52 protein-coding genes, 2 tRNA genes and 1 pseudogene (2 of these 55 cut by a window edge) are annotated in these 57671 nt (G+C 53.7%); 29 read left to right on the plus strand and 26 right to left on the minus strand.

Translation table 11 applies throughout. The features are described from left to right. Together pmrA and dacB are read right to left on the minus strand one after the other, a co-directional pair. Nucleotides 1–86 carry the 5' end (the start) of a two-component system response regulator PmrA gene (gene pmrA / locus ACPUC7_RS10840; RefSeq protein ID WP_494922929.1) on the minus strand. It extends 577 nt beyond the left edge of the window, so the window shows 86 of its 663 coding nt (coding positions 1–86); the start codon lies at nt 84–86; its stop codon lies off the left edge, out of view. Beyond that, a complete protein-coding gene (gene dacB, locus ACPUC7_RS10845; protein ID WP_494922930.1) occupies nt 86–1519 on the minus strand; it encodes a serine-type D-Ala-D-Ala carboxypeptidase in 1434 nt (477 codons plus the stop codon). The genes pmrA and dacB overlap by 1 nt, the downstream gene beginning before the upstream one ends. A gap of 247 nt (nt 1520–1766) precedes the next feature. Here dacB and greA point away from each other — a divergent pair, with 247 nt between their 5' ends. Then, a complete protein-coding gene (gene greA / locus ACPUC7_RS10850) occupies nt 1767–2243 on the plus strand; it encodes a transcription elongation factor GreA (protein ID WP_343554163.1) in 477 nt (158 codons plus the stop codon). Nucleotides 2244–2369: 126 nt separating this feature from the next. On the opposite strand, the gene yhbY is transcribed toward greA, so the two are convergent. Next, complete coding sequence (yhbY, locus tag ACPUC7_RS10855) at nt 2370–2663, minus strand: ribosome assembly RNA-binding protein YhbY (protein ID WP_494922931.1); 294 nt, start codon at nt 2661–2663, stop codon at nt 2370–2372. A gap of 125 nt (nt 2664–2788) precedes the next feature. Here yhbY and rlmE point away from each other — a divergent pair, with 125 nt between their 5' ends. From rlmE to ACPUC7_RS10940, 17 genes are all read left to right on the plus strand, one after another. After that, entirely contained in the window at nt 2789–3418 is a 630-nt protein-coding gene (gene rlmE / locus ACPUC7_RS10860) for a 23S rRNA (uridine(2552)-2'-O)-methyltransferase RlmE (protein ID WP_007886684.1), read from the plus strand. 174 nt (nt 3419–3592) lie between these two features. Then, entirely contained in the window at nt 3593–5500 is a 1908-nt protein-coding gene (gene ftsH, locus ACPUC7_RS10865) for an ATP-dependent zinc metalloprotease FtsH (protein WP_343554161.1), read from the plus strand. 128 nt (nt 5501–5628) lie between these two features. Beyond that, nucleotides 5629–6462: a dihydropteroate synthase gene (gene folP / locus ACPUC7_RS10870; protein WP_494922932.1), complete on the plus strand. Its 834-nt coding sequence runs from the start codon at nt 5629–5631 to the stop codon at nt 6460–6462. A 4-nt stretch (nt 6463–6466) separates the two neighbouring features. Next, nucleotides 6467–7801 carry a phosphoglucosamine mutase gene (gene glmM / locus ACPUC7_RS10875; RefSeq protein WP_494922933.1) on the plus strand — a complete coding sequence of 445 codons (1335 nt, stop codon included), beginning with the start codon at nt 6467–6469 and terminating at the stop codon, nt 7799–7801. 217 nt (nt 7802–8018) lie between these two features. Further along, on the plus strand, nt 8019–8354 hold the full coding sequence (gene secG, locus ACPUC7_RS10880) for a preprotein translocase subunit SecG (protein WP_007886689.1): 336 nt from the start codon (nt 8019–8021) through the stop codon (nt 8352–8354). A gap of 49 nt (nt 8355–8403) precedes the next feature. Then, a tRNA-Leu gene (locus ACPUC7_RS10885) sits at nt 8404–8490 on the plus strand. Nucleotides 8491–8549: 59 nt separating this feature from the next. Then, a tRNA-Met gene (locus ACPUC7_RS10890) sits at nt 8550–8626 on the plus strand. Nucleotides 8627–8839: 213 nt separating this feature from the next. Then, nucleotides 8840–9292 (plus strand): ribosome maturation factor RimP, encoded by a 453-nt coding sequence (rimP, locus tag ACPUC7_RS10895; protein ID WP_137386838.1) that lies wholly within the window; start codon nt 8840–8842, stop codon nt 9290–9292. A gap of 24 nt (nt 9293–9316) precedes the next feature. Next, the gene (gene nusA / locus ACPUC7_RS10900; RefSeq protein ID WP_494922934.1) at nt 9317–10804 is read left to right on the plus strand and encodes a transcription termination factor NusA; all 1488 of its coding nucleotides are present in this window, start codon (nt 9317–9319) and stop codon (nt 10802–10804) included. A gap of 17 nt (nt 10805–10821) precedes the next feature. Beyond that, the gene (gene infB, locus ACPUC7_RS10905) at nt 10822–13512 is read left to right on the plus strand and encodes a translation initiation factor IF-2 (protein ID WP_494922935.1); all 2691 of its coding nucleotides are present in this window, start codon (nt 10822–10824) and stop codon (nt 13510–13512) included. 65 nt (nt 13513–13577) lie between these two features. Further along, nucleotides 13578–13985, plus strand: a complete 408-nt coding sequence (rbfA, locus tag ACPUC7_RS10910) for a 30S ribosome-binding factor RbfA (protein ID WP_007886693.1) — start codon at nt 13578–13580, stop codon at nt 13983–13985. Further along, nucleotides 13985–14929, plus strand: a complete 945-nt coding sequence (gene truB / locus ACPUC7_RS10915; protein WP_494922936.1) for a tRNA pseudouridine(55) synthase TruB — start codon at nt 13985–13987, stop codon at nt 14927–14929. Before rbfA ends, truB begins: the two co-directional genes overlap by 1 nt. A 133-nt stretch (nt 14930–15062) precedes the next feature. Then, nucleotides 15063–15332, plus strand: a complete 270-nt coding sequence (gene rpsO, locus ACPUC7_RS10920; RefSeq protein WP_036620269.1) for a 30S ribosomal protein S15 — start codon at nt 15063–15065, stop codon at nt 15330–15332. A gap of 309 nt (nt 15333–15641) precedes the next feature. Beyond that, nucleotides 15642–17780 (plus strand): polyribonucleotide nucleotidyltransferase, encoded by a 2139-nt coding sequence (pnp, locus tag ACPUC7_RS10925; RefSeq protein WP_494922937.1) that lies wholly within the window; start codon nt 15642–15644, stop codon nt 17778–17780. 129 nt (nt 17781–17909) lie between these two features. Continuing rightward, nucleotides 17910–18794, plus strand: a complete 885-nt coding sequence (gene nlpI, locus ACPUC7_RS10930; RefSeq protein ID WP_008104288.1) for a lipoprotein NlpI — start codon at nt 17910–17912, stop codon at nt 18792–18794. 104 nt (nt 18795–18898) lie between these two features. Further along, entirely contained in the window at nt 18899–18955 is a 57-nt protein-coding gene (gene yrbN / locus ACPUC7_RS10935; protein WP_100229640.1) for a protein YrbN, read from the plus strand. A gap of 16 nt (nt 18956–18971) precedes the next feature. Further along, on the plus strand, nt 18972–20867 hold the full coding sequence (locus ACPUC7_RS10940) for a DEAD/DEAH family ATP-dependent RNA helicase (RefSeq protein ID WP_343552879.1): 1896 nt from the start codon (nt 18972–18974) through the stop codon (nt 20865–20867). 71 nt (nt 20868–20938) lie between these two features. Here ACPUC7_RS10940 and ACPUC7_RS10945 read toward each other — a convergent pair whose 3' ends face one another. Continuing rightward, nucleotides 20939–21685, minus strand: coding sequence for an SDR family NAD(P)-dependent oxidoreductase (locus tag ACPUC7_RS10945; RefSeq protein WP_494922994.1), 747 nt, complete (start codon nt 21683–21685; stop codon nt 20939–20941). A gap of 183 nt (nt 21686–21868) precedes the next feature. Here ACPUC7_RS10945 and ACPUC7_RS10950 point away from each other — a divergent pair, with 183 nt between their 5' ends. Further along, nucleotides 21869–22768, plus strand: a complete 900-nt coding sequence (locus tag ACPUC7_RS10950) for an AraC family transcriptional regulator (protein ID WP_343552880.1) — start codon at nt 21869–21871, stop codon at nt 22766–22768. Between the two features lie 16 nt (nt 22769–22784). On the opposite strand, the gene ACPUC7_RS10955 is transcribed toward ACPUC7_RS10950, so the two are convergent. The 3 genes from ACPUC7_RS10955 to ubiU all read right to left on the minus strand — a co-directional run bounded on the left by ACPUC7_RS10955 (nt 22785) and on the right by ubiU (nt 25802). Next, nucleotides 22785–23795, minus strand: a complete 1011-nt coding sequence (locus ACPUC7_RS10955; protein ID WP_343552881.1) for a luciferase-like monooxygenase — start codon at nt 23793–23795, stop codon at nt 22785–22787. A 117-nt stretch (nt 23796–23912) separates the two neighbouring features. Further along, nucleotides 23913–24797, minus strand: a complete 885-nt coding sequence (locus ACPUC7_RS10960; RefSeq protein ID WP_494922938.1) for a U32 family peptidase — start codon at nt 24795–24797, stop codon at nt 23913–23915. 9 nt (nt 24798–24806) lie between these two features. Next, nucleotides 24807–25802 carry a ubiquinone anaerobic biosynthesis protein UbiU gene (gene ubiU / locus ACPUC7_RS10965; RefSeq protein WP_494922939.1) on the minus strand — a complete coding sequence of 332 codons (996 nt, stop codon included), beginning with the start codon at nt 25800–25802 and terminating at the stop codon, nt 24807–24809. A 202-nt stretch (nt 25803–26004) separates the two neighbouring features. Here ubiU and ubiT point away from each other — a divergent pair, with 202 nt between their 5' ends. Both ubiT and ACPUC7_RS10975 read left to right on the plus strand, forming a co-directional pair. Beyond that, nucleotides 26005–26529 carry a ubiquinone anaerobic biosynthesis accessory factor UbiT gene (gene ubiT, locus ACPUC7_RS10970; RefSeq protein WP_494922995.1) on the plus strand — a complete coding sequence of 175 codons (525 nt, stop codon included), beginning with the start codon at nt 26005–26007 and terminating at the stop codon, nt 26527–26529. Further along, nucleotides 26523–27029, plus strand: coding sequence for a GNAT family N-acetyltransferase (locus ACPUC7_RS10975; protein WP_494922940.1), 507 nt, complete (start codon nt 26523–26525; stop codon nt 27027–27029). Before ubiT ends, ACPUC7_RS10975 begins: the two co-directional genes overlap by 7 nt. Here ACPUC7_RS10975 and ACPUC7_RS10980 read toward each other — a convergent pair. Beyond that, nucleotides 27013–27300 (minus strand): GIY-YIG nuclease family protein, encoded by a 288-nt coding sequence (locus tag ACPUC7_RS10980; protein ID WP_494922941.1) that lies wholly within the window; start codon nt 27298–27300, stop codon nt 27013–27015. The two genes, ACPUC7_RS10975 and ACPUC7_RS10980, sit on opposite strands and share 17 nt — an antisense overlap. 80 nt (nt 27301–27380) lie before the next feature. Here ACPUC7_RS10980 and ACPUC7_RS10985 point away from each other — a divergent pair, with 80 nt between their 5' ends. Next, nucleotides 27381–27809 carry a YhbP family protein gene (locus ACPUC7_RS10985; protein WP_494922942.1) on the plus strand — a complete coding sequence of 143 codons (429 nt, stop codon included), beginning with the start codon at nt 27381–27383 and terminating at the stop codon, nt 27807–27809. Between the two features lie 176 nt (nt 27810–27985). After that, nucleotides 27986–29023: a permease gene (locus ACPUC7_RS10990; protein ID WP_494922943.1), complete on the plus strand. Its 1038-nt coding sequence runs from the start codon at nt 27986–27988 to the stop codon at nt 29021–29023. On the opposite strand, the pseudogene nrdG reads toward ACPUC7_RS10990, so the two are convergent. After that, a pseudogene (gene nrdG, locus ACPUC7_RS10995) lies at nt 29018–29479 on the minus strand (anaerobic ribonucleoside-triphosphate reductase-activating protein); the annotation flags it as partial. The gene ACPUC7_RS10990 and the pseudogene nrdG sit on opposite strands and share 6 nt — an antisense overlap. Continuing rightward, nucleotides 29479–31617 (minus strand): anaerobic ribonucleoside-triphosphate reductase, encoded by a 2139-nt coding sequence (gene nrdD, locus ACPUC7_RS11000; protein WP_494922944.1) that lies wholly within the window; start codon nt 31615–31617, stop codon nt 29479–29481. The gene nrdD and the pseudogene nrdG, both read right to left, overlap by 1 nt. Nucleotides 31618–31886: 269 nt before the next feature. Between nrdD and ACPUC7_RS11005 the strand changes: the two genes are divergently transcribed. Further along, nucleotides 31887–34271 carry a beta-N-acetylhexosaminidase gene (locus tag ACPUC7_RS11005; RefSeq protein WP_494922945.1) on the plus strand — a complete coding sequence of 795 codons (2385 nt, stop codon included), beginning with the start codon at nt 31887–31889 and terminating at the stop codon, nt 34269–34271. A gap of 90 nt (nt 34272–34361) precedes the next feature. On the opposite strand, the gene ridA is transcribed toward ACPUC7_RS11005, so the two are convergent. The 4 genes from ridA to argF all read right to left on the minus strand — a co-directional run bounded on the left by ridA (nt 34362) and on the right by argF (nt 37489). Then, nucleotides 34362–34748: a 2-iminobutanoate/2-iminopropanoate deaminase gene (gene ridA / locus ACPUC7_RS11010; RefSeq protein WP_061718232.1), complete on the minus strand. Its 387-nt coding sequence runs from the start codon at nt 34746–34748 to the stop codon at nt 34362–34364. Between the two features lie 78 nt (nt 34749–34826). Then, nucleotides 34827–35291, minus strand: a complete 465-nt coding sequence (gene pyrI / locus ACPUC7_RS11015) for an aspartate carbamoyltransferase regulatory subunit (RefSeq protein ID WP_343552889.1) — start codon at nt 35289–35291, stop codon at nt 34827–34829. A gap of 11 nt (nt 35292–35302) precedes the next feature. Then, entirely contained in the window at nt 35303–36238 is a 936-nt protein-coding gene (gene pyrB, locus ACPUC7_RS11020; RefSeq protein WP_494922946.1) for an aspartate carbamoyltransferase, read from the minus strand. Nucleotides 36239–36478: 240 nt separating this feature from the next. Beyond that, on the minus strand, nt 36479–37489 hold the full coding sequence (gene argF, locus ACPUC7_RS11025) for an ornithine carbamoyltransferase (RefSeq protein WP_494922947.1): 1011 nt from the start codon (nt 37487–37489) through the stop codon (nt 36479–36481). Nucleotides 37490–37651: 162 nt separating this feature from the next. Here argF and rraB point away from each other — a divergent pair, with 162 nt between their 5' ends. Further along, nucleotides 37652–38074, plus strand: coding sequence for a ribonuclease E inhibitor RraB (rraB, locus tag ACPUC7_RS11030; RefSeq protein WP_034826466.1), 423 nt, complete (start codon nt 37652–37654; stop codon nt 38072–38074). 60 nt (nt 38075–38134) lie between these two features. Then, entirely contained in the window at nt 38135–38896 is a 762-nt protein-coding gene (gene miaE, locus ACPUC7_RS11035) for a tRNA isopentenyl-2-thiomethyl-A-37 hydroxylase MiaE (RefSeq protein WP_494922948.1), read from the plus strand. Nucleotides 38897–38985: 89 nt separating this feature from the next. On the opposite strand, the gene ACPUC7_RS11040 is transcribed toward miaE, so the two are convergent. From ACPUC7_RS11040 to pepA, 4 genes are all read right to left on the minus strand, one after another. After that, nucleotides 38986–39489, minus strand: coding sequence for a GNAT family N-acetyltransferase (locus ACPUC7_RS11040; protein ID WP_494922996.1), 504 nt, complete (start codon nt 39487–39489; stop codon nt 38986–38988). A 66-nt stretch (nt 39490–39555) separates the two neighbouring features. Next, nucleotides 39556–42411: a valine--tRNA ligase gene (locus tag ACPUC7_RS11045; RefSeq protein WP_494922949.1), complete on the minus strand. Its 2856-nt coding sequence runs from the start codon at nt 42409–42411 to the stop codon at nt 39556–39558. Between the two features lie 2 nt (nt 42412–42413). After that, complete coding sequence (locus ACPUC7_RS11050) at nt 42414–42875, minus strand: DNA polymerase III subunit chi (protein ID WP_343552894.1); 462 nt, start codon at nt 42873–42875, stop codon at nt 42414–42416. A gap of 114 nt (nt 42876–42989) precedes the next feature. Next, nucleotides 42990–44501 carry a leucyl aminopeptidase gene (gene pepA, locus ACPUC7_RS11055; protein ID WP_494922950.1) on the minus strand — a complete coding sequence of 504 codons (1512 nt, stop codon included), beginning with the start codon at nt 44499–44501 and terminating at the stop codon, nt 42990–42992. A 268-nt stretch (nt 44502–44769) separates the two neighbouring features. Here pepA and lptF point away from each other — a divergent pair, with 268 nt between their 5' ends. Both lptF and lptG read left to right on the plus strand, forming a co-directional pair. Next, nucleotides 44770–45870, plus strand: coding sequence for an LPS export ABC transporter permease LptF (gene lptF, locus ACPUC7_RS11060; RefSeq protein ID WP_494922951.1), 1101 nt, complete (start codon nt 44770–44772; stop codon nt 45868–45870). Further along, on the plus strand, nt 45870–46946 hold the full coding sequence (lptG, locus tag ACPUC7_RS11065; protein WP_494922952.1) for an LPS export ABC transporter permease LptG: 1077 nt from the start codon (nt 45870–45872) through the stop codon (nt 46944–46946). The genes lptF and lptG overlap by 1 nt, the downstream gene beginning before the upstream one ends. A gap of 99 nt (nt 46947–47045) precedes the next feature. On the opposite strand, the gene ACPUC7_RS11070 is transcribed toward lptG, so the two are convergent. From ACPUC7_RS11070 to ACPUC7_RS11105, 8 genes are all read right to left on the minus strand, one after another. Next, nucleotides 47046–47807, minus strand: a complete 762-nt coding sequence (locus ACPUC7_RS11070; protein ID WP_494922953.1) for a DeoR/GlpR family DNA-binding transcription regulator — start codon at nt 47805–47807, stop codon at nt 47046–47048. A gap of 77 nt (nt 47808–47884) precedes the next feature. Then, entirely contained in the window at nt 47885–48277 is a 393-nt protein-coding gene (locus tag ACPUC7_RS11075) for a VOC family protein (protein WP_494922954.1), read from the minus strand. Beyond that, a complete protein-coding gene (gene fucP, locus ACPUC7_RS11080; RefSeq protein ID WP_343552900.1) occupies nt 48277–49608 on the minus strand; it encodes an L-fucose:H+ symporter permease in 1332 nt (443 codons plus the stop codon). Before fucP ends, ACPUC7_RS11075 begins: the two co-directional genes overlap by 1 nt. Then, on the minus strand, nt 49605–51122 hold the full coding sequence (locus ACPUC7_RS11085; RefSeq protein WP_494922955.1) for a xylulokinase: 1518 nt from the start codon (nt 51120–51122) through the stop codon (nt 49605–49607). Before ACPUC7_RS11085 ends, fucP begins: the two co-directional genes overlap by 4 nt. A gap of 42 nt (nt 51123–51164) precedes the next feature. Next, nucleotides 51165–51878: a deoxyribose-phosphate aldolase gene (deoC, locus tag ACPUC7_RS11090; protein WP_494922956.1), complete on the minus strand. Its 714-nt coding sequence runs from the start codon at nt 51876–51878 to the stop codon at nt 51165–51167. 200 nt (nt 51879–52078) lie between these two features. After that, entirely contained in the window at nt 52079–53356 is a 1278-nt protein-coding gene (locus tag ACPUC7_RS11095; RefSeq protein ID WP_494922957.1) for a DUF445 domain-containing protein, read from the minus strand. 23 nt (nt 53357–53379) lie between these two features. Next, nucleotides 53380–54882: a helicase HerA-like C-terminal domain-containing protein gene (locus tag ACPUC7_RS11100; RefSeq protein ID WP_494922958.1), complete on the minus strand. Its 1503-nt coding sequence runs from the start codon at nt 54880–54882 to the stop codon at nt 53380–53382. Nucleotides 54883–55076: 194 nt separating this feature from the next. After that, a complete protein-coding gene (locus ACPUC7_RS11105; protein ID WP_494922959.1) occupies nt 55077–56645 on the minus strand; it encodes an ABC transporter substrate-binding protein in 1569 nt (522 codons plus the stop codon). 532 nt (nt 56646–57177) lie between these two features. Between ACPUC7_RS11105 and ACPUC7_RS11110 the strand changes: the two genes are divergently transcribed. Beyond that, a protein-coding gene (locus ACPUC7_RS11110) for a gluconate 2-dehydrogenase subunit 3 family protein (RefSeq protein WP_494922960.1) crosses the window boundary here: on the plus strand, nt 57178–57671 show its 5' portion. It continues 238 nt past the right edge of the window; 494 of the gene's 732 nt are visible here — the first part of the coding sequence; it begins with the start codon at nt 57178–57180; the stop codon falls past the right edge of the window.

The raw sequence follows: 57671 nt of genomic DNA on the forward strand, positions 1-57671 counted from the left end.
CAGTCAATGGCGTAACCTTGCGCAGTTAACGCTTGCGCAAGGCCCGATTGCAACAGTGCATCATCTTCAACTATCAGCAGTTTCATTAGTTGTTCTTGTTGATATCCGTATAGAGGCGGCTTTCAAAACGTACCAGCGGAATGCGGCGCGTTTTCTGATCTTCCGGTGGCACAGCGTAACCGGACAGGAACTGCACGAAAGCCACGCGCGCGCCGCTCGAAGTAGTGATGAATCCAGCCAGATTATAGACGCCTTGCAGTGAACCGGTTTTCGCCGACACTTTACCATCCAATCCGGCTTCGTGCAGACCGCCGCGATATTGCAGCGTGCCGTTGTAACCGGCCAGCGGCAGCATCGAGATGTAGTCGAGCGTTGCATCGTTTTTGGCGATGTATTGCAGCACTTGCATCATGGTGTCCGGCGCGATCAAATCGTGACGCGACAAACCAGAACCATCAACCTGAATGCTGTTGCCGAGATCAACGCCGGCTTTTTCACGCAGGATACGTCGCACCGCATCAGAACCAGCACGGAAGGTGCCCGGTACGTTGAAATAGTGGTGGCCAATGGTGCGGAACACGGTATCGGCGATCATGTTGTCCGATTTTTTCAACATGGTGTGCAGCAAATTATGCAATGGCTGCGATTGCGTTGAAGCAAGCACCGTGCCCGGCGAGGTCACTTGCGACTGACGCACTAAATGCCCGCTGTAATCGATATCGGCGGCACGCAGCTCGGCTTTGAGAATCTCACCGGCCCACGCCGCACCATCTTGTACCGCAAACGCCAGCGGCAACGGCTCTGAACGTTGACGCATACAGCCGGTTAAGGTGTAGCGATTGAGTTCACCAGGCACGACATCCAGCTCGCAATATTGTCCATCGCCGCTGTTACGTCCAATGGTGCGCACCTGACTGAACATATGCGCCGGATAATAGGACGCGATGCGCACAAAGGCGTTTTCGCCCGGCGTATTGGCGCTGTACAGCGAAACTGAGAAGCAGTTTTTATCAACGATAGCCGCGCCCGGCGGTGCACTGAAGCATTGCGTTAAGTCATTCCACGGCCAACCCGGCGCCATGTCGTGGCTGGCAAATACGGAGGTGTCGACCACCAAATTGCCTTTGATATGGTTGATACCTTGCTTTTTCAGCGCGGCGACCATATTGCGTAGATCCTGGCGGCTTAAGGTTGGATCGCCGCCAAAGCGCGCCACCAAATCGCCATTCAGCGTGCCATCACTGATCGCGCCTTTGGTTTCCATGGTGGTCTGAAAACGGAAGTCAGGGCCGAGTTCCAGTAATGCTGCCAATGCCGTGACCACTTTCATGGTACTGGCCGGTAGCGCCATTTGTTTGCCGTGGTAATCGATGATCGGAGTGGATGCGCCGACTTTTTGTACCATCAGCGCCAGGTTTGCGCCGTCGGGCAAATACTGCATGTATTCTTCAACGGGAGCTGCTTGTGCCTGCAGCATAAACGCACAGGTTAGTCCGGTAACAAGTCGTGAAAATCGCATAATCTCGCGGTAACTAGCGGGTGAAGGCGTCAATACTACGTCCCCGGACGGTGCAAAGTAAACGATGACCCACAGGGAACTCTGGGGTAAAATACGTATCAAAATGCAAAACCGAACCTGACCCGGAAAGCTTTCCGGGTCAGGCTTCTTTTGCTTGTGAAAAGAGGTAACGCGCCGCAGAAGCTGTTTTCTGCTGTCACCGGTCAGGATGACGCCGTTAACCAGGATAGATGACGAGGAGCCAAAAATGAATCAGATTCCGATGACGTTGAAAGGCGCTGAGAAGCTGCGCGAAGAGCTGAACGAACTGAAATCCGTGAAGCGTCCGCGCATTATCGCCTCCATCGCCACAGCCCGTGAGCACGGCGATTTGAAAGAGAATGCCGAATATCATGCGGCTCGCGAGGAACAAGGTTTTTGCGAGGGTCGTATTCAGGAGATCGAAGCTAAGCTCTCTAATGCGCAAGTGATTGATGTTACTGCAATGCCGAAAACCGGCCGCGTGATTTTTGGCGCAACGGTGAGCGTGCTCAATCTGGATACGGATGAAGAGTTCACCTACCGCATCGTGGGTGACGATGAAGCTGACTTCAAGCAGAACCTGATTTCAGTGAATTCGCCGATGGCGCGTGGTTTGATCGGTAAAGAAGCCGATGATATTGCTATCGTGAATACGCCTGGCGGGAAAGTGGAATATGAAGTCCTGAAGGTGGAATACCTTTAAGATATTGCTACGCTTTGAAATATGTCGCTGCATATTGTAAAGAAAGGAAAAAGGCCGCATTGCGGCCTTTTATCCCATGCAGGAGCGTGGCACTTTCTTTGCCCGTCGCCGCCTTTAAAGGCATGATTAACGCGGAAGAGTGATTTTGCGCTCTTTAGCAGGGCGATACAGCACCAGCGTGTTGCCGATGACCTGTACGTTGCTTGCTTTGGTTTCACGTACGATTGCGTCAACGATCAGCTGCTTGGTTTCACGATCTTCCGAGGCAATTTTTACCTTGATCAATTCGTGATGCTCGAGCGCCAGTTCGATTTCGGCGAGCACGCCTTCGGTCAAGCCATTACCGCCCAGCATGACAACCGGCTTAAGCGGATGGGCAAGGCCTTTCAGGTGCTGTTTTTGTTTGGTACTCAGATTCATCGTATTTTTTGCTTACTCAGGGATTGAAAACGGTTCATTCTACCGCCATCTCGGGTATATCGCCAAATCAACGCGACCATTGCGTGCTGATTTATCGCTACGATGACGATTTAATTGGAAAAATTATGACGGGTAAAAAGCGTTCGGCCAGTTCCAGTCGCTGGCTTCAGGAACACTTTAGCGATAAATATGTGCTGCAAGCACAGAAAAAAGGGTTACGTTCGCGTGCCTGGTTTAAACTTGAAGAAATTCAGCAGGGTGACAAGATTTTCAAACCCGGTATGACGGTTGTCGACTTGGGTGCTGCACCCGGCGGTTGGTCGCAATATGTGGTACAGCTTATTGGATCAAGTGGTCGTATCATTGCCTGCGATCTGTTACCAATGGACCCGATTGTTGGCGTTGATTTTTTGCAGGGCGATTTTCGTGACGAAGCAGTGCTCAATGCCTTGCTGGAGCGCGTAGGCGACCAAAAGGTGCAGGTGGTCATGTCTGACATGGCGCCGAACATGAGCGGTACACCGGCGGTTGATATTCCACGTTCGATGTATTTGGTAGAATTGGCGCTGGAAATGTGCCGGGATATCCTGGCACCAGGCGGCAGTTTTGTAGTGAAAGTGTTTCAGGGAGATGGCTTCGATGAATACCTGCGGGAAATTCGCTCCCTGTTTACGAAAGTGAAAATTCGTAAGCCGGACGCTTCGCGATTACGTTCGCGCGAAGTGTACATTGTGGCGACGGGGCGCAAACTGTAGCCCGAATGACTGGAATCAAAGCAAGACGACCAATGCGTTTACTCTGATGTCTAATTCTGAATTAAGAGTAAACAAGCAAAATCATCCGCACTGCGATTCCAGGTATGAAGGATCTATAGTACCCTACGCTGTCTGTTAACATCGTTGTAATATGAGGTTAATCCCTTGAGTGACATGGCGAAAAACCTGATTCTCTGGTTAGTCATCGCGGTCGTGCTGATGTCTGTATTCCAGAGCTTTGGGCCCAGCGAGTCGAATGGCCGTAGGGTTGATTATTCAACTTTCCTATCGGAAGTGAACCAAGATCAGGTCCGCGAGGCACGAATTAACGGGCGTGAGATTAACGTTGTCAAAAAAGACAGCAATAAATACACCACCTATATCCCCGTCAACGATCCTAAGTTACTCGATAACCTGTTGACTAAAAACGTCAAAGTAGTGGGCGAACCGCCGGAAGAACCAAGCCTGTTGGCTTCAATCTTCATCTCCTGGTTCCCAATGCTGCTGCTGATTGGCGTGTGGATCTTCTTTATGCGGCAGATGCAGGGCGGCGGCGGCAAGGGCGCGATGTCCTTCGGCAAGAGCAAAGCCCGCATGTTGACCGAAGATCAGATCAAAACCACGTTCGCTGATGTGGCCGGTTGTGATGAGGCCAAAGAAGAAGTCGGTGAGCTGGTTGAGTACTTACGTGAGCCGAGCCGTTTCCAGAAACTGGGCGGCAAAATCCCGAAAGGCGTCCTGATGGTCGGCCCTCCGGGTACCGGTAAAACCTTGCTGGCGAAAGCGATAGCTGGCGAAGCGAAAGTACCGTTCTTCACCATCTCAGGTTCTGACTTCGTAGAAATGTTCGTCGGTGTCGGTGCGTCTCGTGTGCGCGACATGTTCGAACAAGCGAAGAAAGCGGCACCGTGCATCATCTTTATCGATGAAATCGATGCGGTTGGTCGTCAACGTGGTGCCGGTTTAGGCGGTGGTCACGATGAGCGTGAACAAACGCTGAACCAGATGCTGGTTGAGATGGATGGTTTTGAAGGTAATGAAGGCATCATCGTTATCGCCGCAACTAACCGTCCAGACGTACTTGACCCAGCGCTGCTGCGTCCAGGCCGTTTTGACCGTCAGGTTGTGGTTGGCTTGCCAGATGTGCGTGGTCGTGAGCAGATCCTGAAAGTGCATATGCGTCGTGTGCCATTGGCAACGGATATGGATCCTTCTGTTATCGCACGTGGTACGCCGGGCTTCTCTGGTGCGGATCTGGCGAACTTAGTCAACGAAGCTGCCTTGTTTGCTGCTCGCGGCAATAAGCGCGTGGTTTCGATGGTTGAGTTTGAAAAAGCCAAAGACAAAATCATGATGGGTGCGGAACGTCGCTCCATGGTGATGACCGAAGAGCAGAAAGAATCTACGGCGTATCATGAAGCCGGTCACGCTATCGTCGGTACTTTGGTGCCAGGTTACGATCCGGTGCACAAAGTGACGATTATCCCACGCGGTCGCGCGTTGGGTGTGGCGTTCTTCTTGCCGGTTGGTGATGAGATCAGCGCTAATCGTCAGAAACTGGAAAGCCGTATTTCGGTGGCTTACGGTGGACGTCTGGCTGAAGAGATCATTTACGGTCCGGATTATGTTTCAACCGGTGCTTCTTCTGACATCAAAATGGCAACCAGCGTAGCACGCAACATGGTTACGCAGTGGGGCTTCTCTGAGAAGCTGGGTCCATTGCTTTATGCTGAAGAAGAGGGCGAAGTGTTCCTCGGCCGTTCAGTGGCTAAAGCGAAACACATGTCTGATGAAACGGCGCGTATTATCGACCAGGAAGTTAAACACCTTATCGATACGAACTACCAACGTGCTCGCCGTATTCTGAATGAAAACATGGACATCCTTCACGCGATGAAAGATGCGCTGATGAAGTATGAAACCATTGATGCGCCGCAAATCAGCGATCTGATGGCACGCCGTGAAGTGCGTCCGCCAGCAGGTTGGGAAGAAGCGAAAGTTGCTGTGGGTAACGGTGACTCTACGCAGGCCCCACGTCCTGTTGATGACCCGAAAACACCGGGTTCTGACAAGGTTATGTGATGGCAAGCTAGCGTGATGTGCATGCATCCGCTAGCGTTACAGCTCGCACTGATGGTTATAATGCAAACCCCGGCAAGTCCGGGGTTTTTCATTTTTAGATTTAGCGATCCCTGCAGGAGATTTTCACCATGAAGTTGTTTGCCCGTGATTCCCATCTCGATCTCTCTTTTCCCCATGTGATGGGCATTTTAAATGTCACGCCAGACTCCTTTTCTGATGGTGGAATCCACAACACACTGGTTGATGCGCTGACACATACCAACGAGATGGTAAATGCAGGTGCCACTATCATTGATGTTGGTGGTGAATCAACTCGTCCGGGCGCGGATGAAGTCAGCGTAGAAAAGGAGCTGGAGCGCGTAATTCCAGTGGTGGAAGCCATAGCGCAGCGATTTGAAGTATGGATTTCCGTCGATACGTCGAAAGCTGAAGTGATTAAGGAAGCGGCGCGAGTGGGCGCTCACATCATTAATGATATTCGCTCTTTGTCCGAGCCAGGCGCGCTGGTTGCAGCCGCAGAAACCGGCTTGCCCGTATGTTTGATGCATATGCAAGGTGAACCGCGCACCATGCAGCAAGCGCCGGAATATCAGAACATTGTTAGCGAAGTGGACGCTTACTTCGCTGCACAGATCGCCCGTTGCGAAGCCGCCGGGATAAAAAAAGATAATCTGCTGCTCGATCCTGGCTTTGGTTTCGGTAAGAATCTCAGCCACAACTATGAACTGTTGGCACATCTGAGTCACTTCCATCATTACGGTTTGCCGTTGCTGGTGGGGATGTCACGTAAGTCGATGATTGGCCAACTGTTAAATGTCGGTCCAGGGCAACGCCTGACCGGAAGCCTGAGCTGTGCGGTGATTGCTGCTATGCAAGGGGCACAAATTATTCGCGTGCATGATGTGAAAGAGACTGTCGAAGCGATGCGCGTTGTCGAAGCGACACGGAGAGCAAAAGGATAAAGGCATGAGTAATCGTAAATATTTCGGTACAGATGGTATTCGCGGCAAAGTCGGTGAAGCACCGATTACCCCTGATTTTGTTCTCAAACTGGGTTTCGCCGCCGGTAAAGTGCTGGCGCGTTCTGGCTCCAGGAAAGTGTTGATTGGCAAAGATACGCGTATTTCTGGCTACATGCTGGAATCGGCATTGGAAGCGGGTTTAGCGGCCGCGGGGTTATCTGCGGCGTTTACCGGACCGATGCCAACTCCAGCGATTGCTTATTTGACGCGTACTTTCCGCGCCGAAGCCGGCATTGTGATTTCGGCTTCGCATAATCCGTTTGATGATAATGGCATTAAATTCTTCTCTGCCGAAGGCACGAAATTACCTGACGAAGTGGAAGAAGCAATCGAACTCGAGTTGGAAAAGCCAATTACCTGCGTGGAATCCGCCGAACTGGGCCGTGCCAGCCGTATTGTCGATGCGGCGGGACGTTACATCGAGTTTTGCAAAGGCACATTCCCCAGCGAACTGAGCCTCAACGGCTTAAAAATTGTAGTGGATTGCGCGAACGGCGCGACCTATCACATTGCGCCAAATGTGCTGCGCGAGCTGGGTGCGAAAGTGATCGCGATTGGCGTTCAACCAGATGGCATGAACATCAATAAAGAGTGCGGTGCGACTGACTTGCGCATGCTGCAGGCGCGCGTGCTGGAAGAGAAAGCCGATTTGGGTTTGGCTTACGATGGTGATGGCGACCGCATCATGATGGTTGATCACCTGGGCCAGAAGGTTGATGGCGACCAGATTCTCTACATCATCGCGCGTGAAGCATTGCGCCAGGGCCAGCTGCGCGGCGGCGTGGTTGGCACCTTGATGAGCAACATGGGACTTGAGCTGGCGTTGAAGCAGTTGGGAATTCCCTTTACGCGCGCGAAAGTGGGCGATCGTTATGTGCTGGAAAAAATGCAGGAGAAGGGTTGGCGTATGGGCGCGGAGAATTCCGGGCACGTCATCCTGCTAGACAAAATCAGCACCGGCGATGGTATTGTAGCAAGTTTGCAAGTACTTACTGCAATTGTACGCAACCACATGACACTGCATGATTTGTGTAGCGGTATGAAAATGCTGCCGCAAATTTTGGTCAACGTGCGTTTTGCGGGTGAGCATGATCCGCTGGAAAGCGACAGCGTGAAAGCGGTGACTGCCGAAGCGGAAAAAGCTCTGGCGGGCCGTGGCCGTGTGTTGCTGCGCAAATCGGGCACTGAACCGCTGATTCGTGTGATGGTGGAAGGTGAAGATGAGGCTCAGGTCACCGAATTGGCCCATAAAATTGCCGATGCGGTAAAAGCGGTTTAAGGCATAAAAGGCGGAGGGGTTTTCACCTTTCCGCCTGCAAAATCACCGTGATGGTGCTTTTTTCCGCAATCGAAAGCGTTGGTGAAAATTGCACTTGCAGAGGTATGTGCCATTGGTTAGTATTCACACCCGCTTCTGATGGGTGATGACGAAACTCCCCATCGATATTGGTTGAAGCTTTAACTGTGCAGATAACGCGCAAGGAAACAGGTTGATTATGTACGAAGCTCTGTTAGTTGTTTTCCTTATTGTAGCGATTGGCCTCGTGGGTTTGATCATGCTGCAACAAGGCAAAGGCGCTGATATGGGAGCCTCATTCGGTGCGGGCGCTTCTGGTACGCTGTTCGGTTCAAATGGGTCTGGCAACTTTATGACTCGCATGACCGCAGTACTGGCTACGCTGTTCTTCATCATCAGCTTGGTTCTGGGTAACCTGAACAGTAATAAAACAGCCAAAGGTAGTGAGTGGGATAACCTCACTGCGCCGGCGCAGTCTGAACAGCAGACTCAGCCAGCTAAACCGGCAACCCCGGGCAACGATATCCCGCAGTAAGATCGTCAACGCTGTAGTGCGACAACACAACGTCGCAGTCTAGTGCAGTACCGAGGTGGTGAAATTGGTAGACACGCTACCTTGAGGTGGTAGTGCTCGAAAGGGCTTACGGGTTCAAGTCCCGTCCTCGGTACCAAATCTCAGTTTAACTTGCATTTTTTGCAAGGTCGGCGTATTATTCGCCACGTTTTCGGACGCGGGGTGGAGCAGCCTGGTAGCTCGTCGGGCTCATAACCCGAAGGTCGTCGGTTCAAATCCGGCCCCCGCAACCACTTTCCCTTAGAGTTCTTTTTCAAATATACTGTATGCATCGACGGACGCACTCTCAGTGAGTTTTGAAAAAAATTCTTTTGGATTTGTGCTCCGAAGCCGCTATGCGGCGTACAGGGTCCAGTCACAAAAAGCCCCGAATATTCGGGGTTTTTTGTTATCAGGAAATCGAAACACTGGGCTATAGGCCCTTTTTTTATGTCTTGGGGGTGGGCTTGTCCACATTAGAGCAAAAATTGACAGAGTTGATCTCTGCTCCAGTAGAAGCGCTTGGCTACGAATTAGTCGGTATCGAGTTTATTCGTGGTCGCACATCAACCTTGCGCATCTATATTGATAGTGAAGAGGGTATCAATGTTGATGATTGCGCCGATGTTAGCCACCAGGTCAGCGCAGTAATGGATGTGGAAGATCCTATTACCGTGGCTTACAACCTTGAAGTTTCCTCGCCGGGTCTCGAACGTCCTCTTTTCACTGCTGAACACTATGCACGTTTTGTCGGTGACGAGGTGAGCCTGGTACTACGCATGGCCGTACAAAACCGCCGTAAATGGCAGGGCATTATCAAGTCTGTTGAGGGCGAGATGATTACGGTGACCGTTGAGGGTAACGATGAAGTGTTCGCGCTGAGCAACATTCAGAAAGCGAACCTGGTCCCCCACTTTTAAAAGTCCGGATTGAGGCTAACCAGGATGAACAAAGAGATCTTAGCTGTAGTAGAAGCCGTTTCTAACGAAAAAGCCCTGCCGCGTGAGAAAATCTTCGAAGCGCTGGAAAGCGCTTTGGCCACTGCGACCAAAAAGAAGTATGAGCAAGAGATCGAAGTGCGTGTCAGCATTGACCGTCGCAGCGGCGATTTCGACACCTTCCGTCGCTGGCAGATTGTGGAAGAAGTCACGCAGCCGACTCGCGAGATCACGCTGGATGCAGCCCGTTACGAAGACGAAGCGTTCAATCTGGGCGAATATGTCGAAGATCAGATTGAATCTGTCACCTTTGACCGTATCACCACCCAAACTGCTAAGCAGGTTATCGTGCAGAAAGTGCGCGAAGCTGAGCGCGCAATGGTGGTTGATCAGTTCCGTCAGCACGAAGGCGAAATCATCACCGGCGTGGTGAAGAAAGTAAACCGCGACAACATTTCACTCGACCTCGGCAGCAATGCTGAAGCCGTGATCATGCGCGAAGACATGCTGCCGCGTGAAAACTTCCGTCCAGGCGACCGCATCCGCGGCGTGCTGTACGCCGTCCGCCCTGAAGCGCGTGGCGCGCAGCTGTTCGTCACCCGTTCTAAGCCGGAAATGCTGATTGAGTTGTTCCGCATTGAGGTACCAGAAATTGGCGAAGAAGTTCTCGAGATCAAAGCGGCAGCACGCGATCCGGGTTCACGCGCCAAAATCGCGGTGAAAACCAACGATAAACGTATTGATCCAGTAGGCGCTTGCGTCGGTATGCGCGGTGCGCGTGTACAGGCGGTTTCGAGCGAGCTGGGTGGCGAGCGTATCGACATTGTGTTGTGGGACGACAACCCAGCGCAGTTCGTGATCAACGCCATGGCGCCAGCTGATGTGGCGTCAATTGTGGTGGATGAAGACAATCACACCATGGATATCGCTGTTGAAGCCGGCAATCTGGCTCAGGCGATCGGCCGTAACGGCCAAAACGTGCGTCTGGCTTCCCAACTGAGCGGTTGGGAACTGAACGTGATGACCGTCGATGATCTGCAAGCTAAGCATCAAGCTGAAGCCCACGCAGCGATCGATATGTTCACCAAACATCTCGACATCGACGAAGAGTTCGCCACCATTCTGGTGGAAGAGGGCTTCTCTTCGCTGGAAGAATTGGCTTATGTGCCAATCAACGAGCTGCTGGAAATCGACGGCCTCGATGAAGAGACCATTGAAGCCCTGCGTGAACGAGCAAAAAATGCGTTAACCACCCTGGCATTAGCGAAAGAAGAGAGCCTTGGTAATCAGGAGCCCGCTGAGGATCTTCTGAATCTTGAGGGCTTGGATCGTGCGCTGGCGTATCGCCTGGCGTCGAAAGGCGTTTGCACGCTGGAAGATCTCGCTGAGCAAGGTGTTGACGATCTGACGGATATTGAAGGGCTGGATGACGAGAAAGCCGGTGCGCTGATTATGGCTGCACGTAATATCTGCTGGTTCGGCGATGACGCGTAATAACAGGAAGGAACAGCATGACAGATGTAACCGTAAAATCGCTGGCCGCCGAAATTCAGACCCCGGTCGATCGCCTGGTACAGCAATTTGCTGATGCAGGGATCCGCAAGTCTGAGAACGATGCGGTGTCCCAGCAAGAGAAAGAAACCTTACTGTCTCACCTGAATCGTGAGCACGGTCAGACCGGTTCAAGCAAGCTGACTTTGCAGCGCAAGACGCGCAGCACCTTGAATATTCCCGTCACCGGGGGTAAAAGTAAGTCGGTACAAATCGAAGTCCGCAAAAAACGCACATACGTGAAAGGTGATGCAGAGTCTGAGCAAGCTCAGGCGGAAGCAGAAGCCGAGGCGCAGCGTGAAGCGGAAGAGCAGGCGCGTCGCGAGGCGGAAGAACAAGCCCGTCGCGAAGCTGAACAGAAAGCGCAACGTGAAGCCGAAGACAAAGCCAAGCGCGAAGCCGCTGACAAGGCTAAACGTGAAGCAGCGGAAAAAGAGAAAGTGACTAATCAACCTACCGACACAGTAGCCAAGGCTGCGCAGTCTGATAAAGCCCGTCGTGAAGCCGAAGCTGCTGAACTGAAACGTAAAGCAGAAGAAGAAGCACGCCGTAAGCTGGAAGAAGACGCTCGCCGTGTGGCAGAAGAAGCGCGCCGCCTGGCTGAAGAAAAAGCCGCTGAATGGGAAAAACCGGAAGAAGAGGATAAAGGCGACTATCACGTCACCACCTCGACTCACGCCCGTCAGGCTGAAGACGAAAACGATCGTCAAGTTGAAGCTGGCCGTGCACGTGCACGCACCACTAAAGCTGCTCGCCCGGTGAAGAAAGGCAACAAGCATTCTGAAGCCAAAACTGACCGTGAAGAAGCGCGTGCGCAGGTTCGTGGTGGTAAAGGCGGTAAGCATCGCAAACCAAGCACCTTGCAGCAGGGCTTCAACAAGCCAGCACAAGCGGTGAACCGCGATGTTGTCATCGGTGAAACCATTACCGTGGCTGAACTGGCCAACAAAATGGCGATTAAAGGTTCTCTGGTTGTTAAAGCCATGATGAAAATGGGCGCGATGGCGACCATTAACCAGGTCATCGACCAGGAAACCGCTCAGATGGTCGCGGAAGAAATGGGTCACAAAGTGATCCTGCGTCGCGAGAATGAGCTGGAAGAAGCGGTAATGGACGATCGTGATACTGATGCAGCGCAGGAGTCACGTGCTCCAGTCGTTACCATCATGGGTCACGTTGACCACGGTAAAACCTCACTGCTTGACTACATTCGTTCAACGAAAGTGGCATCTGGTGAAGCCGGCGGTATTACCCAGCACATCGGTGCTTATCACGTTGAAACTGAAAACGGGATGATCACCTTCCTGGATACCCCGGGCCACGCCGCGTTTACCGCAATGCGTGCTCGTGGTGCGCAAGCAACGGATATCGTTATCCTCGTTGTTGCTGCTGATGACGGCGTGATGCCGCAGACCATCGAAGCGATCCAGCATGCGAAAGCTGCGGGCGTGCCAGTGGTCGTTGCAGTGAACAAATGTGATAAGCCAGACGCTGATCCAGATCGCGTTAAGAACGAACTGACCCAATACGGAATTCTTCCGGAAGAGTGGGGCGGTGAGAACATGTTCGTTAACGTCTCTGCGAAAGCCGGTACTGGTATCGACGACCTGCTGAATGCGATTCTGCTGCAAGCAGAAGTTCTGGAACTCTCCGCTATCCGTGAAGGTATGGCGAGCGGCGTGGTCATCGAATCGTTCCTCGACAAAGGTCGTGGTCCGGTTGCAACCGTGCTGGTGCGTGAAGGTACGCTGAACAAAGGCGACATCGTGCTGTGCGGCTTCGAATATGGCCGTGTTCGTGCGATGCGTGACGAAATGGGTCGTGAAGTACTGGAAGCGGGTCCATCGATTCCAGTGGAAATCCTCGGTCTGTCTGGTGTGCCAGCAGCGGGTGATGAAGCGACCGTAGTTCGTGATGAGAAGAAAGCGCGTGAAGTTGCACTGTATCGTCAGGGCAAATTCCGTGAAGTTAAGCTGGCGCGTCAGCAGAAGTCTAAGTTGGAGAACATGTTCGCCAACATGACTGAAGGCGAAGTGTCTGAGCTGAACATCGTATTGAAATCTGACGTACAGGGTTCTGTGGAAGCGATCTCCGATTCCTTGCTGAAACTCTCTACCGACGAAGTGAAAGTACGCATCATCGGTTCTGGTGTAGGTGGTATCACCGAAACCGACGCCACGCTGGCAGCCGCTTCAAACGCAATCATCCTTGGCTTCAACGTGCGTGCTGATGCATCTGCTCGTCGCGTGATTGACGCTGAAAACGTTGACCTGCGTTACTACTCCGTCATCTATAATCTGATCGACGAAGTGAAAGCGGCAATGAGCGGCATGTTGGCACCGGAGTTCAAACAGCAGATTATCGGTCTGGCTGCGGTACGTGACGTGTTTAAATCACCGAAGTTTGGCGCTATCGCGGGCTGTATGGTCACCGAAGGTAACATCAAACGTCACAACCCAATCCGCGTACTGCGTGACAACGTGGTTATCTATGAAGGCGAGCTGGAATCTCTGCGTCGCTTCAAAGATGACGTCAACGAAGTTCGTAACGGCATGGAATGTGGTATCGGCGTGAAGAACTACAACGACGTTCGCGTTGGCGATATGATTGAAGTCTTCGAAGTGATTGAAATTAAACGCACCATCGATTGATTATCATTTGATGTGTTGCAATTTGGGAGGCCACTGGCCTCCCGAATTATTTGGGAGAAAGAATAATGGCAAAAGAATTTGGCCGCCCACAGCGCGTTTCTCAGGAGTTGCAGAAAGAGATCGCAATTATCCTGCAGCGTGAAATTAAAGATCCACGTCTCGGCATGATGGTGACGGTTTCGGGCGTTGAAGTGTCCCGTGATCTGGCCTATGCCAAAGTGTTCGTGACCTTTTTGAATGATAAAGACGAAGAAGCGGTGCAAAACGGTCTGAAGGCGTTGAAAGAAGCTTCTGGCTATATTCGTACGCTGGTTGGAAAAGCGATGCGTCTGCGTATCGTGCCGGAACTGACCTTCTTCTACGACAATTCGTTGATCGAAGGCATGCGCATGTCGAACCTCGTCAGCAACGTCATCAAGAGCGATGTTGAGCGTCGTGGCGATAGCCCGGCGGAAGATGACAAGGAGGACTAATGAGTCGTCCTCGTCGTCGCGGTCGCGACGTCCACGGTGTGTTTCTGCTCGATAAGCATCAAGGTGCATCCTCCAACGATGTGCTGCAGAAAGTAAAACGTCTGTTCAATGCCAACAAAGCGGGCCACACCGGCGCACTCGATCCGCTGGCGACCGGCATGCTGCCGGTTTGCCTCGGTGAAGCCACCAAATTTTCACAATATTTGCTCGATTCTGACAAACGTTATCGCGTGATTGCCCGCCTCGGCGAGCGAACCGATACGTCAGATGCCGATGGCAATATCGTTGAAACCCGCGCGATTACTTTTGATCAAGCTGCACTGGATGCGGCGCTGGAGTACTTCCGTGGCGACACCATGCAGGTGCCGACCATGTTCTCTGCGCTGAAGTATCAAGGACGTAAGCTGTACGAATACGCACGCGAAGGCATTACCGTGCCGCGTGAAGCGCGTCCGATTAAGGTGTTTGAGCTGCAATTTATTCGCTGGGAAGGCGATGAATTAGAATTGGAAATTCATGTTTCCAAAGGTACTTATATCCGCACCATCATTGACGATCTCGGTGAGCGACTTGGCTGCGGGGCACATGTGATCATGCTGCGTCGTTTGCAAGTAGCGCGGTATCCGATTGAACGCATGGTGACGTTGGAGCAGTTGCAAGAAATCGCAGCCACGGTGAATGCAGCGGAAACGTCGGATTACAGCGCGCTTGATGCGTTGTTGTTGCCGATGGATAGCCCAGCGGAAGAGTTCCCGGTTGTGAATTTATTGCCTGCAGTGGCGGTGTATTTCAAACAAGGTATGCCGGTTCAGGTAGCAGATGCGCCTGAACAAGGATTGGTGCGCGTGACCGAAGGTGACGAGCGCAAATTTATCGGTATGGCCGAAATCGCGGACGATGGGCGCGTGGCGCCGCGTCGTCTGGTGGTAGAATTTCCCGCGTAATCAAAGGACTCAAATCTGACGTAACGGCGCATTTGCGTTGCTATCGGGCGAAGAGTAGAATGGCGCGGCTTTAAAAGCGGGCTGCTGAATTAGAGATCGGCACCCATACATTCATTTTTTACTGGAGTTTATTATGTCTCTAAGCGTAGAAGCTAAAGCAGAGATCGTTGCTAAATACGGTCGTGGTACCAATGACAGCGGTTCAACTGAAGTTCAGGTTGCTCTGCTGACTGCTCAGATCAATCACCTGCAGGGTCACTTCTCTGAGCATAAAAAAGATCACCACAGCCGTCGCGGTCTGCTGCGCATGGTATCTCAGCGTCGTAAGCTGCTGGACTACCTGAAGCGTAAAGATGTTGCACGTTACACCGGTCTGATCGAAAGCCTGGGTCTGCGTCGCTAAGTCTGAAGAATCTGATCAAGGATGTAGCGCATGCAGTATGCAAAAAAACGCATCTGACGATCAGATTTGTGCGAGTTTCGCGAAAAGGGGGCCTTTATGGCCCCTTTTTTCGAGCAATCCGCAGCAATCCGGACCAAACTCATGTATTGTTGCAGAGAGTGATCTTTGCTTGCAGAGGTTCGCGCGGCTAATGAGAGGCTTTACCGCATGGGCGGTTAAGGTTGTCATTAGTCGCGAGGATGCAACTGAAGATCGGTAATCCCCGGCGCGCCAGAATGGGCAGCGCCCCTGAATTTAAGGACTCAAATTTTGCTGAACCCGATCGTACGCAAATTCCAATATGGTCAGCATACCGTCACGCTGGAAACCGGCATGATGGCGCGCCAGGCCACCGCTGCAGTTATGGCGAGCATGGATGACACTGCTGTATTCGTTACCGTTGTTGGTCAGAAAAAAACTAAACCAGGTCAGGATTTCTTCCCGCTGACGGTTAACTATCAGGAGCGTACTTACGCTGCTGGTCGTATCCCGGGTAGCTTCTTCCGTCGTGAAGGCCGTCCAAGCGAAGGTGAAACGCTGATTTCACGTCTGATTGACCGTCCAGTGCGTCCGCTGTTCCCAGAAGGCTTCATTAACGAAGTTCAGGTTATCGCGACCGTTGTCTCTGTTAACCCACAAGTTAACCCAGATATCGTGGCAATGATTGGTGCTTCTGCTGCACTGGCGCTGTCTGGTCTGCCATTCAACGGCCCAATCGGCGCAGCTCGTGTGGGTTACATCAACGATCAGTACGTGCTGAACCCAACCGCAGACGAAATCAAAACTTCTCGTCTGGATCTGGTGGTTGCAGGTACACAGAACGCCGTACTGATGGTGGAATCTGAAGCCGAAATTCTGACCGAAGAGCAGATGCTGGGTGCGGTGGTATTTGGTCACGATCAGCAGCAAGTGGTTATCGAAAACATCAATGCGCTGGTTGCTGAAGCAGGCAAACCACGTTGGGATTGGCAGCCACTGCCAACTAACGATGCATTGATTTCGCGTGTTACTGCATTGGCAGAAGCGGGCATCAGCGATGCGTATCGCATCACTGATAAGCAAGAGCGTTACACGCAGGTTGGCGCAGTAAAAGATGCGACCATTGCCGCGCTGCAAGCTGAAGACGAAACGCTGGACGCAGGCGAAATCGCTGACATCGTTCACGATCTCGAGAAGAGTGTTGTTCGTAGCCGCATTATCCGTGGCGAGCCGCGTATCGATGGCCGTGAAAAAGATATGATCCGTGGTCTGGATGTGCGCACTGGCGTACTGCCACGTACCCACGGTTCTTCACTGTTTACCCGTGGTGAAACGCAGGCGCTGGTTACCGCAACCTTGGGTACTGCACGTGATGCGCAGAACCTGGATGAGTTGATGGGCGAGCGTACTGACAGCTTCCTGTTCCACTACAACTTCCCTCCGTACTGCGTGGGCGAAACCGGTATGGTTGGCTCACCGAAGCGTCGCGAAATTGGTCATGGTCGCCTGGCGAAGCGTGGCGTGTTGGCAGTAATGCCTAAGCCAGCTGATTTCCCATACACCGTGCGTGTGGTATCCGAAATCACCGAATCAAACGGCTCTTCGTCAATGGCTTCCGTGTGCGGTGCTTCACTGGCACTGATGGACGCTGGCGTACCAATCAAAGCGGCCGTAGCCGGCATCGCGATGGGCTTGGTTAAAGAAGCCGATAACTTCGTGGTTCTGTCTGACATCCTTGGCGACGAAGATCACCTTGGTGATATGGACTTCAAAGTTGCGGGTAGCCGCGACGGTATCACTGCATTGCAGATGGATATCAAAATTGAAGGCATCACCCGCGAAATTATGCAAGTTGCACTGAACCAGGCTAAAGGTGCGCGTCTGCACATCCTTGGCGTGATGGAGCAGGCAATCAGCACACCGCGTCAGGAAATCTCTGAGTTCGCACCGCGCATTTACACCATCAAGATCAATTCAGACAAGATCAAAGATGTTATCGGTAAAGGCGGTTCAGTGATCCGTGCGCTGACTGAAGAAACCGGCACCACCATCGAAATCGAAGATGATGGCACCGTGAAGATCGCTGCAACGGATGGCCTGAAAGCCAAAGAAGCGATTCGTCGCATCGAAGAGATCACAGCTGAGATCGAAGTTGGCCGTATCTACTCTGGTAAAGTAACGCGTATCGTTGATTTCGGTGCCTTCGTGGCAATCGGCGGCGGTAAAGAAGGTTTGGTACATATTTCTCAGATCGCAGACAAGCGTGTTGAGAAAGTGACTGATTACCTGCAGATGGGTCAGGAAGTTCCAGTTAAAGTGATGGAAGTGGACCGTCAAGGCCGCGTACGCCTGAGCATCAAAGAAGCGACAGAGCAGAAACCAGCGGAAGAAGTTGCTACCGCTGCGACGAATGCACCTGACGCCGAGTAAGCGTTTACCGATTGGCCTCTCTCTGCTTTGCGGGGAGAGGTGTTTAGATCATCGCGAGGGCGGGAATCCTTGTGCACAGCAGGAGGATGACAGGATGGTTGTCCCAATGTTTGTATTCGGGAGTGGGAAATGAAGCCTTTTTTGCGCTGGTGTTTTGTTGCGACAGCTATCACGCTGGCAGGATGCAGCAACTCCAATTGGCGTAAGAACGAAGTTCTGGCAGTACCTTTGCAGCCCACACTGCAGCAAGAGGTGATCCTGGCGCGCATGGAACAAATTCTTGCCAGTCGTGCCCTTACCGATGATGAACGCGCACAGCTATTATATGAGCGCGGAGTGTTGTATGATAGTTTGGGTCTGAGGGCACTAGCGCGGAACGATTTTTCGCAAGCGCTGTCTATAAGACCAGATATGCCTGAAGTATTTAATTACCTCGGCATATATTTAACGCAGGCAGGCAATTTTGATGCTGCCTATGAAGCGTTTGATTCTGTACTTGAGCTTGATCCAACTTACAACTATGCGCATTTAAACCGTGGTATCGCCCTCTATTACGGCGGTCGATACAAGTTAGCGCAAGATGATCTGCTGGCGTTTTATCAAGACGATCCTAACGATCCATTCCGCAGCCTTTGGCTCTATCTCGTTGAAAGCGATATGGATGCCGACAAGGCAAAAGTTACGCTGAGACAGCGTCATGACAAAGCGGTTCGCGATCAATGGGGATGGAATATTGTCGAGTTCTACCTTGGCGACATCAGTGAAAAAACGCTGATGGAACGTCTCAAGGCGGACGCAACGGATAACACCTCGCTCGCTGAACATCTCAGTGAAACCAACTTCTATTTAGGTAAGTACTACCTAAGTCTGGGGGAGAAGGACGACGCGAAAGCGTTGTTCAAACTGGCGGTGGCCAACAACGTAAACAACTTTGTTGAACACCGATACGCATTGTTGGAACTGGCGCAACTCGGCCAGACACAAGACGATTTATCAGAATCTGACCAGCAATAGCTGACGAACTTTTATTGCCTGAATACCTGTAAAGTCATCATCTTCAGAGATGAGGGCTTTTCTGTTCGTCAAAACTTCTAATTTGAGCCGGTTCACACTTTTTGATGAAAATGACTGAAAATTTTCACGACGAGTTATGTAGACTGGCCGCCGCAATCTAAGAGGCACGTGTACTACATGACTGATATTCAAACCACTTTTGCTGACCTTGGCCTGAACGCCGACATCCTCGAATCACTGAACGGTATGGGCTACGTTAAGCCTTCTCCAATCCAGGCTGAGTGTATTCCTCACCTGCTGGCTGGCCGTGATGTGTTGGGTATGGCGCAGACCGGTAGTGGTAAAACCGCGGCATTCTCCTTGCCGCTGCTGAACAACATTGATCCTACTGTTAAAGCACCGCAAATTTTGGTGCTGGCACCGACCCGCGAATTGGCGGTACAGGTTGCTGAAGCCGTCACTGAATTCTCTAAACACATGCGTGGCATTAACGTTGTAGCCCTGTACGGTGGCCAACGTTATGACGTACAGCTGCGCGCATTGCGTCAGGGACCACAAGTTGTTGTGGGTACGCCTGGTCGTCTGCTGGATCACCTGAAACGTGGCACGTTAGATCTGTCTAACCTGCGCGGTCTGGTGCTGGACGAAGCTGATGAAATGCTGCGTATGGGCTTCATCGAAGACGTTGAAACCATCATGGCGCAGATTCCAGACGGTCATCAGACCGCGCTGTTCTCAGCAACCATGCCAGAAGCGATTCGTCGTATTACCAAGCGTTTCATGAAAGATCCGCAGGAAGTGCGCATCCAGTCAAGCCTGACTACGCGCCCAGACATTTCTCAGTCTTACTGGACCGCTTACGGCCGTAAAACTGACGCGCTGGTTCGCTTCCTGGAAGCGGAAGATTTCGATGCAGCCATCATCTTCGTGCGCACCAAAAATGCCACGCTGGAAGTGGCCGAAGCGCTGGAGCGCAGCGGTTATAACAGCGCTGCACTGAACGGTGACATGAACCAGGCTCTGCGTGAGCAGACGCTGGAGCGTTTGAAAGATGGTCGTCTCGACATCCTGATCGCCACCGACGTTGCTGCACGTGGTCTGGACGTTGAGCGTATCAGCCTGGTAGTGAACTTCGACATCCCAATGGATGCTGAATCTTACGTTCACCGTATCGGCCGTACCGGTCGTGCAGGCCGTGCAGGTCGCGCATTGCTGTTCGTTGAGAACCGCGAGCGTCGTCTGCTGCGTAACATCGAACGCACCATGAAGCTGACTATTCCAGAAGTTGAGCTGCCAAACGCAGAACTGCTGGGTGAGCGTCGTCTGGCTAAGTTCGCTGCTAAAGTACAGCAGCAGCTGGAAAGCAGCGATCTGGATCAATATCGCGCGCTGCTGAGCAAAATGCAGCCGGGTGAAGATCTGGACATCGAAACCTTGGCCGCAGCATTGCTGAAAATGGCTCAGGGCGAACGTCCACTGATTCTGCCACCAGAAGCTCCGCGTCCAGCGCGTCGTGAGTTCAGCGATCGTCCAGACCGTGGTGATCGTCGTGATTCACGCGATTCTCGTGGTCCACGCGAAAGCCGTGACAGCCGCGATGGCGATCGTCCACGTCGTGAACGTCGTGACGTTGGCGAAATGCAGCTGTATCGCATTGAAGTGGGCCGTGATGATGGTGTTGAAGTTCGTCATATCGTTGGCGCGATCGCTAACGAAGGCGACATCAGCAGCCGTTACATCGGCAACATCAAGCTGTTTGGTACTCACTCAACTATCGAGCTGCCGAAAGGCATGCCGGGCGAAGTGCTGCAGCACTTCACTCGTACCCGTATTCTGAACAAGCCGATGAATATGCAGTTGATGGGTGATGCACCGGTGCACGAGCGTAGCGAACGTCGTCCATCTGCTGGCGGCGAACGTCGTGGCAATGGCGCACCGCGTGGTGGCGAAGGCGCTCCACGTCGTTTCTCTGAGCGTCGTGAAGGTGGCCGTGAAGGCGGACGCTTCAGCCGTGAAGGCGGTCGTGGTCCACGCCCGGAAGGCGCAGCTGCACCACGTCGTCGTGATGCATAAGCGATAAACGCTTAAAAAAATAAAAAGGGACGCTGATGCGTCCCTTTTTTTATGCCTGTGGAAATTAAACTTTACACTCCGCCGGCAATCAGCACTCTTTCGCCACTGACATAAGCGGCTTCTTCCGACGCCAAAAACAGCGCAACCTGCGCAACATCTTCCGGCAAGCCAAAGCGTCCAAGCGGCGTTGCGGCAATAAGCTGCGCTTTCAACTCGGGGTGCATCTTCTTCGCCGCCAGCAAACCTTCGGTCAAAATGATGCCAGGCGCTAGCGCATTCACGCGAATGTTGCGTGGGCCCAATTCGCGCGCAAGCCCTTGCGTCAACGTATCAATCGCGCCTTTGGTCGCTGCCCAAAGCACCGATCCCGGCGTGCTGCGTTGGCTATTCAGTGCACTCAGGTTAATGATTGAGCCGCCGCGTGAGGGGAAGTGTTTTGCTGCCTGCTGACACACCAATAAAGTGCCAAGTAAGTTAACGCTAAGTTGTCGCTGCATCTCGTTCACGCTGAGATCGGCAAACTCACCGTGGTGAAAAATGCCGGCGTTATTGACCACAATATCGGGGGCGCCAAACTGCTCAATGCTGCTAGCGAACAAGCGCAGCACATCGGCTTCGCGTGATATATCGGCTTGTACGGCGATGGCATCGCTTCCTAACGCACGGATGTCGGTGACCACATCTGCCGCGCCAACTTCATCCTGTAAATAATTCACCACCACCCGAGCACCGGCCGCCGCGAAAGTCATGGCGATAGCTGCACCAATGCCTTTCGAAGCGCCCGTCACCAGCGCAATTTTGCCTTCAAGTGTTTTCATCATGTCTCTCCACCTGAGATTTCGGGGAAGATAAAGCATGCGCTGTCGATAGATTTTGGTGGTAGCGCAATCCTGCAAGCTTTTTGCACAATCCTGCAAATCTGCTGTGCAAGGACTAGCCGCCATTCCGGTGGCAAGCGAGAATAACTACTTAGTCATTTCTCATCGTGGAGCGCGCATTGCATGATTCATCAAGAACAATGGCAGCAATTAGTGGCGATCATTGCCCGTCATGCGCCGGTTGATGGCCGCCACTACAGTCCGATTGATTTTCTCTCTTTTGGCCGCAGTTCACGACCAACCAGCTTGTCGCACGTCGCCACATGGGCCAGTTTTGCCTTAGTGGCGCAAGGTCAGAAAGCGTTGCGCATTGGCGATGATGTGATGCATTACGGTCCAGGCGATCTACTTCTGGTGACGCTCGATATGCCGGTGCAATCCTGCGTGGTATCGGCAACGCCCGATAAGCCCAATCTGGGGGTTGGCATCACCATCAACGAAACTCGTTTGATGCGTTATCTGGAGCATTTCCCGCAGCATCAACTCGCTAATAATGCGAGCAGCGAACGTGGCATCGCGGTACACAAAGTCGCGCCACCGCTGGTTGATGCGGTGATGCGTTTGGTGGAATTGCTGGATCACCCGCAGGATATTGCCGCCTTAGCACCGTTAATCGAGCAGGAAATTTTTTATCGTTTGCTGACTGGGCCAGAAGGACCGCGCATTCTCAACATGGCGTTGGCAGAAAGACCGGGAAACAAAGTGGCGCGCGCCGCACGTTGGCTGCGGGAAAACTTTCACCAGCCGTTAAAGATGGATCAATTGGCAAGCAGCGTGGGCATGAGCATCTCGTCGTTGCATCATCACTTTAAAGCGGTGACGGCAATGACGCCGATGCAATATCAAAAGAAGCTACGACTTAATGAAGCGCGGCGATTGATGATCATCGAGAAGTTGGATGCGGGGACCGCGGGTTATCGTGTGGGATACCAAAGTGCGTCGCAGTTCAGTCGCGAATACAGCCGCTTTCACGGCCAATCACCGGCGCGCGATGTCAGGATGATCGCGGTGGGGCCAGAATAGCGCCACCGCGATGATGTTACAGCGAACGTGCCGCTTCCATCGCCAGCGCGAATGAACGCAGACGCGCCTGTGAATCATAAATCTGGCCGTTAACCATGATCTCATCGGCCTGAGTTTCACGCATCAACGCGGCAAGGCCGTTACGCACTTTATCGCTGTCGCCGACAATCGACATGCTCAATGCCTGCTGCACGCCATATTGTTCAGATGGCGACCACAGATTATCCATGTTCTCGACCGGTGCCGGCAGTGGACCCGGTTTGCCACGACGCAGGTTGATGAATTGCTGCTGCATCGAGGTAAACAGGAAGCGCGCATCACGCTCGCTGTCCGCCGCCACCACATTGACGCACACCATCGCATACGGCTTCGCCAGGCGCGCAGAAGGTTTGAATTTCTCGCGATACAGATGCAGTGCCTGGAACAGCAGATCCGGCGCAAAGTGCGAGGCGAAGGCAAATGGCAGACCGAGCTGTGCGGCCAATTGTGCGCTGTACAAGCTGGAACCCAGCAGCCAAACCGGAATTTTCAATCCCAAGCCAGGCACCGGTTGCACCGGCGGATGCTCGCCTTCTTCGGCGTCGAACCAACGGATCAGTTCAGAGACATCTTCCGGGAAGCTATCGGCTTGCGCGCTGGAGAGATGACGACGCAGTGCCAACATGGTGCGTTGGTCTGAACCCGGTGCGCGGCCCAATCCCAAATCGATACGGCCAGGATACAGTGATTCGAGCGTACCAAACTGTTCGGCAATCACCAATGGCGCGTGGTTTGGCAACATGATGCCGCCGGAGCCCAAACGCAGCGTTTCCGTATTGGCCGCTAAATAGCCAATCAGCACCGAAGTGGCGGCGCTGGCGATGCCGGTCATGTTGTGATGTTCAGCCAGCCAATAACGGTGAAAGCCGAGTGCTTCAGACTGACGAGCCAGCGCGAGCGAATTATGGAACGCATCGCGTGCAGCGGAACCTTGCGGAATAGGAGCCAAATCCAATACGGATAGGCGAACAGTTTTTTTCTCAGACATGGGCACTCCAAATAAGGATGGCGCAGGTGTTTAATCAGACCTGCGCCTGAGAGTATTACTCATCGTTACCCATATTAAAACTGCTAATAAGCACACGAATATAGCCGGAATGTGCCTTTAGCGTTCGCCTTGCAGCGCCATGCCAGCCAGCCGACGCCAATAACCGTTACAGTCACTGCCGCGCGCCATCATTAATGGCGCCTGGCCGGCTTCGTTGGCACGAAAACGTTCGATCTCGCTCAGCGTGCTTTCGCCTTGTGGCGACAGGCGAACGATATCGACCCAGTTATGCATACCGGCTAAATCATTACCGAGGTTGTAGCAATAACCGCTCATGGTTTGGATGCCATTCAGCACAAACACTTGCTGGCCTTCTTGTGACAAAACACGGCGGCCGTTGGGATAGTTGATACAGCAGGTTTGGCAATCATCTTTGCCACGATTTTCGGCGCGTGCGGTAAAGCAGCGAGCCGACAGCGCCAACGGCAGATGCCCATAACCGAGCACTTCCACTTCAAATTGGTCGCGAATACCTGCTGAATCGCATTGTTGTAGCAACTGAATCAGCCAATCGCGCGACATCTCAACCGGAATGCACCAGCGCTTCATGCCGTCTTTCAGCAACAGCTGCAAAGTTTGCGCGTTATACACATTGAGGGTAGGACCGGCGACAAACGGCAATCGGCGTTCTGCTGCCATGTTCACCGTCCCCATATCGTTGGCTTCCAGCAGAAACTCGCCGTTTTCCACATAGCGGCTGAGTTCCTTCACTTCCGATGGCGATTGCAGCAGCGCTAGCGTGCTCAACACCACTTGCTTGCCGTTGTTAGCCAGCATGCGCGCCATCTCCATCCATTGATTGAAGGAAGTGGCGCGACGTTTGCTGCATACCGCTTCGCCGAGATAGACGATCTCCGCGCTGCTAGTCGCCGCCTGCTGATAAAAGGTTTCCAGAGTGTCGGTTGGCCAGTACCACAGCACCGGCCCGATAGCGTATTTCATGCGATCTCCTTATTGCCAGTCGCGGTGATAAGCACCCAGGGTGGTTTGGCTGCCTTCAGAAAGTTCGCCCAACGCCTGCATCCACGGCTCTTGCACCGCAAATTGCTCAGGTGCGGCCATGCAACGATCAATCGCCTGGCGCCACACTTTAGCCACTTGCGCCACGTAAGCCGGACTGCGTTGGCGTCCTTCAATTTTCACCGAGGCGATGTTAGCGCGCAGCAAATCCGGTAGCAGCGACAGCGTGTTCAAACTGGTGGGTTCTTCCAGCACGTGATACAGCTGGTTATCCACTTCATAGCGACCTTTGCACAGGGTTGGATAACCGGCGCTTTCATTCGGCGCATAGCGATCAATCAGCACTTCATTGAGGCGAGATTCCATGCCTTGCGGCGTTTGCTGCCAGCGCACAAATTTCGCCGGTGAACAGGCACCTGCACTGTTAGGTGATTCGCCGGTCAGCCAGGAAGAGAGATAGCAGCGACCTTCAGCCATAATGCACAAACTGCCGAACGCGAAGACTTCAAGCGGCACCGGCGTTTCGCGCGCCAGTTGCTTAACCTGATGCATTGAGAGCACGCGCGGCAGCACCACGCGGCTGAGCTGAAAGTGGCGATGGTAGAAATGAATGGCTTGCAGATTGGTCGCTGAGGCTTGAACTGAGAGATGGCGTTCCACCTGCGGATAGCGTTTCGCTGCGTATTCCAGTGTGGCGATATCGGCCAAAATCAGCGCATCGGCGCCGTTTTGCGCGGCGACGTCTATGGCGGATTGCCAACGATTAATGCCATCAGGATGCGCAAAGGTGTTGATGGCGACGTGCAATTTACGCCGATGCTGGTGTAGATAGCGCGCCGCTTCGGCCAGTTTCTTATCGGTAAAGTTGAGGCCAGCAAAGTGGCGGGCATTGGTATCATCTTTTAAGCCGACATAAACCGCATCAGCACCATGCTCCACCGCCGATTTCAGCGCAGGCAAATTCCCCGCCGGACACAGCAGTTCCATACATTTCCTCCCCGGATTCTGAAGGCGAAGAGTGTAAATAACTGGCCCTGCAGCAATGTTGATTTAAGGCAGTGAAAGCGCCATTGATGATGAGAAGTGCAGAATTTTCGACCAGCCGGGCAGTTATTTCCTTGATCTCAGTGGAGGCGAAGCCTGGCGAATGTGGCAGAATAGATGAAATTTTCTGAAGGGAATGTCGATGATGTTTGCGCGCTTACGTGGCCTGATGGTTGAAAAAGGCCCAGAATTCCTAGCCTTACCGGTTTCTATCACACCGTTCCCGCTGAAAAAAGCGCTTCTGCAACAACTCCTAAACTGGCAATTTCGCCATGCTTTGTCGGAAGGTGAGTTAGACTTTCTGGAAGGGCGCTTTCTCGGCATCGAGATTGCCGATGTCAATCTGCGTTGGATTACTACCCTGCAAGCAGGGCGCCTGACCGTTTCGCGCGACACCGAGGCTGATGTCTGGTTTCGTGGTGAAGCCAACGATCTGTTGCTGGTGGCAGCACGCAAAGCGGATCCCGATATGTTGTTCTTTCAACGCCGATTGGTGATTGAAGGTGACACGGAGCTGGGACTTGAGGTGAAAAACCTAATGGATGCCATTGAACTGGATGCCATGCCCACGCCATTACGCACGGGGTTGCAGCAGCTGGCTGCTTTTGTTGAGGCAGGAATGAAACAGGACGCGAAGGCCGCTGAGGCGCGCGCGGGGATCTCATGTTGATTCGTACTGAAATTGGCGTTGATGCAGCCGGCATCGATAGCCTGTTAAAGCGCAGTTTTGCTAGTGCCGCAGAAGCGGAATTAGTCCAGCAACTGCGTGAAGATGGCTTGCTGACTCTCGGTGTGGTTGCCACGGATGATGAAGGTCAAGTGTTGGGATATGCCGCATTTAGCCCGGTAACGCTGCAAGGTGAAGATCGCAATTGGGTCGCGCTTGCACCGCTCGCCGTGGATGAATCGGTGCGCAAACAAGGCATTGCGAAGAAGTTGGTGTATGAAGGATTAGATTCCCTCAATGAGTTCAGCTACAGCGCCGTGGTGGTGCTGGGCGATCCTGAATTCTATAATCCACTTGGTTTCGAACCGGCGGCGCGCCATGGTCTGCACTGCCGTTGGTTAGGCAGCGAAGCGGCTTTTCAGGTCTACAAATTGGCAGATGATGCCTTTGTCGGCGCGGAAGGACTGATTGAATTCGCCGAGCCGTTTAATCGTTTCGACTAAACCAGGCCAGCAAACAGGGCGGCTGCTGTGCAACCAGCAGCAGCTTTTTCGTGCGGCTGAGTTGCTTCACCTGATACTCAAGGCGCGAAGCCGCCGCGCGATCACCCGCCTCGCAGTGAAACACCAGCGTCAGTGGACCTTTGCCACGCAATGAGCGCGCGCCGCGTCCTTGCTGATGCTGCTGCAAACGGCGGTTAACATCGGTTGTGATGCCGGTGTACAGCATGCCGGCGGCGGTTTGTAGCAAGTAAAGTTGCCAGCGCTGTTCCATAATACTCATCCCGAAAAATTGCTGGCAGCAAGTGTAGCGTGCTTCATGCCGCATCGCTATGCGCCAAACGGAGCCGCATTTTGTCCGACCATTCTCATCTGATTCGTTACCTGAAAAAGCAGCATGTGCTGTCGCTGTGCGCCACTGACGGCAAAGATATGTGGAGTGCCAACTGCTTTTATATCTTTGACGCCGAAAACATGGCGTTCTGGTTGATGACCGAGCCGGACACGCGGCATGGGCAATTGATGCTGGTGAATCCTCGCGTTGCCGGAACGGTGAATGGACAGCCAAAAACCGTGCTGCTGATCAAAGGCGTGCAGTACGCTGGCCGCATCCAGTTACTTAGCGGTGAGCGGGAAACATTGGCGCGCTTTGCCTATCAAAAACGTTTTCCGGTGGCGAAGAAAGTCAGCGCGCCGTTGTGGGAAATCCAGCTCGACGAAGTGAAGATGACCGACAACGCGCTGGGTTTTGGCAAAAAAATCGTCTGGACAAAATCCCTGTAGGGTCGCCATTCAGGGTGACCTAAAGCCAGACGAGCCGGCAAAGGCAATAAATTTTGGCGGCGGATCAAGTTTAAGCGAATTCAACATAGCACTTTGTAATGCCCTGAATAACACTATGGTTTATCCGTCGCAAATCCCCTTGCGGCATCGTTATTCAGTTGAATACGGAATTCGTCATGACCCAACTTGCTTCTCATGCCCCAGCGACGCGCTTCGCCTGGTGGAAACCGCTGTTGTTCCTCGCGGTGGTACTCATCGGTTTGTGGTACGTCAAATGGCAGCCTTACTACGGCAAAGCCTTCACCGCGGCTGAAACCCATTCCATTGGCAAATCGATTCTGGCAAATGCGGCAGATTCGCCGTGGCGCGCGGCGCTGGATTACGCCATGGTTTACTTCCTTGCGGTGTGGAAAGCGGCGGTGCTCGGCGTGATTCTGGGATCGCTGGTGCAAGTCCTGATCCCACGTAACTGGCTGTTACGTTTGATGGGCAGCACGCGCTTTGGCTCGACCTTAATCGGCACCGGCCTGGGTTTGCCGGGCATGATGTGCAGCTGTTGCGCCGCACCAGTAACCGCCGGATTGCGCCAGTCGCAAGTTTCCAGCGGCGCGGCGATGGCGTTCTGGCTGGCAAATCCGCTGCTCAATCCGGCCACGTTAATTTTCATGGGCTTTGTGTTGGGCTGGAATTTTGCCGCGATTCGCTTGCTGGCGGGTTTAATCATGGTTTTGGGCATCGCGTGGCTGGTGCAACGCAGCGTGCCTGAACCCGCGGTTAACGCGCCAACGCTGACAGCAAGCACCGATCAACAACCGTTTTTAACCCGCTGGTTGCGCGTGATGTGGCGATTGTTCTGCAACACCATTCCACTGTACATCGTGGCGGTATTACTGCTGGGAGCTGCGCGCGTTTGGCTGTTCCCGCATGCGGATGGCGTAGTCGGTAATACGCTGTTTTGGGTGATATTAATGGCGATTGCCGGCTGCCTGTTTGTGATCCCGACCGCAGCAGAAATCCCGATTGTGCAAACCATGATGTTAGCGGGCATGGGCGTTGCGCCTGCGCTGGCGCTGTTGGTAACGCTGCCCGCTGTCAGTGTGCCGTCGTTATTGATGCTGCATCGCGCCTTTCCCGCGCGGGCATTGTGGATCGCGCTGTTCGGCGTAGCGTTCTGTGGCATGTTGCTCGGCGCTATCGCCCTGTGGTTCACGTAAGCGCCAAATTTTCTGATTGCGGCTGCCGCGCCACAGCAGCCGCGCATCTTTCTCCGCTTCGATAAAACGTCCGTCAATCAGCACATCAATTTCATCCACCACCTCGCGCTGCGCTGCGCTCAGTTCCGCCATTTCATAGCCGGTCCACAGCCAGATGTCCTTATCGGGACATTCACGCCGCACGCGTTTCACCAAGCGACGTATGTGCGGCACGTTGTGCGGATGCAGCGGATCGCCGCCGCTCAGCGATAGTCCCTGGCGTGGAATACGACGATCCTTGAGATCGGCAATCAGCTGTTCTTCCATCTCCAACGTAAACGGCACGCCGGAATCCAGCCGCCATGTACTCTGGTTATAGCAGCCACGGCATTGGTGTTCGCAACCCGCGACAAACAGCGTACAGCGCGTGCCGGGGCCATTAACGATATCGACGGAATAATATTGGTGGATGTGCATCATCCCAATTGTCCTGTCTCCAGATGTTTCACCCGACGCTGCACTTCTTCTTGCTTACCGGCGTTGAACGGGCGCGCATCCGGGCTGCCGAGATAACCGCACACGCGGCGCGTTACTGAAACGCGAGCCGGATCGTGATTGCCGCAGCTTGGGCAGGTAAAGCCTTTGCTGGTACAGCTAAATTCGCCGCTAAAACCGCATTCATAGCATTCATCAATCGGCGTGTTGGTGCCGTAATACGGCACGCGGTGATAGCTGTAATCCCAGACATCTTCCAGTGCTTTCAGGTTGTGCTGGATGTTGGGGTATTCGCCGTAGCAGATGAACCCGCCGTTAGCGATGGCCGGATAGGGCGCTTCGAAGTCGATCTTGTCGTACGGATTGACCTTTTTCTCCACGTCGAGATGGAAGCTGTTGGTGTAATAGCCTTTGTCGGTGACGCCTGCAACCACGCCAAATTCGGCGGCATCGAGGCGACAGAAGCGATCGCACAAATTCTCGCTCGGCGTGCTGTACAAGCTAAAGCCGTAGCCGGTTTCGGCTTTCCATGCGTCCACCGCCTGACGCAGATGGTGAACAATCGCCACGCCTTTTTCGCGCAAATGCGCGGCATCATAAGGATGAACTTCATTGCCGCTCAGCGCATTTAGCGTTTCATGCAGACCGATATAGCCAAGGGAAATTGAGGCGCGCCCATTACGGAAAATCGCGCCGACTTCATCATCGGCTTTCAGCCGCACGCCGCAGGCCCCTTCCATATACAAAATCGGCGCCACGCGCGCTTTGGTTTTTTCCAGCCGCGCGATACGCGTCATCAATGCGCGTTTCGACAAATCCAAACGCTGATCCAGCAATTGCCAGAACAACGCTTCATCGCCTTTGGCTTCCAGCGCGATGCGCGGCAAATTCAGGCTGATCACGCCAATATTGTTGCGCCCTTCGTGAATCTGCTCGCCGTTCTCTTCATACACGCCGAGGAAGCTGCGGCAACCCATTGGCGTTTTAAACGAGCCGGTGATTTCCACCACTTTTTCGTAGTTAAGGATATCGGGATACATGCGTTTGCTGGCGCACTCCAGCGCCAGCTGTTTGATATCGTAATTAAAATCATCGGGTCGACGATTCACGCCTTCACGGATGGCAAATACCAGTTTCGGGAACACCGCGGTTTTATGATTTTTGCCCAAGCCGGCAATACGATTGCGCAGGATTGATTGCTGAATCAGCCGCGCCGCCCAATCGGTGCCGAGGCCAAAACCAAAGGTCACAAACGGTGTTTGGCCGTTGGCGGTATGCAGCGTGTTGACTTCATATTCCAGCGACTGGAACGCGTCATAGCACTCTTTCTCGGTGCGCACGCGGGCATAGGCTTCGGCATCGGCAATCTGCCATTCATTTGCCACTGCACGATGTTTTTCCAGACTGAGATTCACGAAGGGAGCCAGCACTTCATCAATACGATTGATGGTGGTGCCGCCATAAATGTGGCTGGCGACCTGGGCAATGATCTGCGCCGTGACGGCGGTCGCGGTGGCGATCGATTTCGGCGGTTCGATCTCGGCGTTACCCATTTTGAAACCGTTGTTGAGCATGCCTTGCAGATCGATCAACATGCAGTTAAACATTGGGAAAAACGGTGAATAATCAAGATCGTGATAGTGGATCTCGCCACGTTCGTGCGCCAGCACCACGTCGCGCGGCAGCAGTTGTTGCTGTGCATAATGCTTAGCGACAATGCCCGCCAGTAAATCGCGCTGAGTGGGGATCACCTTGCTGTCTTTATTGGCGTTTTCGTTGAGCAGCGCAGCATTGGTTTGCTCCACCAAACCACGAATGGCGTGATGCAATTTGCCGCGTTGTTCACGTGCCAGATCGCGATCGTGGCGATATTCGATGTAGGCGCGCGCCAGTTGCGGCCAGCGCCCGCTCATCAACGTCTCTTCCACCGCGCACTGAATATCGCGGATATCCACTTCACTGCGTTCGGCCAGTTGCTGGCTAACCTGCGCCGCCACCTGTTGGCACCAAAGTGCATCGTCAATCTGCGCGGCACGCGCCGCCGCCAATACTGCAACTTCAATTCGTTGCGCATCAAACGGCACTCTGCAACCGTCACGCTTAATCACCACCGTCGCCATTTCCCCTCCATGAAACTACATGTAGATATTTTTAAGGAGTGTAATCGCTATATGTGGTGCTTAGCTGAGAATTAATCGCGTTGGAATTGACCTACAGCAAAGAAGCCACAAGCAAGATTACAAGCCGCGCAATGGTTAACTTGGCTAGAATGTAAAAGTTTTAACCCGCCTTGATTTCAGCCCCTCGCTACTTGCTTTGCAAAGCGAAACAGGTTTAATGAGCCTTTTGCCCATTTTGGTCCGTCATTTTTGTCGAAAAGGATGCTCACATGTCGTTGCAAAGAACGTTGCTTGCCTGTTGTTTATCCGTCACTTTTTCTTCGTTTGCCGCACCTGCCGGTGATCTCCCTCTCATGCCCTGGCCACAAAAAGTGGAACAGCCCAGCGCTGGCGGTTCTTACGCACTGAATCCGCAATTCACCCTGCATATCAGCGGTGATCATCTGGAAGGTGCCGAAGCGCGCTGGCGGGCGCGTATTTCACGTCAAACCGGCTGGCCGCTGCTGCCGGCCAGCCCAACCGGTAACGGGCCGCGCATTCAGGTACAAATTGCTCAGGCGGTCGATCTGGTGCCGCAGCCGGATAGCGATGAAAGCTATCATTTGCTGGTCAACAGCGATGGCGTGCTGCTAAAAGCCAACACCCGTTTTGGCGCGATGCGTGGCATGGAAACGGTGTTGCAGCTGATTGAAAATACGCAGAATGGCACCGAGATCCCTTACGTCACCATTGACGACAAACCGCGTTTTCCGTGGCGCGGCGTGCTGATTGATTCGGCGCGTCACTTCTTGCCGATTGAAACGGTGAAACGCCAAATTGACGGCATCGCCGCCGCCCGTATGAACGTGTTCCATTGGCATTTAACTGATGATCAGGGCTGGCGATTTGCCTCCAACCATTATCCGCAGTTGCAGGAAAAGGCCAGCGACGGCCTGTATTATACGCAGCAGCAGATGCGTGATGTGGTGCGTTATGCCACCCAGCGCGGCGTGCGCGTCGTGCCGGAAATTGATGTGCCGGGCCATGCATCGGCGATCGCGGTGGCGATGCCGGAACTGCTCAGTGCGCCAGGGCCGTATCAGATGGAACGTGGCTGGGGTGTGTTTAAGCCGCTGCTTGATCCCAGCAACGAAGCGGTATTCCGCTTTATCGACACTTTGATGGGTGAAGTGACGGCGATCTTCCCGGATCCTTACGTGCATATTGGCGGCGACGAGGTCGATCCGGCGCAATGGAACGAATCGCCGCGCATTCAGCAATTCATGCGCGATCACGGCTTAAAAGACACGCATGCGCTGCAAGCTTGGTTTAATCAGCGCGTGGAAAAAATTCTTGAAGCGCACCAGCGCCGCATGATCGGCTGGGATGAGGTTTATCATCCAGATCTGCCGAAAAGCATCTTGATTCAGTCATGGCAAGGTCAGGATGCGCTGGGCGATGCGGCAAAAAATGATTTCCGCGGCATTCTCTCCACCGGTTTCTATCTCGATCAACCGCAAACCGCCGCCTATCACTATCGCAACGAACCTTGGCCGCAAGGCTTGAATGGCGCAGATCAAGTGCAAGCGGGTGAGCAAACGCAAAGCTGGCAATTCATCATGCCGCGCCTGAAAGGCAGCGCATTGAAAGGCAGTTTTACCTTGATTGATGGCAAAGAGGGTTGGCGCGGCTTTATCGATTTCAGCGGCAAAGCGCGCCGCATGGTCAGCGATATTCGCTGGTTATCGCCAACGCAACTGACGTTCAACGTTGACACATGGATGGGGCCGTTCCAGCCGGTGGTGACGCTGACGCAAGATAAGTTGACCGGTTACATGCTGGTGGGCAACGTGCGTTATCCCACTGAAGGCAACAAGCTGACGCAAGTGCCGAAAGGTATTGCGCCGTCAGTGCCGACGCCGGAGCAGATGCAAAATAATCTGATTGGTGGGGAAGCCGCATTGTGGGCTGAAAACGTTAATAGCCGCGTTATCGATACACGTTTGTGGCCGCGCGCTTTTGTGGTGGCGGAACGTTTATGGTCGGCGAAAGATGTCACCGACAGCGACAACATGTATCAACGCCTCAGCGCGGTGGATCGTTGGGGCACCATTTCGGTCGGTTTGCTGCAGCATCAACAAGCTGAGGTACAGATGATGCGCCTGGCGAATAGCACCGACATCGCACCGCTGCGCGTATTGGCGGAAGTGCTGGAACCTGCGCAGTATTACACGCGGCAACACCTGAAATTCCAGGCAGGCCATTACGACTATTTCGAGCCGCTCAATCGTCTGGCGGATGTGTTACCGGCGGAAAGCAATGCGGTGCGCTTGCTGGATAAGCAGGTTGACCGGCTGATTGCCAATCGTGCCGATCACGCGGCAGCCAATGCGATTCGTCAGCAATTACAACGCTGGCAGAGCAACAGCGATGCGGTGATGCCGCTGATTTTGGCCAATTATCAGCTCAAGCCGTTGCAGCAACAAGTGCAGCAGGTGGCGCAATTGAGCCGCATGGGGCTGGATTTGGTAGCGGCGCTGGAGCGCAATCAGGCGTATGGCGCAGGCGAAGTGGCGCAGATGCATGCGCAGTTAGATGCGGCGGCGCAGGTGCAGGATGAAACGGTGCTGGCGTTGGTGAGGCCGTTAGAGAAGTTACTGCGTTCGTTTAAATAGCTGGGGTGATCGAGAGTTTAATACGTGCACTGTACGGTTCCCTCTCCCGCGCGCGGGAGAGGGCTAGGGTGAGGGGAAAATCGCACCCAATCAGCGACGTACCGCGATCGCCTCGATCTCAATCTTCACATCTTTCGGCAGACGCGCCACTTCCACGCACGAACGTGCTGGGAAGCTGGCGTTGTGCTCGGTGAAAAACGCTTCATAAGTGGCATTCACCGTTGCGAAGTCATTCAAATCCTTCACAAATACGGTGGTTTTTACAATGTCGCCCACTTTCAGGCCGGCGGCTTCAACAATCGCCTTCACATTTTCCAAAGACTGGCGCGCCTGTGCAGACACGTCGTCTGCCACTGCGCCAGTGGCGGGATCAACTGGAATCTGGCCTGAAGTGATGATCATGCTGCCGAGATCCACGCCCTGCACGTAAGGGCCAATTGCGGCGGGTGCGTTAGAGGTACTGATTTCGCGAGACATTGTTTCTCCTTAGAAGTGCGCGGCCGACCGATGTCCGCCGCGATATGAATCGCCCCATTATAGGGACGCGACGGGCGATTACCAGTGACCGAGCACCACGTGGCGCGCGAACTCTTTCTCGCAATACTTACACTTCAAATGCACATCGTCTTCGCGCTTTTTCACCGCAAAGCTGGTCGAAACCGGTTCATTACGACTGATGCAGTTGGTGTTCGGGCAGGTCAACACGCGTTCGATACGATCCGGCAAGGTTGGGGCGATCTTCGCCACCACTTCGTAGTCATCAATGCGGTTCACCGTGGCGAGCGGCGCGTACACCGCCAGCTGGTTGATTTGATCATCGGTCAGGAACGTGTTCTCGATCTTGATCAGATCCTTGCGGCCCATTTCACCCGACGGCAAGTTCAGGCCAATGGTGATGCGTTGATCGGTTTCGGTCAGACGAAACAGCGAGAGGATTTTAAAGCCAATCTGCGCCGGGATATGGTCAATCACCGTGCCGCGTTTGATCGCTTCAACCTGCAATTTATTATCGTGAGTCATCGGTTTGCTCCTTACAGTGCCAGATCGCGATTCAATACCAGCGCCAGCAACGCCTGGCGCGCGAAGATGCCGTTACCAGCCTGCTGGAAATACCAGGCGTGCGGCGTGTTATCAACGTCGGTGGTGATTTCATCAATGCGTGGCAGGGGATGCAGCACTTTCATGTTGTCGCGCGCACCGGCTAAATCCGCAGCACGCAGAATAAACTGTGCTTTGACGTTGGCGTATTCAGACGGATCGAGACGCTCTTTCTGCACGCGCGTCATGTAGAGAATATCGAGTTCAGGCATCACTTCTTCGATGGTGTCGTGGCGTGACCAGGCAATGTTCTGTTCATCCAGCATATCGGTGATGTAAGCCGGCATCGCCAGCGCATCCGGTGCGATGAAGAAGAAGCGATTGCCGCTGAATTTCGCCAGCGCCTGCGTCAACGAGTGCACGGTGCGGCCATATTTCAGGTCGCCGACCATCGCCACATTGAGGTTATCGAGGCGGCTTTGCGTTTCGCGGATGGTGAACAGATCGAGCAGCGTTTGCGTTGGATGCTGGTTGGCACCGTCGCCGGCATTAAGAATCGGAATGCCGCCGGAGAATTCCGTGGCCAGACGCGCCGCGCCTTCTTGTGGATGTCGCATCACAATGGCATCGACGTAGGTGCCAATCACCGAAATGGTATCGGCCAGCGTTTCGCCCTTCTTGCCGAGCGAAGTGTTGCTGCCGTCAGCAAAGCCCACCACCGACGCGCCAAGGCGATGCATCGCGGTTTCAAACGACAAACGTGTGCGCGTGGAGGCTTCAAAGAAGCAACTGGCGATCACGTTATGCTTCAGCAGTTCTGGCTGAGGATGCGCTTTCAACTGAGCGGCGGTGTGCAGCACCAGCTCCAGCTCATCGCGGCTGAGATCGTTAATGGAAATGATGTGCTTGCGATATAGCGGGTTGGCCATAGCGTTCTCCTCTGCGCTGCCGGATTGCGGACAAAAAAAAGCCCCTGCTTAAGGGGCTTTTTTTACGATCGATTGATGACGGAAAGAAACAGGTGCGCCGCCCGCTGTCAGGCGCCGTTGAGCGTCAAATTGTGCGCTGCGCTGTTGCATGTTTCCTCCGGCAAATTGGGCCGCATTATACGCATTCACTGATTTGCATCAAGCAAATATCGCGCACGAGGTAAACGTTTGCTTGTGCTGTTATTGCTTGTTGCCCAGCGTCGCCACCATCACGGCTTTAATGGTGTGCATGCGGTTTTCTGCCTGGTCAAACACAATGCTGTGTACTGATTCAAACACCTCATTGCTGACTTCCATGCCATCCTGCAAACCGTATTGTTCGGCCATTTGGCGGCCTAAGGTGGTTTGGTCATCATGGAAGGCCGGTAAGCAGTGCAGGAATTTCACCTGCGGATTGCCGGTCAAGGCCAGCATCGCGCTGTTCACCTGATACGCACGCAGAAGGGCGATGCGCTCTTCCCATACCGATTTGGCTTCACCCATCGAAACCCACACATCAGTGTAGATGAAGTCGGCACCTTGCACGCCTTCAGCGATATCTTCGGTTAAGGTAATTTTGCCGCCGGTTTGCTGGGCTGCGAGGCGGCACTGTTCCACTAACTCGCCTTCCGGCCAGCAGCCTTTTGGCGCCACTAAGCGCAGGTCCAATCCGACCAATGCGGCGGCTTCCAGCATGCTGTTGCCCATGTTGTTACGCGCATCGCCAACATACACCAACGTCATTTGATTCAAGGTTTTGCCTGGCAGATGTTCCTGCATCGTCAGCAGATCGGCCAACAACTGAGTGGGGTGGAACTCAGTGGTTAAGCCGTTCCACACCGGCACGCCCGCGAATTCCGCTAAGGTTTCCACTAATTCCTGACCGTAACCGCGATATTGAATGCCGTCATACATACGTCCCAACACGCGCGCGGTGTCCTTCATCGACTCTTTATGGCCGATTTGGCTGCCGCTTGGGCCGAGATAGGTGACGTTAGCGCCCTGATCGTAAGCGGCAACTTCGAAAGAGCATCGAGTACGAGTCGAGTCTTTTTCGAAGATGAGCGCGATGTTTTTGCCTTTCAGGTACTGCGTCTCGACGGCATTTTTCTTAGCGTGTTTTAATTCACCGGCCAAACTCAGCAGTGAATCGATTTCTGCGGGGGTGAAATCCAGTAATCTCAGGAAATGTCTTTGATACAGCTGACTCATACAGCGCTCCAGATGCTCACATTAAAATGAATTAAAATTCAATCTAACCGTATGAATATGCATTTTCAACCCCGTCGTTAAGAAACTTGTTGTTTTGTGTAGTGGCGCGCGAGGCAGTGTGGGAAAATAATTGTATTCAGCCGAAAATTTGAGGACACACCCATGGCATATGAAGCATTGCTGGAAGAACAGCGCGAAGAGACACGCCTGATCATTGAAGAGCTGCTGGAAGACGGCAGCGATCCCGATGCGCTTTACACCATTGAGCATCATCTCTCCTGCAATAACTTCGATTCACTGGAGAAGGTCGCGGTTGAAGCCTTCAAACTGGGCTTCGAAGTGAGCGAGCCAGAAGAGCTGGAGCTGGAAGAGGGTGGCACCGTGATGTGCGTGGATATCCTGAGTGAAGGCGCATTAAAGCCTGAGCTGATTGATGCGCAGGTCGAGCAACTGGTGAATCTGGCGGGTAAATTCAACGTCGATTACGACGGTTGGGGCACCTACTTTGAAGATCCAGACGCTGAAGATGAAGATGACGACGGTGATTTCATCGACGACGAAGAAGACGATGGTGTGCGTCACTAAGCATTAATGGGCGACGCTCGTCGCCCTAAAACGTTTCCCCGCAAGACAAAAAGATTGCCGATGAATTATGCTCCGCTATTAGAACCCATTTACGCGTTCCTGCATTGCCGCACGCCGCAAGCGTGGATCGATGAAGCGCGCAAGCCAGAAAATCTCACGCTGTTGCTGACCGATCACATGGTGTGCGAGTTAAAAGCCGCGCAAACCGCGGTGTTTATCATCCGTAAATATGTCGCGGATAAACCCAGCGGCGATGCCATTCTGGCGTGGCTCAAGCCGTACGAAGACTTTATTTATCGCGATGAGCCAGATAATAACTTCATCAACGCGCATAAGAATCTGACCAAAAGCATCATTGTGCGCAACGAATTGCCGTGGGCGGACGATTTGGTTGAGATGATGGTGTTGCTGATTAAAGAAGAGCTGCATCATTTCTATCAGGTGTGGGAAATCATGCAGTCGCGGGGTTTGCCTTACCGCAAAATTACCGCCAGCCGCTACGCCAAAGGCTTGATTCGTGAAATTCGCACTTACGAGCCAGAAGCGCTGGTGGATAAGTTGATCTGCGGGGCTTATATCGAAGCGCGATCCTGTGAACGCTTTGCTAGCCTGGCGCCGTATCTGGATGAGCAGTTGGAGAAATTCTACATTTCGCTGCTGCGTTCGGAGGCTCGCCATTATCAGGATTACCTCAAGCTGGCAGAGCAGATTTCACCAACAGATATTGCGCCGCGTGTGCGAGCCTTTGGCGAAGCCGAAGCGCGATTGATTAGCGAAGCGGATGGCGAATTGCGTTTTCACAGCGGCGTGCCGGCGGTTTAAGCAATGGCTGCTTCCTGGTGCGCATGAATGCGCACCCTACAAAAACGGCGACTAAACCGTAGGGTCGCCATTCTTGGCGACCTCAAACATCACAACATCTTCAGCATCCGCACTTCGCAATCCACATGCCCAGTGCAGCCCATCGCGCCTTCGATATGTTCAAATCCCAACGACTCATACAGCTTTATCGCGCGCGTCAGGCTGCCGGTGGTTTCCAGATAGCAGCGGCGAAAGCCTTGCTGACGCGCATAATCCATCGCGCGTAGCGCCAGATCACGTGCCAGACCTAAACCGCGCACTTGCGGCAGGAAATACATTTTCTGCAACTCGCAAATATCCGCTGCGCTACAGGCCAGTGGCGCAACGCCGCCGCCGCCAACCACCACGCCATTATGTTCAACAATCCAATAGGCGCTGTTGGTTTCGCTGTACAGTTCGAACAGGCGATCCAGATTGGGATCGGAAACGGTATAGCCTTTATCCGCCGTCAGACCAAATTCGGCTGATACATCGCGGATCACTTTGGCAATCAAGGGATTATCAGCGGCTATAATCGGGCGAACGTGCAGGTTAAGTGGCGTGACGGTGCTCATCATTATCTTCCGGTATAAAAAAGCCGGGCAGTGCCCGGCTTCGATTAAGCAGTTGGACTGAAGCGCTTACAATGCCGCAATCACGCCCTGCTGTTCAAACAGTTTTGCTTTTGATTGCTCAAGTTCAGCCACGCGCTCGCGCTCTTTCGCGACCACGGCTTCCGGCGCACGAGAAACAAAGCCTTCATTCGCCAGCTTGCTCTGGATCTTCTCGATTTCGACATCAAGTTTCACCAGCTCTTTCGCCAGACGCTCAAGCTCGGCTTCTTTGTTGACCAGATCCGCCATCGGGATCAGCAACTCCGCGCCTTCAACAATCTTGGTGACCGAAACCGGGCCTTTCTCGCCCGCAGGCAAGATGGTCAGGCTTTCCAGACGCGCCAGACGTGACAGGAAGGTACGGTTCTCTTCCACACGACGTTGCGCGGCCGCAGAGCAATCACGCAGCAGCACGTCGAGCGGCTTGCTTGGCGCGATGTTCATTTCGGCACGAATGTTACGCACCGCTACGATTGCCTGCTTCATCCACTCGATATCAGCTTGCGCCTCGGCATCTTCTTTCGCCGCTTCATACTGCGGGAACGGTTGCAGCATGATGGTATCGTGATCGATGTTTTTTAGTCCTTTCACACGCTGCCAGATGGTTTCGGTGATGTAAGGAATGATCGGATGCGCCAAACGCAGCAACGCTTCCAGCACGGTGACCAACGTATTTCGCGTACCGCGCAGTTCCGCTTCGCTGCCGCTATTCATGACCGGCTTGGTCAGCTCCAGATACCAGTCGCAGAACTGGTTCCAGGTGAAGTCGTACAGAATGTTGGCTGCGATATCAAAGCGATAGCTATCAAGCGCTTCGCGATAGGCTTTCACACTGCGGTTGAATTCAGACAGAATCCAGCGATCTGCCAGCGACAGCTTCATCTCTCCGCCGTTCTGGCCGCAATCCTGCTCTTCGGTGTTCATCAGCACAAAGCGGCTGGCGTTCCAAAGCTTGTTACAGAAGTTGCGATAACCTTCGAGGCGCTTCATATCCCAGTTGATGTCACGACCGGTGGAAGCCAGCGCGGCCAGCGTAAAGCGCAACGCATCGGTACCTGATGGCACGATGCCGTCCGGGAATTGCTTCTCGGTACGTTTGCGGATTTTCTCTGCCAGCTGCGGCTGCATCATGTTACCGGTGCGCTTCTCCAGCAAATCTTCCAGCGAAATGCCGTCAATCATATCCAGCGGATCGATGACGTTGCCTTTCGATTTGGACATCTTCTGGCCTTCTTCATCGCGAATCAAACCGGTCATGTAGACGGTTTTGAACGGCACTTGTGGCTTGCCGTTTTCATCTTTGATGAAGTGCATGGTCAGCATGATCATGCGCGCAATCCAGAAGAAGATGATATCGAAGCCGCTCACCAGCACGCTGGTTGGATGGAAGGTACGCAGTGCTTCGGTGTTATCTGGCCAGCCCAGCGTCGAGAAGGTCCAAAGACCCGACGAGAACCAGGTATCCAGCACGTCATCGTCCTGGCGCAATGCAACGTCAGCAGCCAGATTGTTTTCCTGGCGCACTTCGTCTTCGGTGCGGCCAACATAGACGTTGCCATCATTGTCGTACCACGCCGGAATGCGGTGTCCCCACCACAGCTGACGTGAAATACACCAATCCTGAATGTCACGCATCCAAGAGAAATACATGTTTTCGTACTGTTTTGGTACGAACTGGATGTCGCCGTTTTCTACCGCTTCAACCGCGACTTTCGCCAGCGGCGCGGTGCGCACATACCATTGGTCGGTCAGCATTGGCTCGATCACCACGCCGCCACGATCGCCGTAAGGCACGGTCAGATCGTGAGGTTTGATCTCTTCCAGCAGGCCAAGTTCATCAACCGCCGCCACGATGGCTTTACGCGCTGCGAAACGCTCCATTTTCTGGAACTGGGCTGGGATGTCATCGGCACATTCGTCGCTGACTTCGCCATTGGTATCGAACACTTCAGCGCGCTCGCGGATATCGCCATCGAAGGTCAGGATGTTGATCATCGGCAGCTTGTGACGACGACCGACTTCGTAGTCGTTGAAGTCATGCGCGGGCGTGATCTTCACGCAGCCGGTGCCTTTTTCCATATCGGCGTGTTCATCGCCAACGATCGGAATACGACGATTTACCAGTGGCAGGATCAGCTCTTTGCCGATCAAATCTTTGTAACGCGGATCTTCTGGATTGACCGCAACGCCGGTATCACCGAGCAGGGTTTCCGGACGTGTGGTAGCGACCACCAGATAATCTTTGCCTTCAGCGGTTTTCACGCCGTCGGCCAGCGGGTAGCGGATATGCCACATTGAGCCTTTGCTCTCGCGGTTCTCCACTTCCAAATCAGAGATAGCAGTACGCAGTTTTGGATCCCAGTTCACCAGGCGTTTGCCACGGTAAATCAGGTTCTCTTTATACAGACGCACAAACACTTCGCGCACCGCGTTCGACAGGCCATCGTCCATGGTGAAGCGCTCGCGCTCCCAATCAACCGAGTTGCCGAGACGACGCATCTGGCGGGTAATGGTGCCGCCAGATTCAGCTTTCCACTGCCAGATTTTGTCGATGAAGGCATCGCGGCCGTAATCCTGACGCGTTTTGCCTTCTTCAGCAGCGATTTTGCGCTCAACAACCATTTGCGTGGCGATACCGGCGTGATCGGTACCCGCCTGCCACAAGGTATTTTTACCCTGCATGCGCTGGTAGCGCACCATGGTGTCCATGATGGTCTGCTGGAAAGCGTGACCCATATGCAAGCTGCCGGTGACGTTCGGCGGCGGGATCATGATGCAAAAGCTTTCCTGGCTGGTGTCGCCATTCGGTTTAAAGTAGCCCTGCTGTTCCCAGTGCTCGTAGAGCGGCTGCTCGATATCTTGCGGGTTATATGTCTTTTCCATTTCTACACTGTCGTTTGCGGCGGAGGTGGCGGCGCCGTATTCAATTGGAAACCAACGCTGCGATAGGCTTTATAGCGATCGCGCGCCAGTTGTTTTAGGGATTCTTCGTAAGGTACGAAGTCTATCACTTCATGGAAACCAGTAGCAAAATCTGCGAACTGTGGCAGCAGGCTGATCAGTAAATCACGCGGTGAGCTACCGCGCCGCTGCGGCCAGGCCAATTCAACCGGAGCGCCGTAGCGTGGGCCTTCGCCTGCCAGATTATGCGGCACAAAAGCATTTGCCGGACGTTGCCACAGCGCTTCATCCAGGCGATTAGCTTGCTCTTCGTTTTCACAGGCAATCAGGATGCGTTTGCCATCACGCCAGCGTGTTTCTGCCAGATCGCACACCAACGCTTCAACAGCGGATAAGCCGTCGCTGGCGCTTTCTGACTCCATCACATAGAAAGTGGCGTTTTTCATGGCGGACTTATTTCCATAAATAACAGTGGGGCGCATTGTGCGCCCCGTAGGTTGGTACGTCTATGCATTCGGTCACCATTGATGGCGACCCTACAATCGATGCAATGTGCCGAATCAATCGTCGCCGTTCAAACCTGCGCGGTTAAGCAGGAACTGCGACAGCAGCGGAACCGGACGGCCAGTTGCGCCTTTGGCTTTGCCGGAACGCCATGCAGTACCCGCGATATCCAGGTGCGCCCAATTAAACTTACGGGCAAAGCGCGCCAGGAAGCAGGCGGCAGTAATTGCACCGCCAGGACGGCCGCCAATGTTTGCCATATCGGCAAAATTGGATTCCAGCTGCTCCTGATACTCATCCGCCATCGGCAGACGCCATGCGCGATCGCCAGCTTGTTCAGAGGCACTGATCAGCTCGTGCGCCAGCGGATTATGATTCGACATCAAACCACTAACGTGATGGCCCAGCGCAATGACGCAGGCACCGGTCAACGTGGCGACATCGATCACCACTTCCGGCTCAAAGCGCTCAACGTAGGTCAACGCGTCACACAGCACCAAACGGCCTTCAGCATCGGTATTTAGCACTTCAACGGTTTGGCCGGACATGGTGGTCAACACGTCGCCCGGACGCATTGATTTGCCATCAGGCATGTTTTCACAGCCAACCAGCACGCCAACCACATTCAGCGGCAGATTCAGTTCGGCCACCATGCGCATCACGCCATATACCGAGGCCGCGCCGCACATGTCGTACTTCATCTCGTCCATTGAATCGGCGGGCTTAATAGAAATGCCGCCGGAATCGAAGGTCAACCCTTTGCCAACCAGCACAATTGGGCGCGCTTCTGGATCGCTGTCACCTTTGTACTCAATCACCGACATCAGCGATTCATTGTGCGAACCGGCTCCGACCGCCAAATAGGCGTTCATCCCCAATTCTTTCATCTGCTGCTCGCCGATGACGCGAGTTGTTACATTTTTGCTGTAAGCATCTGCCAGCTGACGCGCTTGCGACGCCAGATATGCGGCGTTACAAATATTTGGCGGCATGTTGCTGAGATCTTTGGCAGCTTTGACACCGGCTGCAACCGCTAAACCGTGCTGAATGGCGCGCTCGCCGCTGGTCAGTTCACGGCGGGTTGGCACATTAAATACCAGCTTACGCAGCGGACGACGCGGTTCAACTTTGTTGCTTTTCAGCTGATCGAAGTTATAAAGCGCTTCTTTTGAGGTTTCGACTGCCTGGCGCACTTTCCAGTAGGTATTGCGGCCTTTTACGTGCAGTTCGGTAAGGAAACATACCGCTTCCATCGAGCCCGTATCGTTCAGCGTGTTGATGGTTTTCTGAATTACATGCTTGTATTGGCGCTCATCCAGCTCGCGCTCTTTTCCGCAGCCGATCAACAGGATGCGCTCAGAAAGGATATTCGGCACATGGTGCAGCAGCAGCGTTTGGCCTACTTTGCCTTCCAGTTCACCGCGGCGCAGCAAGGCGCTGATGTAGCCATCGCTGATCTTATCCAACTGCTCAGCAATGGGTGACAAACGGCGCGGTTCGAAAACGCCCACAACAATGCAGGCGCTACGCTGTTTTTCCGGGCTACCGCTTTTTACACTGAACTCCATGCACTCTCCTGAATCTTAAAGACAACGGCCTTGGCTGTCGTTAGAATGTAGCGCGTTCGTAACCCATTAATTCGTTGCGACGCCATGACAATTCAACGCCGGTAGTCATAATGAGTTGTGGTGACAATATGTTGTTTTTTCACCACGCTAACGCGTTCGTCATACTATTTTAGCTACGATGACGGCCATTGATGAAGAAAAATGGCTGATAAGCGTTGAAACTAGCGATTTTCCTGCAAAAAGACAAGTTATCACAGGCGTACTAAGCGTGATCATCATTAGATATCTGGTTCGGGAAACGCTCAAAAGCCAGCTGGCTATCCTCTTCATCCTGCTACTGATCTTCTTTTGTCAGAAGTTAGTGCGGATTTTGGGAGCTGCGGTGGATGGCGAGATCCCAACAAACTTAGTTCTGACATTGTTAGGACTTGGCGTGCCTGAAATGGCACAACTTATCCTGCCCCTAAGCCTGTTTCTGGCGATTTTAATGACCCTTGGGCGGCTGTACACCGAAAGTGAAATCACGGTGATGCATGCTTGCGGCTTGGGTAAAAGCGTGCTGATTAAGGCCGCGATGATCTTGATGTTGCTGACTTCAGCCGTCGCAGCCGTCAACGTCATTTGGTTAGGGCCATGGTCATCGCGTTATCAAGACGAAGTGACGCAAAATGCCAAAGCCAACCCAGGCGCAGCCGCGTTGGCGGCGGGCCAATTCCAAACCTCCAGCGACGGCAATGCCGTGCTGTTTGTTGAGAATGTCAAAGGCAACACCTTCGGGCACGTTTTCCTGGCGCAGTTGCGTCCGAAAGGCAACGCACGTCCTTCGGTGGTGCTGGCCGACAGCGGCCACATGGAGCAGCGCAAAGATGGCTCGCAAGTGGTAACGCTGGATAAAGGCACACGCTTTGAAGGCACCGCGATGCTGCGTGACTTCCGCATCACCGACTTCGTTAACTATCAGGCGCTGGTGGGCTACAAAGAAGCCACGCTCGATCCAAACGATGCCGATCAGGCCGATATCAGCACCTTGATTCAAAACAAAACGCCGCAGTTCCAGGCTGAGTTGCATTGGCGCTTAACGTTGGTGTTTGCGGTGTTGGTGATGGCGTTAATGGTGGTGCCGCTCAGCGTGGTGAATCCACGTCAGGGCCGCGTGCTGTCGATGTTGCCGGCGATGTTGCTGTATCTGATCTTCTTCTTACTGCAGAGTTCGTTGCGTTCCAACGCAGCGAAAGGCCGCTTTGATCCCGCTATCTGGATGTGGGTGGTGAACTTCGCCTATCTGGCTCTGGCTGTACTGCTGAACCTGTGGGATACGGTGCCGATGCGTCGCATTCGCGCGCGTTTCACCCGTGGAGGATCGGTCTGATGTTTAAGGTTCTTGACCGCTATATCGGCAAAACCATCTTCAACACCATCATGCTGACGTTGTTCATGTTGGTGTCGCTGTCGGGGATTATCAAATTCGTCGATCAGCTGCGTAAAACCGGGCAGGGCGCATACACCGCGCTGGATGCGGGTTATTACACGTTGCTCAGTGTGCCGAAAGATATCGAAATCTTCTTCCCAATGGCGGCATTGTTGGGCGCGTTGCTCGGTTTGGGCACGCTGGCGCAACGCAGTGAATTGGTGGTGATGCAAGCCTCGGGTTTCACCCGCATGCAGGTGGCGTTTGCGGTGATGAAAACCGCGATCCCTTTGGTGCTGCTGACCATGGCAGTGGGCGAGTTTGTTGCGCCGCAAGGTGAGCAAATGGCGCGTAACTACCGTGCGCAGCAGCTGTACGGCGGATCGCTGGTCTCGACGCAAAACGGTTTGTGGGCGAAGGACGGCAACAGCTTCATATACATCGAACGTATCAAAGGCGACAACGAAATTGATGGCGTTAGCATCTACAACTTCAACGATCAGCGTCGTTTGATGAGCGTGCGTTACGCCGCGACAGCTACGTGGAATGCGGATAAGAAGTCGTGGGCGCTGTCGCAGGTTGATGAGTCTGACCTGCAAGACGCGAAGCAAATTACCGGTTCTCAGAGCCTGAGCGGAGAATGGAAAACCAATCTCACGCCAGACAAGCTCGGCGTAGTGGCGCTGGACCCGGATGCGTTGTCGATCAGCGGTCTGTATAACTACAGCAAATATCTCAAGCAGAGCGGCCAGGTTTCCGGGCGTTATCAACTGAATATGTGGAGCAAAATCTTCCAGCCGCTGTCGGTGGCGGTGATGATGCTGATGGCGCTGTCGTTTATCTTTGGTCCGCTGCGTAGCGTATCAATGGGCGTGCGCGTGGTGACGGGGATTAGCTTTGGCTTCTTGTTCTACGTGCTGGATCAGATCTTTGGTCCGTTGAGTTTGGTTTACGGCATTCCGCCGGTGCTGGGCGCGATTCTGCCAAGTGGCGCGTTCTTCGCTATCAGTTTGTTCTTGCTGCTGAAACGCCGTTAATCTCTGATGGTCACTATAAATGGCGACCCTACGAAACTCTTCAAAATCAATGTAAGGTCGCCATTCATGGCGACCTTTTCAATTGCCGCACTGCATCATTCAATCTTCGACTGTTACCAACGCAATACCCGCCTGTTGCCAGGCTTCGGCGTCGTCCGGTAACGCATCCATCACCAACATATCCACCTGATCGCTACGTGCGAATTGTGCCAGCGAGGTATTGCCTAACTTGCTGCTGTCGCAAACCACAATCACTTGGCTGGCGTGTTCGATAATCGTGCGTTTACTCTCCGCCAGCATGATGTCAGCGACGCAGGCGCCTTGCTTGAGCGAAATGCCGTTGACCGCCATAAAGGCTTTATCGACATTGAGATGATCCATCATTTGCCCGCCCGCAGCGGGAATCACGCAGTGATAGCCCTTTTTCACCATGCCGCCAAGCAGAACCAGCTGGATGCCGCTGGCTTCTTCTAATACGCGCGCAATGGCAAAATCGTTGGTAATCACGGTGAGATTCTTACGTTCACGTAGATGATGCGCGATGTGCAGCGTAGTCGTACCGGTATCCAATACGATAATGTCGCCGTCTTCCACCAACTGCGCGGCACGTTCGCCGACGCGCGCTTTGGCATCAATATTCAGGCTTTGGCGTAGCTCAGAACCGATCTCAAAGCTGGCGCGGGTACGCAAAATCGCGCCGCCGTGAGTGCGCCTAAGCTGGCCGGATTCCTCCATCAAACGCAGATCGGTACGAATGGTGGCCCCCGAAACATTGAAGTGCTCACTCATTTCGCCAACCGAGATTTTGCGTTTCTCTTTCAGGATGGCGAGGATTTTTTCTTGTCTTTCCTCTAGATACATATCGGCCTCGAACGGGGGGAAACTGCCACACTCTAGCGCAGCTTCCGGGCGGCGTGAACTCCGCCCGGATAATTCACTTAGCGGGGAAGGGGTTGCAGAAACTCGACACGCTCGCCATCGGGACCGGCAATCATAAAGTAGCGGCTACCCGCAGGATGATCGCACGGGCCTTCAACCAGCGGATAACCCAGCGCTTTAACCCAACTTTCGCAGGCAACCAGATCGTCCACTTGCCACGCCAGATGATCAATGCCGCTGTCTTCAGCGAGGCGCGCGTCGGTTTGCCACGGCAGTTGATACAGCTCCAGTACCACGCCTTGCTGCTGTAAAAACTGCACCAGAATGGTTCCGCGTGGTTCTTCAATCTCCAGATGACGCTGCGGCTCAAATCCTAATGACTGATAAAAGTCGCGTGACGCGGCGATGTTTTGCGTGCGTAAGCCGATGTGCGCTAACGATTTAATCATCATTACACTCCTTTGCGCTGGCACCAGAAGCCGAAGAAGGCGACATAGATAAAGCACACCAGCGGGATAACAAAGGCGAATTGCATATCGCCGCCGTTCATATCCGACATAATGCCCATCACCAACGGAATTACCGCGCCGCCGATAATCGACATCACCACGATAGAACCCGCCAACTGGGTTTCAGCGCCCATACCTTTGATGGTTAAACCAAAGTTGGTTGGCCAGCACAGCGCCATGCAGAAGTTCACTGCCATAATCGCCACTACCGCCGCCATGCTTTTCTCGCTCACCGCAAACAACAGCAGCGCGACACAGATGGAGCAGAAGATGCCGAGCAGCAGCGCAGGGCTATAGCGTTTCATCAGCGCGGTGGTCACCACTTTACCGGCTGAATAGCACAGCAGCGTGGCGATCAACCACCATGTGGCGGAGTGCTCGCTGGTGCCGTGTTCAATCAGCTGCACAAAGCGAATAGTGAAGCTCCACAAACCGACTTGTGCGCCAACGTAGAGGAACTGCGACAGCACGCCCATGCGGAAACGCGGAATCGCCCACAGTTTTTTCAGTGATTGGCCCAATGGCACTTTTGGCGCGTCGTCTTTGGCCGCCGGTTTACAGGCCGGGAATTTCACCGCGACAAACACCAGCGCCAGCACCACCAGAATCGAACCGATAATCAGGTATGGCGTCACCACTTGCGACACCATTTGCTGACGAATGCCATCCGCCACTTCCACTGGCAACGCCGCCAGTTGGTCATGCGTCAAATCGTCTTTGTTGAAGATCAGTTGCTGACCAATCACCACGCCCATGATCACGCCGACTGAGTTGAAAATCTGCGAGAAGTTGATGCGTTGGGTTGAGGTTTCCGCGGTGCCGAGCAGGCTCGAATAGGTGTTCGCCGAGGTTTCGAGGAACGACAATCCGCTGGCGATCACGCCCAGGCAGCCGAGGAACGCCGCGTAAGTCATTACGTGCGCGGCCGGGATAAACAGGAAGCAGCCCGCTGCGTATAAACACAGGCCAATGATAATCGCCACTTTGTACGAGTAACGCTTAATCACCGCAGCAGCGGGCAGGGCGACGAGGAAGTAGCCGAGGAAGAAGATCGACTGCACCAGCGCGGTTTGCGTATCGCTGAGGTTAAAGCCCTTTTTGAACTGGGCGATCAAGATGTCATTCAGGTTGCCGGCCATGCCCCACAAGGCAAACAGGCAGCATACCATCAACAGTTGCAGCCACGGTGTGGCGGGTAAATAAGCACTGCGATCCAGCGTTTCGCCGTGTGCGCCGGCGACTTCATCCTGCTTTTTAATGGTTATTTCGCTCATAATCCCTGCTCCTCAAAACAGGCGGATGCTGCATCGAGACGATCCCAAAGCGGCTGTGCCTGTAGGTAAAGTTGGTCGAAGATGTCGAACTGACGTTGATAGGCATCGTGCAGACGCGCATCGGGTTGGATTTCGCCGGCAATCTGCACCATGCGCTTTACGCCCTGGCCGAGATCGCTGAAGTGGCCGATGCCGGTCGCGGCGAGAATGGCGCTACCCAGCGTGCCGTTTTCCTGATTGGCGGTTTGCAGCATCGGTCGGTTATAAACCGAGGCTTTGATGCTCAGCCACAGTTCACTGCGCGAGCCGCCGCCTGAAGCGATGATGGTGTCCGGCATGGTGCAACACTCGCTGAGCTGACGCAGATTGCGCCATGAGGCGAACGCCACACCTTCCAGCACCGCGCGATACAGATGCCCGGCTTCGTGACGGCGCTGCAAGCCAAACAGTTGACCGCGCGAGTTGCATTTCTCTGCTAAACGCTCGCCGGTGAGATAAGGCAAGAACAGTAAACCTTCAGCGCCCGGTTTCTTCTCGGCGGCGAGGCGCAACATTTCGGGATGAGAATGTTGCCCGCCACCAAAGGCTTCGCGTGCCCAGCGCATCGCATCGCCACCGGCATCGAGCAAAGTGAATCCGCCCCACGCGTCATTGCTCAGATGCAGATTGTTGACCTGGGTGTGCAGCAACGGCGCATCACTCACCACGGTAATTAAGGTCGAGGTGCCAGTGCTGTCGGACGCCTGGCCTGGCTTGTACACGCCTGAACCCAGCAGGCTGGCGGCCATATCGGCGGTGCCTGCAACCACTGGAATGCCCACTTGCAAGCCGGTTGCACGCGCCGCTTGCGGGCTGATGCTGCCAATCACGTCGCTGGCGGCATGAATCGCTGGTAAAAGATCGGCGCGCAGTTGGAAGCGATCAAGTGCGGCGCTGGACCATTGGCGCGTGGCGCTGTCCATCAGGTAATAGCAGGAGGCTTCGCTGTAATCGGTGGCGCGCACGCCGGTGAGTTGAAAGTTGATAAAATCTTTTGGCATCAACACGCTAGCAACACGTGCCCAGACGTCAGGATGATGCTCACGAATCCATTGCAGCTTGAACGCGGGCCACGCTGGCGTGGGTGGATTATTGAGATGCTCAAGCCAGAACAGCGCATCTTCCTGTTCGCGGAAGGCGGCAACCTGCGACCAGGCGCGTTTGTCGTTCCACAGCAGGGCGCGGTCTTCGACCAGGTGACCTGCGCTGTCCAGCAGCACCGTGCCGTGCATCTGTCCACAGGCCGCAACGGCGGCAACTTGTGTCATCTCAGCGGCAAAGCGCATGGTTAATTCCCGGATGCCGTCGCAAACAGAGTTCCACCACAGCGACGGGGCTTGTTCGACCCAGCCAGGCTGCGGGCTCGTCTGTGAATATTCACGTTGGGCAAAACCGACGATATCGCCGTCGGTAGTGACAAGAGCAGCACGCGTGCTGCCCGTGCCAATGTCGAGGGTAAGAAGGTATTTTTTCATTATTCACTCCATATCACGCCGGAGAGTTGCAGCGTTTTTTACTTAGTTCTGCGCCAGTTCCGGGAACAGCGACGGATCTTGTTCCAGCTGCGCCAGCACTTTTTCCGTGGCGCTGGCGCTCATGCCAAAGCGGCGCACGCCCAGACGATACAAGGTGCGGATGGTGTCGAGATCGCGGATGCCGCCCGATCCTTTAATGCGCAAGCGGCCTTTAAGTTGATCGGTGATGATCGCCACTTTCTCTTCGGTCGCGCCGGTCGGTGCCCAGCCGGTGGAGGTTTTGATCCACTTCATGCCTGCTTCGACGGCGATGTCGCATACGCGGCGGATCTGCTCTTCATTGAGGTAATGGGTTTCGAGGATCACTTTGGCTTCGATGGGCGCCGCCGCTTCCACTACGCGTTGCAAATCCTGCTTCACTTCATCAAAACGGCCGGATAACACTTTGCCGATGTTCACGACCATGTCGACTTCACGCGCGCCGTCGCAAATCAGCTGACGCACTTCCTGCACTTTGGTGTCGGTGGCGTGACCACCGCTTGGGAAGCCAACCGGGCCACCAATCATGATCTCACCGCGACCTTGTTCTGGCAGCAGCGTGCTGAGGAAGCGCGTCCAGCACGGCAAAACGTGGATGGCGATGATGTTGTAGCGGATCGCCAGTTCAGCGCATTGACGGATGTCAGCTTCGGTGTTGGTAGCCTGCACGGCGCTGAGATCGATCATGCGCGCCATTTGTTGGGTGATGCGATTCATTTTCTCTTCCTTTCAATTTAAATGACAAAATGACAGTAAATGAAAGTTAAAGTGAAAGTAATCGCGAGTGGTGGATTTTGTGATCTGTGAAGTGAAAATAGATGAAAGTAAGTGAGGGCATTTGCATCATAAGGTCACCATAAATGGCGACCCTACAACGAATGTGCGCCCCTGTAGGGTCGCCATTTATGGTGACCTGGCTAGTGCAACTGCTGAATCAACCCTGGCAATTGTGAAAGCAAATACAAAATCAGCCCAATTGTCCCGCCGACCAAGGTGCCGTTGATGCGGATAAACTGCAAATCGCGGCCAATATTCAATTCGATCTGTTGCGACATATCGCGCGCATCCCAGCTCTTCACCGTATCGCTAATATGACGCGTCAGGAACGCTGCAAACTCCGGCGCCACGCTGCGTGCGGCATCTTCCAGATGCTGATTCATTGAGGCACGCAGCGCTTCATCGGCGGCCAGCGTTTCACCCAACCACAATGCCGCCAACCGCACGCGCTCCTGCACGCGTGAATCTTCGCTGTTCAAATCCTCTTTCAACCAACTGCGCATGTCTTGCCACAGTTCGCCAATATAGCGATTGAACGACTCATCTTCTTTAAGCCAGTTCTTGATGACTTCGGCACGTTCGGCCATTTCGGGATCGCTTTTCAGACGATCAATCAGCCGTTGCACCGCGCGATCAAAGCCCAAACGCAGCTCATGTCCCTGATCCAGCGCCACCTGATCGAGAATCGAATCCACCGCGTTTGCCACTAAATCGGCGCTGTGCTCGCCCAACCATTCGGTCGGCAGCATTTTGGCTTTGATCGGATGTTCACGCTTCAGCCAGCGCACAATCTGCGTGGCGATAAACTCGCGCGTGCCGGGTTTGTGCAGCAGACGCAGCAACTGTTGCACCGCCGCATCCAGCAACTCCTGATGACGATTGTTTTTGGTTAAGCTGTCCAACAACAGCGCGCTGGATTGGGTGAGATCGACTTTATCCAGCGCGCGATGCACCGCGCGGCGCAGGAAACGCTGGATGCGCTGATCGTCGGTGAGATCGAGAAAACCGCGCATCACCTGCAACAAATGGCGGCCAATGCGATCGGCGTTGCCCGGCGTGTTCAGCCACTGCGCCAGCATTTGCGACGGATCGTGGCGGCGAATCAGCGCCAGCAGCGAATCGGTATCGAGGAATTTCTCCTGCACGAAGCGGCCCAAATTCTCGCCGATGCGATCTTTATTGCGCGGGATAATGGCGGTGTGACGCGAGATAAACGGCACCGGCACGCGGCGAAACAGCGCCACCACCGCGAACCAATCAGCGAGCGCGCCGACCATCGCCGCTTCGGCAATAGCCTTAACGCCGAGCACCCAGAAGTTGGGTGGAAGAAACAGAGTGATGACAAAAATCGCTGCCGCAATCAGCAGCAGCGACAGCGCTAAACGCTTACTGCGTTTGAGTTGTTGATATTTATCCATAACTCCCTAGCTATCCGTGGGGATTAACGACGACGACCGCCTAACAAACTGCCTAAAACACCGCGAATAATTTGATTAGTCACCTGACGTGCCGCGCTTTTTGCCACGCTCTGCACCACGCCATCGCGCTTGCCGCCGCGTGGGCCGGTGGTGCCAAACAGAATATCCTTCAGCCCGCCAAGAATGCCGTCATCGACTTCGACATTGTTGCCTTTGGCTTCCGGTGCGTTGGCTTGCTGCGTGGTGGCCTGCACGCCTTTTTGCAGCATTTCAAACGCCGATTCGCGATCCACTTCGGTGTCGTATTTACCGTACAGCGGCGAGTTGTTGATCAGGCCATTGCGCTCATCTTGCGTCACCGGTCCCATGCGTGAGCCGGGCGCAATCACCATCGCCCGTTGCACCATCGAAGGACTGCCTTTTTCATCAAGGAATGAGATTAATGCTTCGCCAGTTCCCAGCGCCTGAATCGCCTCGACGGTATCAAACGCCGGGTTGGCGCGCATGGTTTCCGCTGCGCTTTTCACCGCTTTCTGATCTTTCGGCGTGAATGCGCGCAGCGCATGTTGCACGCGATTACCGAGCTGGCCGAGCACGTTTTCAGGAATATCGGACGGATTCTGCGTAACAAAGTAGACGCCGACGCCTTTGGAGCGAATCAGGCGAATCACCTGTTCCACCTTTTCCAGCAACACCGGCGGCGCATCGGTAAACAGCAGATGCGCTTCATCGAAGAAGAACACCATCTTCGGCTTATCCAGATCGCCAGCTTCCGGTAAGTGTTCATACAGCTCAGCCAGCAGCCACAGCAGGCTGGTGGCGTAGAGTTTCGGCATTTGGTAGAGCTTTTCCGCCGACAGGATATTAATGAAACCTTTGCCATTGCTGTCGCAGCGCATCCAATCGCGAATATCCAGCATCGGTTCGCCAAAGAAGTGCTCGGCCCCTTGCTGTTCCAGCGCCAGTAAACCGCGTTGAATGGCACCGACCGACGCGCTGTTGATATTGCCGTACTGCGTCTGGAAGCCTTTAGCGTTGTCGCCGATGTATTGCGTCATGGCGCGCAGATCTTTGAAATCCAGCAGCAACAAACCTTGGTCATCGGCGATGCGGAAGATGATTTGCAGCACGCCGGATTGCACTTCATTGAGGTTGAGCAGGCGCGCCAGCAGCAGCGGGCCGAGATCGGAAACCGTGGCGCGCACCGGATGGCCTTGCTGAGCAAAAATATCCCACACCATCACCGGATTTTTTTGCGCCTGCCAATCGGTGACGCCGATTTTAGCCAGCCGCGCCAACAGCTTTTCTGAGCCTTCGCCAGCAGCGGAAACGCCAGTGAGATCGCCTTTCACATCCGCCATAAACACCGGCACGCCGATATCCGAGAAGGATTCTGCCAACTTTTGTAGCGTCACGGTTTTACCGGTGCCGGTCGCGCCGGTGATCAAACCGTGGCGGTTGGCCATGTTGGAGAGCAGATGCAATTGAACGTCAGGCGTTTGGGCAATCAGTAACGGGGTGCTCATGATTTTTCACTCTCCGGCAATAGGTTATGCCAGAAAGGATAGCAAGCGACGCGCGAGGTGGGATGAAGATTGTGCCGAAAAGGGTGTGGTGGCGCGAATCTCACATTTATCGCTCGGACAGCCCCTTCTCCCACTTGTGGGAGAAGGTTAGGATGCGGGACAACCCGCACCCTCTAAAAACCGCACAATCTAAATCACTTCTGCACCGTATCAAAAAACAGCAAACTCACACCAATCCCTTGCTGCACATGATTGACGTTATTGCGCACCGCAACCTGCTGCGCGCCTTGCAGCGTCACCACAAACGGCGAATTCTGCTGCACCGTCTTTTGCAACTCGGTATACAGCGCGCGACGTTTCACGGCATCGCTTTCACCGGCGGCGGCACGGGTTTTGGCGCTTAATTCAGGAATATCCCAGCCGACGCGCCACGCCAGGGTTTTCGATCCGCCCGGCACGTTATAGGCAAAGGCGCTGGCGTTGGTATTGGGATCGACATAATCCGCGCCCCAATAAATGAAGATCGACTGGAAATCGCGGCCGCGCATTTTGCTCCACAACTCCGATTCCGCGACCGGTTGCAACGCGATCTGCACATCCGCCTTGGCGAAACTGGCTTGCAGCGCCTGCGCCACATCAATGTATGGCGGCTGATTAATCACCGTCAGCGCGAATTTGGTGCCCGGTTTAATGCCGCCTTGCGCGAGGATTTGTTTGGCTTTGGCCACATCATAGTGGAACGGTTGATCGTCCAGCGCACCGTCAAAACCTTGCGGCAGGAAGCTTTGATGAATGCGGTATTGGCCTTTCAGCAAATCGTGCGACACGGTTTGGTAATCCACCAACCAGCGCGCCGCTTGCCATAACGCGGGATTGCCCAACGCCGGTTGCGCTTTATCTTTGGTATTGAAGCCAAGGTAATACACCAGGCTGGACGGGAAGGCTTCGATGCGCAGATTTTTGTCGCTCTTCAATGCATCAATCTGGTCCGGGCCAAGCTGATACGCCACATCGACATCGCCTTGCTGAATCAGCAAACGACGCGCGCCGGCATCCGCTACGCCCTTTAGCAGAATGCGCTGAAGTTTGGGCTGCGTATTGGCCTGTTTATTGGCGCTCAACACCAGCGCCTGCTGCGGCACATATTGCTGAATGACGAACGCGCCGCTACCGGCTGAGTTTGTATGCAGCCAGCCGTTGCCCAGATCGTTATTCGCGACATGCTGCTGTACGGTTTTGCTATCCACCACCGAGGCCACTGGCGCAGTCAGCAAACGCAGCGCCAGATTCTGTCCAATCTGCGCCGGCCATTGAATCTCCAGTTGATGGTCGTTCAGCACCTTGAATTGGCTGGCAATGTTCTCTTTGGTCCAGCCAAATTCGGCGAGGATGAAAGAGGGCGCTTTGTTGAGCTGCACCGCACGGGTGAGCGAGAAAATCACATCCTGCGCGGTAACCGGATTGCCGCTGGCGAAGTGCGCGTTGGGCTGGAGAGTGAAGACTAAACTGTGCGGTGTGCTGCCCGGTTGCCACGACGTGGCGAGCAGCGGCGCCAGTTTCTGCGGCGAATTGCGATCCGCTTCTACCAACGTCTGATAGATATTGCGCTGTACGCTGTTGCTGACGGTTTCAAAACTCTCGGCAGGATCGAAGCTGATAATGCCATCCAGCGGCACGGCGACGACTAAAGTATCTTTCGGCGTCGCCGCGTGCACCACGAAACTGCTGCTCCACAAGGCGGCTAACAAAATGAGTAAACGCATTATTTTTATCCTGAATGATTGATATCCAGACTTTATCGCTGCTGATACTCAGGAAAAAATGCCGCTTTGTTCTGAGCTATGCCGGAAATAACAATTGATTACATTCGGGTATTATTGGCTTAATTTTGTGCGCTACTTGTCATTTCCCGGAAATAGATCGTTCATGGCGTAGTCAATTAAGTAAATAAGATGTTATAAATGAGAACGGTTCTCTGGTATGGAAGTGTGATTTTTTTTCATTGATTCATTTCGGCGATTATTACCTCACGCGATAATCCCTGGTCAATTGCCCACTTATTAATGGCAAAATCCCAACATTTGTACGGTTAAATCGGCAAATCCCGCATCGAAAGCCTTTCACCAAGCCTTAACCTAAATTCAACATGATGATTGATTTTCATCAAAACACATCCTTAATTGAATTTTTACATTCAGAAATATCTGTATCCCTAATATTGCCAGGTTCTTTACCGATGAATAAAGCCATTAACAAAAATAATTATCTTTCTTAGCAAGTGAGAGCTGTCACGCCATGCTTCTAAATAAACCGACCACCAGACGTAAGTTTTTGCTGGGTTCGCTGTTGGCTTTGCCATTAAGTGACCTGGTATTTAAGGGATTAACTGCGGCGCAAGCAGCAGAAATGGCAGCACCGGAACTCGCCGACTATAAACCGATCTTTTTCAGCGCTGATGAGTGGCAATTCATTCTCGCCGCGGCGGATCGTTTAATTCCAGCGGGCGGCAAGGGTAAAGCGCCGGGTGCACTGGAAACCAACGTGCCGATCTTTATTGATCAGCAACTGCACAGCCCGGAATTTGGTGGGGAAATCTACATGCAAGGTCCGTTCGACGTGCATGCGCCAGCCACCATGGGCTATCAAATTCCGTTCACGCCACAAGAGATCTATCACACCGGCATCAAACTGGTGGATCAGTGGACGCAAGCAACCTACCAGAAGCCGTTCCATGAACTGTCGCTGGAAGAGAAAGATGCGATCCTGACCAAAGTGAACAAAAACGACGG

The sequence above is a fragment of the Pantoea sp. CFCC18179 genome, assembly GCF_059412405.1.

Coding starts and splice junctions, on each gene's coding strand:
- yhbY (WP_494922931.1), bottom strand. CDS start 2,663: ATGAATCTGAGTACCAAACAAAAACAGCACCTGAAAGGCCTTGCCCAT.
- ACPUC7_RS11105 (WP_494922959.1), bottom strand. CDS start 56,645: ATGCGTTTACTCATTTTGTTAGCCGCCTTGTGGAGCAGCAGTTTCGTG.
- ridA (WP_061718232.1), bottom strand. CDS start 34,748: ATGTCTCGCGAAATCAGTACCTCTAACGCACCCGCCGCAATTGGCCCT.
- rpsO (WP_036620269.1), top strand. CDS start 15,063: ATGTCTCTAAGCGTAGAAGCTAAAGCAGAGATCGTTGCTAAATACGGT.
- nrdD (WP_494922944.1), bottom strand. CDS start 31,617: ATGGCGACGGTGGTGATTAAGCGTGACGGTTGCAGAGTGCCGTTTGAT.
- rlmE (WP_007886684.1), top strand. CDS start 2,789: ATGACGGGTAAAAAGCGTTCGGCCAGTTCCAGTCGCTGGCTTCAGGAA.
- miaE (WP_494922948.1), top strand. CDS start 38,135: ATGAATTATGCTCCGCTATTAGAACCCATTTACGCGTTCCTGCATTGC.
- ACPUC7_RS10945 (WP_494922994.1), bottom strand. CDS start 21,685: ATGAAAACACTTGAAGGCAAAATTGCGCTGGTGACGGGCGCTTCGAAA.
- ACPUC7_RS11095 (WP_494922957.1), bottom strand. CDS start 53,356: ATGGATAAATATCAACAACTCAAACGCAGTAAGCGTTTAGCGCTGTCG.
- ACPUC7_RS10980 (WP_494922941.1), bottom strand. CDS start 27,300: ATGGAACAGCGCTGGCAACTTTACTTGCTACAAACCGCCGCCGGCATG.
- ACPUC7_RS11050 (WP_343552894.1), bottom strand. CDS start 42,875: ATGAAAAACGCCACTTTCTATGTGATGGAGTCAGAAAGCGCCAGCGAC.
- greA (WP_343554163.1), top strand. CDS start 1,767: ATGAATCAGATTCCGATGACGTTGAAAGGCGCTGAGAAGCTGCGCGAA.
- ACPUC7_RS10950 (WP_343552880.1), top strand. CDS start 21,869: ATGATTCATCAAGAACAATGGCAGCAATTAGTGGCGATCATTGCCCGT.
- ACPUC7_RS11070 (WP_494922953.1), bottom strand. CDS start 47,807: ATGTATCTAGAGGAAAGACAAGAAAAAATCCTCGCCATCCTGAAAGAG.
- secG (WP_007886689.1), top strand. CDS start 8,019: ATGTACGAAGCTCTGTTAGTTGTTTTCCTTATTGTAGCGATTGGCCTC.
- ACPUC7_RS10940 (WP_343552879.1), top strand. CDS start 18,972: ATGACTGATATTCAAACCACTTTTGCTGACCTTGGCCTGAACGCCGAC.
- pyrI (WP_343552889.1), bottom strand. CDS start 35,291: ATGACTCACGATAATAAATTGCAGGTTGAAGCGATCAAACGCGGCACG.
- nusA (WP_494922934.1), top strand. CDS start 9,317: ATGAACAAAGAGATCTTAGCTGTAGTAGAAGCCGTTTCTAACGAAAAA.
- fucP (WP_343552900.1), bottom strand. CDS start 49,608: ATGAGCGAAATAACCATTAAAAAGCAGGATGAAGTCGCCGGCGCACAC.
- infB (WP_494922935.1), top strand. CDS start 10,822: ATGACAGATGTAACCGTAAAATCGCTGGCCGCCGAAATTCAGACCCCG.
- ACPUC7_RS10960 (WP_494922938.1), bottom strand. CDS start 24,797: ATGAAATACGCTATCGGGCCGGTGCTGTGGTACTGGCCAACCGACACT.
- dacB (WP_494922930.1), bottom strand. CDS start 1,519: ATGCGATTTTCACGACTTGTTACCGGACTAACCTGTGCGTTTATGCTG.
- rbfA (WP_007886693.1), top strand. CDS start 13,578: ATGGCAAAAGAATTTGGCCGCCCACAGCGCGTTTCTCAGGAGTTGCAG.
- ACPUC7_RS11075 (WP_494922954.1), bottom strand. CDS start 48,277: ATGATGATTAAATCGTTAGCGCACATCGGCTTACGCACGCAAAACATC.
- ubiU (WP_494922939.1), bottom strand. CDS start 25,802: ATGGAACTGCTGTGTCCGGCGGGGAATTTGCCTGCGCTGAAATCGGCG.
- deoC (WP_494922956.1), bottom strand. CDS start 51,878: ATGAATCGCATCACCCAACAAATGGCGCGCATGATCGATCTCAGCGCC.
- rraB (WP_034826466.1), top strand. CDS start 37,652: ATGGCATATGAAGCATTGCTGGAAGAACAGCGCGAAGAGACACGCCTG.
- ACPUC7_RS11100 (WP_494922958.1), bottom strand. CDS start 54,882: ATGAGCACCCCGTTACTGATTGCCCAAACGCCTGACGTTCAATTGCAT.
- pepA (WP_494922950.1), bottom strand. CDS start 44,501: ATGGAGTTCAGTGTAAAAAGCGGTAGCCCGGAAAAACAGCGTAGCGCC.
- ACPUC7_RS10955 (WP_343552881.1), bottom strand. CDS start 23,795: ATGTCTGAGAAAAAAACTGTTCGCCTATCCGTATTGGATTTGGCTCCT.
- ftsH (WP_343554161.1), top strand. CDS start 3,593: ATGGCGAAAAACCTGATTCTCTGGTTAGTCATCGCGGTCGTGCTGATG.
- ubiT (WP_494922995.1), top strand. CDS start 26,005: ATGTTTGCGCGCTTACGTGGCCTGATGGTTGAAAAAGGCCCAGAATTC.
- ACPUC7_RS11005 (WP_494922945.1), top strand. CDS start 31,887: ATGTCGTTGCAAAGAACGTTGCTTGCCTGTTGTTTATCCGTCACTTTT.
- argF (WP_494922947.1), bottom strand. CDS start 37,489: ATGAGTCAGCTGTATCAAAGACATTTCCTGAGATTACTGGATTTCACC.
- nlpI (WP_008104288.1), top strand. CDS start 17,910: ATGAAGCCTTTTTTGCGCTGGTGTTTTGTTGCGACAGCTATCACGCTG.
- folP (WP_494922932.1), top strand. CDS start 5,629: ATGAAGTTGTTTGCCCGTGATTCCCATCTCGATCTCTCTTTTCCCCAT.
- ACPUC7_RS10975 (WP_494922940.1), top strand. CDS start 26,523: ATGTTGATTCGTACTGAAATTGGCGTTGATGCAGCCGGCATCGATAGC.
- ACPUC7_RS11085 (WP_494922955.1), bottom strand. CDS start 51,122: ATGAAAAAATACCTTCTTACCCTCGACATTGGCACGGGCAGCACGCGT.
- ACPUC7_RS11040 (WP_494922996.1), bottom strand. CDS start 39,489: ATGAGCACCGTCACGCCACTTAACCTGCACGTTCGCCCGATTATAGCC.
- pyrB (WP_494922946.1), bottom strand. CDS start 36,238: ATGGCCAACCCGCTATATCGCAAGCACATCATTTCCATTAACGATCTC.
- lptG (WP_494922952.1), top strand. CDS start 45,870: ATGTTTAAGGTTCTTGACCGCTATATCGGCAAAACCATCTTCAACACC.
- ACPUC7_RS10990 (WP_494922943.1), top strand. CDS start 27,986: ATGACCCAACTTGCTTCTCATGCCCCAGCGACGCGCTTCGCCTGGTGG.
- glmM (WP_494922933.1), top strand. CDS start 6,467: ATGAGTAATCGTAAATATTTCGGTACAGATGGTATTCGCGGCAAAGTC.
- ACPUC7_RS11045 (WP_494922949.1), bottom strand. CDS start 42,411: ATGGAAAAGACATATAACCCGCAAGATATCGAGCAGCCGCTCTACGAG.
- truB (WP_494922936.1), top strand. CDS start 13,985: ATGAGTCGTCCTCGTCGTCGCGGTCGCGACGTCCACGGTGTGTTTCTG.